46 protein-coding genes (2 of these 46 running past the window's edge) are annotated in these 57,671 nt (G+C 65.3%); 22 read left to right on the top strand and 24 right to left on the bottom strand.

Translation table 11 applies throughout. The features are described from left to right. Positions 1 to 841, top strand: the 3' portion of a protein-coding gene (cls, locus tag ACWYRN_RS06785) for a cardiolipin synthase (RefSeq protein WP_488691709.1). The gene continues 437 nt to the left of window position 1, outside the view; 841 of the gene's 1,278 nt are visible here — the last part of the coding sequence; its start codon lies beyond the left edge, outside the window; the stop codon is at positions 839 to 841. A gap of 115 nt (positions 842 to 956) precedes the next feature. Further along, positions 957 to 3,116 carry a S46 family peptidase gene (locus ACWYRN_RS06790; RefSeq protein ID WP_488691710.1) on the top strand — a complete coding sequence of 720 codons (2,160 nt, stop codon included), beginning with the start codon at positions 957 to 959 and terminating at the stop codon, positions 3,114 to 3,116. A 214-nt stretch (positions 3,117 to 3,330) separates the two neighbouring features. Here the strand turns inward: ACWYRN_RS06790 and ACWYRN_RS06795 are convergent, their stop codons facing one another. Beyond that, entirely contained in the window at positions 3,331 to 3,732 is a 402-nt protein-coding gene (locus ACWYRN_RS06795; RefSeq protein ID WP_488691711.1) for a PAAR domain-containing protein, read from the bottom strand. 347 nt (positions 3,733 to 4,079) lie between these two features. On the opposite strand from ACWYRN_RS06795, the gene ACWYRN_RS06800 reads away from it, so the two are divergent. The 3 genes from ACWYRN_RS06800 to ACWYRN_RS06810 all read left to right on the top strand — a co-directional run bounded on the left by ACWYRN_RS06800 (position 4,080) and on the right by ACWYRN_RS06810 (position 7,432). Next, entirely contained in the window at positions 4,080 to 5,177 is a 1,098-nt protein-coding gene (locus ACWYRN_RS06800; protein WP_488691712.1) for an alpha/beta hydrolase, read from the top strand. An 82-nt stretch (positions 5,178 to 5,259) separates the two neighbouring features. Beyond that, complete coding sequence (locus ACWYRN_RS06805) at positions 5,260 to 6,015, top strand: autoinducer binding domain-containing protein (protein ID WP_488691713.1); 756 nt, start codon at positions 5,260 to 5,262, stop codon at positions 6,013 to 6,015. 112 nt (positions 6,016 to 6,127) lie between these two features. Continuing rightward, positions 6,128 to 7,432 (top strand): tetratricopeptide repeat protein, encoded by a 1,305-nt coding sequence (locus ACWYRN_RS06810; RefSeq protein WP_488691714.1) that lies wholly within the window; start codon positions 6,128 to 6,130, stop codon positions 7,430 to 7,432. Between the two features lie 59 nt (positions 7,433 to 7,491). Here the strand turns inward: ACWYRN_RS06810 and ACWYRN_RS06815 are convergent, their stop codons facing one another. Next, complete coding sequence (locus ACWYRN_RS06815) at positions 7,492 to 8,961, bottom strand: APC family permease (protein ID WP_488691715.1); 1,470 nt, start codon at positions 8,959 to 8,961, stop codon at positions 7,492 to 7,494. Positions 8,962 to 9,135: 174 nt separating this feature from the next. On the opposite strand from ACWYRN_RS06815, the gene ACWYRN_RS06820 reads away from it, so the two are divergent. After that, the gene (locus ACWYRN_RS06820; protein WP_488691716.1) at positions 9,136 to 9,600 is read left to right on the top strand and encodes an RrF2 family transcriptional regulator; all 465 of its coding nucleotides are present in this window, start codon (positions 9,136 to 9,138) and stop codon (positions 9,598 to 9,600) included. Positions 9,601 to 9,682: 82 nt separating this feature from the next. Then, a complete protein-coding gene (locus tag ACWYRN_RS06825; protein ID WP_488691717.1) occupies positions 9,683 to 10,876 on the top strand; it encodes a globin domain-containing protein in 1,194 nt (397 codons plus the stop codon). A gap of 261 nt (positions 10,877 to 11,137) precedes the next feature. Here the strand turns inward: ACWYRN_RS06825 and ACWYRN_RS06830 are convergent, their stop codons facing one another. From ACWYRN_RS06830 to astC, 9 genes are all read right to left on the bottom strand, one after another. Then, complete coding sequence (locus tag ACWYRN_RS06830) at positions 11,138 to 11,995, bottom strand: head GIN domain-containing protein (protein WP_488691718.1); 858 nt, start codon at positions 11,993 to 11,995, stop codon at positions 11,138 to 11,140. A gap of 132 nt (positions 11,996 to 12,127) precedes the next feature. After that, entirely contained in the window at positions 12,128 to 13,246 is a 1,119-nt protein-coding gene (locus ACWYRN_RS06835; RefSeq protein WP_488691719.1) for an NADH:flavin oxidoreductase/NADH oxidase, read from the bottom strand. A 311-nt stretch (positions 13,247 to 13,557) separates the two neighbouring features. Continuing rightward, positions 13,558 to 14,553, bottom strand: coding sequence for a succinylglutamate desuccinylase (locus ACWYRN_RS06840; RefSeq protein WP_488691720.1), 996 nt, complete (start codon positions 14,551 to 14,553; stop codon positions 13,558 to 13,560). Positions 14,554 to 14,556: 3 nt separating this feature from the next. Beyond that, on the bottom strand, positions 14,557 to 19,263 hold the full coding sequence (locus ACWYRN_RS06845) for an NAD-glutamate dehydrogenase domain-containing protein (protein ID WP_488691721.1): 4,707 nt from the start codon (positions 19,261 to 19,263) through the stop codon (positions 14,557 to 14,559). A gap of 480 nt (positions 19,264 to 19,743) precedes the next feature. Then, entirely contained in the window at positions 19,744 to 21,087 is a 1,344-nt protein-coding gene (gene astB, locus ACWYRN_RS06850) for an N-succinylarginine dihydrolase (RefSeq protein WP_488691722.1), read from the bottom strand. 14 nt (positions 21,088 to 21,101) lie between these two features. Next, positions 21,102 to 22,571 (bottom strand): succinylglutamate-semialdehyde dehydrogenase, encoded by a 1,470-nt coding sequence (gene astD / locus ACWYRN_RS06855; RefSeq protein ID WP_488691723.1) that lies wholly within the window; start codon positions 22,569 to 22,571, stop codon positions 21,102 to 21,104. After that, the gene (gene astA / locus ACWYRN_RS06860) at positions 22,564 to 23,598 is read right to left on the bottom strand and encodes an arginine N-succinyltransferase (protein ID WP_488691724.1); all 1,035 of its coding nucleotides are present in this window, start codon (positions 23,596 to 23,598) and stop codon (positions 22,564 to 22,566) included. The genes astD and astA overlap by 8 nt, the downstream gene beginning before the upstream one ends. Positions 23,599 to 23,608: 10 nt before the next feature. Continuing rightward, positions 23,609 to 24,631, bottom strand: a complete 1,023-nt coding sequence (locus ACWYRN_RS06865; protein WP_488691725.1) for an arginine N-succinyltransferase — start codon at positions 24,629 to 24,631, stop codon at positions 23,609 to 23,611. 91 nt (positions 24,632 to 24,722) lie between these two features. Continuing rightward, positions 24,723 to 25,964, bottom strand: coding sequence for an acetylornithine/succinylornithine family transaminase (astC, locus tag ACWYRN_RS06870; protein ID WP_488691726.1), 1,242 nt, complete (start codon positions 25,962 to 25,964; stop codon positions 24,723 to 24,725). A gap of 218 nt (positions 25,965 to 26,182) precedes the next feature. Between astC and ACWYRN_RS06875 the strand changes: the two genes are divergently transcribed. Then, complete coding sequence (locus ACWYRN_RS06875) at positions 26,183 to 26,449, top strand: hypothetical protein (RefSeq protein WP_488691727.1); 267 nt, start codon at positions 26,183 to 26,185, stop codon at positions 26,447 to 26,449. A gap of 243 nt (positions 26,450 to 26,692) precedes the next feature. On the opposite strand, the gene ACWYRN_RS06880 is transcribed toward ACWYRN_RS06875, so the two are convergent. Beyond that, entirely contained in the window at positions 26,693 to 27,634 is a 942-nt protein-coding gene (locus ACWYRN_RS06880) for a GlxA family transcriptional regulator (protein ID WP_488691728.1), read from the bottom strand. 21 nt (positions 27,635 to 27,655) lie between these two features. Beyond that, positions 27,656 to 28,558, bottom strand: coding sequence for a DMT family transporter (locus ACWYRN_RS06885; RefSeq protein WP_488691729.1), 903 nt, complete (start codon positions 28,556 to 28,558; stop codon positions 27,656 to 27,658). 256 nt (positions 28,559 to 28,814) lie between these two features. On the opposite strand from ACWYRN_RS06885, the gene ACWYRN_RS06890 reads away from it, so the two are divergent. The 3 genes from ACWYRN_RS06890 to ACWYRN_RS06900 all read left to right on the top strand — a co-directional run bounded on the left by ACWYRN_RS06890 (position 28,815) and on the right by ACWYRN_RS06900 (position 30,480). Further along, positions 28,815 to 29,285: a MarR family winged helix-turn-helix transcriptional regulator gene (locus tag ACWYRN_RS06890; RefSeq protein WP_488691730.1), complete on the top strand. Its 471-nt coding sequence runs from the start codon at positions 28,815 to 28,817 to the stop codon at positions 29,283 to 29,285. Continuing rightward, the gene (locus ACWYRN_RS06895) at positions 29,282 to 29,563 is read left to right on the top strand and encodes a hypothetical protein (protein WP_290425149.1); all 282 of its coding nucleotides are present in this window, start codon (positions 29,282 to 29,284) and stop codon (positions 29,561 to 29,563) included. Before ACWYRN_RS06890 ends, ACWYRN_RS06895 begins: the two co-directional genes overlap by 4 nt. Before the next feature lie 83 nt (positions 29,564 to 29,646). Further along, entirely contained in the window at positions 29,647 to 30,480 is an 834-nt protein-coding gene (locus tag ACWYRN_RS06900; RefSeq protein ID WP_488691731.1) for an HDOD domain-containing protein, read from the top strand. A gap of 705 nt (positions 30,481 to 31,185) precedes the next feature. Here ACWYRN_RS06900 and secF read toward each other — a convergent pair. The 3 genes from secF to yajC are packed head-to-tail and all read right to left on the bottom strand — an operon-like array spanning position 31,186 to position 34,494. Then, positions 31,186 to 32,205: a protein translocase subunit SecF gene (gene secF, locus ACWYRN_RS06905; RefSeq protein ID WP_488691732.1), complete on the bottom strand. Its 1,020-nt coding sequence runs from the start codon at positions 32,203 to 32,205 to the stop codon at positions 31,186 to 31,188. A gap of 15 nt (positions 32,206 to 32,220) precedes the next feature. Then, positions 32,221 to 34,098, bottom strand: coding sequence for a protein translocase subunit SecD (gene secD, locus ACWYRN_RS06910; protein WP_488691733.1), 1,878 nt, complete (start codon positions 34,096 to 34,098; stop codon positions 32,221 to 32,223). A 60-nt stretch (positions 34,099 to 34,158) separates the two neighbouring features. Next, complete coding sequence (yajC, locus tag ACWYRN_RS06915) at positions 34,159 to 34,494, bottom strand: preprotein translocase subunit YajC (RefSeq protein WP_488691734.1); 336 nt, start codon at positions 34,492 to 34,494, stop codon at positions 34,159 to 34,161. A gap of 434 nt (positions 34,495 to 34,928) precedes the next feature. On the opposite strand from yajC, the gene ACWYRN_RS06920 reads away from it, so the two are divergent. Continuing rightward, complete coding sequence (locus ACWYRN_RS06920; protein WP_488691735.1) at positions 34,929 to 36,029, top strand: NADH:flavin oxidoreductase/NADH oxidase; 1,101 nt, start codon at positions 34,929 to 34,931, stop codon at positions 36,027 to 36,029. A gap of 161 nt (positions 36,030 to 36,190) precedes the next feature. Here ACWYRN_RS06920 and tgt read toward each other — a convergent pair whose 3' ends face one another. Together tgt and queA are read right to left on the bottom strand one after the other, a co-directional pair. Continuing rightward, positions 36,191 to 37,330, bottom strand: coding sequence for a tRNA guanosine(34) transglycosylase Tgt (gene tgt, locus ACWYRN_RS06925; protein WP_488691737.1), 1,140 nt, complete (start codon positions 37,328 to 37,330; stop codon positions 36,191 to 36,193). Between the two features lie 17 nt (positions 37,331 to 37,347). Beyond that, positions 37,348 to 38,370 (bottom strand): tRNA preQ1(34) S-adenosylmethionine ribosyltransferase-isomerase QueA, encoded by a 1,023-nt coding sequence (gene queA, locus ACWYRN_RS06930; RefSeq protein WP_488691739.1) that lies wholly within the window; start codon positions 38,368 to 38,370, stop codon positions 37,348 to 37,350. 106 nt (positions 38,371 to 38,476) lie between these two features. Here queA and recG point away from each other — a divergent pair, with 106 nt between their 5' ends. Together recG and ACWYRN_RS06940 are read left to right on the top strand one after the other, a co-directional pair. Then, positions 38,477 to 40,537, top strand: coding sequence for an ATP-dependent DNA helicase RecG (recG, locus tag ACWYRN_RS06935; RefSeq protein ID WP_488691741.1), 2,061 nt, complete (start codon positions 38,477 to 38,479; stop codon positions 40,535 to 40,537). Between the two features lie 154 nt (positions 40,538 to 40,691). Then, positions 40,692 to 41,444 carry a hypothetical protein gene (locus tag ACWYRN_RS06940; RefSeq protein ID WP_488691742.1) on the top strand — a complete coding sequence of 251 codons (753 nt, stop codon included), beginning with the start codon at positions 40,692 to 40,694 and terminating at the stop codon, positions 41,442 to 41,444. Positions 41,445 to 41,568: 124 nt separating this feature from the next. Here ACWYRN_RS06940 and ACWYRN_RS06945 read toward each other — a convergent pair whose 3' ends face one another. The 5 genes from ACWYRN_RS06945 to pyrC form a co-directional block, all read right to left on the bottom strand. After that, a complete protein-coding gene (locus ACWYRN_RS06945) occupies positions 41,569 to 41,937 on the bottom strand; it encodes a glyoxalase superfamily protein (RefSeq protein ID WP_488691743.1) in 369 nt (122 codons plus the stop codon). Next, positions 41,934 to 42,293, bottom strand: coding sequence for a hypothetical protein (locus tag ACWYRN_RS06950; protein ID WP_488691744.1), 360 nt, complete (start codon positions 42,291 to 42,293; stop codon positions 41,934 to 41,936). The genes ACWYRN_RS06945 and ACWYRN_RS06950 overlap by 4 nt, the downstream gene beginning before the upstream one ends. Before the next feature lie 96 nt (positions 42,294 to 42,389). Further along, on the bottom strand, positions 42,390 to 43,382 hold the full coding sequence (locus tag ACWYRN_RS06955) for a Gfo/Idh/MocA family protein (protein ID WP_488691745.1): 993 nt from the start codon (positions 43,380 to 43,382) through the stop codon (positions 42,390 to 42,392). Then, the gene (locus ACWYRN_RS06960) at positions 43,383 to 44,189 is read right to left on the bottom strand and encodes a DUF3025 domain-containing protein (protein WP_488691746.1); all 807 of its coding nucleotides are present in this window, start codon (positions 44,187 to 44,189) and stop codon (positions 43,383 to 43,385) included. A 2-nt stretch (positions 44,190 to 44,191) separates the two neighbouring features. Then, positions 44,192 to 45,247, bottom strand: a complete 1,056-nt coding sequence (pyrC, locus tag ACWYRN_RS06965) for a dihydroorotase (protein WP_229439918.1) — start codon at positions 45,245 to 45,247, stop codon at positions 44,192 to 44,194. 117 nt (positions 45,248 to 45,364) lie between these two features. On the opposite strand from pyrC, the gene ACWYRN_RS06970 reads away from it, so the two are divergent. From ACWYRN_RS06970 to ACWYRN_RS06990, 5 genes are all read left to right on the top strand, one after another. Further along, positions 45,365 to 45,634, top strand: coding sequence for a YlcI/YnfO family protein (locus ACWYRN_RS06970; RefSeq protein ID WP_488691747.1), 270 nt, complete (start codon positions 45,365 to 45,367; stop codon positions 45,632 to 45,634). Then, positions 45,631 to 45,930, top strand: coding sequence for a type II toxin-antitoxin system RelE/ParE family toxin (locus tag ACWYRN_RS06975; protein ID WP_488691748.1), 300 nt, complete (start codon positions 45,631 to 45,633; stop codon positions 45,928 to 45,930). The genes ACWYRN_RS06970 and ACWYRN_RS06975 overlap by 4 nt, the downstream gene beginning before the upstream one ends. Before the next feature lie 272 nt (positions 45,931 to 46,202). Beyond that, entirely contained in the window at positions 46,203 to 47,471 is a 1,269-nt protein-coding gene (locus tag ACWYRN_RS06980; protein WP_488691749.1) for a dicarboxylate/amino acid:cation symporter, read from the top strand. 76 nt (positions 47,472 to 47,547) lie between these two features. After that, positions 47,548 to 48,837, top strand: a complete 1,290-nt coding sequence (locus ACWYRN_RS06985) for a metal-dependent hydrolase family protein (protein ID WP_488691750.1) — start codon at positions 47,548 to 47,550, stop codon at positions 48,835 to 48,837. A 42-nt stretch (positions 48,838 to 48,879) separates the two neighbouring features. Continuing rightward, on the top strand, positions 48,880 to 49,968 hold the full coding sequence (locus ACWYRN_RS06990) for a type II asparaginase (protein WP_488691751.1): 1,089 nt from the start codon (positions 48,880 to 48,882) through the stop codon (positions 49,966 to 49,968). 255 nt (positions 49,969 to 50,223) lie between these two features. Here the strand turns inward: ACWYRN_RS06990 and ACWYRN_RS06995 are convergent, their stop codons facing one another. After that, the gene (locus ACWYRN_RS06995; RefSeq protein ID WP_488691752.1) at positions 50,224 to 52,074 is read right to left on the bottom strand and encodes an ABCB family ABC transporter ATP-binding protein/permease; all 1,851 of its coding nucleotides are present in this window, start codon (positions 52,072 to 52,074) and stop codon (positions 50,224 to 50,226) included. Between the two features lie 62 nt (positions 52,075 to 52,136). Between ACWYRN_RS06995 and ACWYRN_RS07000 the strand changes: the two genes are divergently transcribed. The 3 genes from ACWYRN_RS07000 to ACWYRN_RS07010 all read left to right on the top strand — a co-directional run. Next, positions 52,137 to 52,577 (top strand): acyl-CoA thioesterase, encoded by a 441-nt coding sequence (locus tag ACWYRN_RS07000; protein WP_229439912.1) that lies wholly within the window; start codon positions 52,137 to 52,139, stop codon positions 52,575 to 52,577. After that, the gene (locus ACWYRN_RS07005) at positions 52,577 to 54,169 is read left to right on the top strand and encodes an alkaline phosphatase D family protein (RefSeq protein WP_488691753.1); all 1,593 of its coding nucleotides are present in this window, start codon (positions 52,577 to 52,579) and stop codon (positions 54,167 to 54,169) included. The genes ACWYRN_RS07000 and ACWYRN_RS07005 overlap by 1 nt, the downstream gene beginning before the upstream one ends. A 104-nt stretch (positions 54,170 to 54,273) precedes the next feature. Further along, a protein-coding gene (locus ACWYRN_RS07010) for an ATP-binding protein (protein WP_488691754.1) crosses the window boundary here: on the top strand, positions 54,274 to 57,671 show its 5' portion. The gene runs 838 nt beyond the window's last position; the window shows 3,398 of its 4,236 coding nt (coding positions 1-3,398); its start codon is at positions 54,274 to 54,276; its stop codon lies off the right edge, out of view.

Below are 57,671 nucleotides of genomic sequence, written 5' to 3' on the forward strand. Positions count from 1 at the left end.
GGTGCAGCGCTACCACAAGCCGGCCTGGTGGAAACTGGCGCGCCTGAACAACCGCACCCACCGTAAACTCCTGATCGTCGACGGCCAGATCGGCTTTACCGGCGGCGTCGGCATTGCCGACCAATGGCGCGGCAATGCCCAGGACGAAGACCACTGGCGCGACACCCATTTCCGCGTGGAAGGCCCGGTGGTCGGCCAGATGCAGGCCGTGTTCACCGATAACTGGACCAAGTCCACCGGCACCGTCCTCGACGGCCCCGATTACTTCCCGCCACTGCAGGCGCGCGGCGAGATTCCCGCACAGATGTTTTCCAGCTCGCCCACCGGCGGCAGCGCCAGCATGCACTTGATGTACCTGATGGCGATCACGGCCGCGCGCAAGTCGATCCTGCTGTCGGCCTCCTATTTCGTGCCCGACGAGCTGGCGATCAAGGCCCTGGTGGCGGCCGCCAAGCGCGGCGTCGACGTGCGCATCATCACGCCCGGCAAGGACATCGATTCCGACATCGTGCGCGTGGCCTCGCGCGAGCGCTGGGGTCCGCTGCTCGAAGCCGGCATCCAGATCGCCGAATTCCAACCGACCATGTACCACGTGAAAGCGCTGATCGTCGACGACATGATGGTCTCGGTCGGCTCCACCAACTTCGACAACCGCTCGTTCAGCATCAATGACGAAGCGAACCTGAACCTGCTCGACCCGGACTTTGCCAAGGCTCAGCGCGAGGTCTTCGAAGACGACTGGAAGCGCGCCCGCCCGATCACGCTCGAGGCCTGGCGCAACCGTCCGATGACCGAAAAACTGGCCGGCGAAGTGGCGTCCTTGCTGGGGTCACAGCTGTAAAGACTGCGTGTCACGAAACGGAAATATTGGTTGACGAGGCAACAGTGGAGTATCCATACTCCGGGGTGCTCCGCGGAGCCGGACGCTCCTGATATCAACCATCCCTGACATGCGAATGAAAAAGACCCTTCTCTCGCTCGCCATCCTGACCAGCTTCGCCGCACACGCGGACGAAGGCATGTGGATGCCGCAGCAGCTGCCACAAGTAGCCCAGCAACTGAAAGCCGCCGGCCTGGAACTCGATCCGGCCACCCTGACCCAGCTGACCGAATTCCCGATGGGCGCCATCGTGAGCCTGGGCGGTTGCTCGGCTTCCTTCGTGTCGCCGCAGGGCCTGGTCATCACCAACCACCACTGCGTGTACAACAGCGTCGCCGTCAACTCGACTCCTGAGCGCGACCTGCTGGCGAATGGCTTCCTGGCCAAGACCCTGGGCGAAGAAGTGCCGGCCGCGCCGGGCAGCCGCGTCTTCGTGACCGAAGAAGTGACCAACGTCACCGACCAGATCATCGACAAGAAAGTCGCCAGGCTGAACGGCAAGGCGCGCATCGACGCGATCGAAAAGAACCAGAAGGAAATGGTTGCAGCCTGCGAGAAGACCCCGGGCTACCGTTGCACCGTGGCCAGCTACTACGGCGGCCTCGAGTTCTACCGCCTGAAGCAGCTGGAAATCCGCGACGTGCGCCTGGTGCACGCACCGCCGTCGGGCGTGGGTAAATTCGGTGGCGACACCGACAACTGGATGTGGCCGCGCCACACCGGCGACTACGGCTTCTACCGTGCCTACGTCAGCAAGGACGGCAAGGCTGCCGACTTCGCTGCCGACAATGTCCCTTACGTGCCGAAGCACTTCCTGAAACTGGCCACCGAAGGCTCGAAGGAAGGCGATTTCATCATGGTTGCCGGCTACCCTGGCCGCACCAACCGCCACCGCCTGCCGTCGGAAGTGCAGTACACCTTCGACTGGAACTATCCGGCCTTCGTGCAAGCCTCGGGTGAAGTGCTGGCCATCATCGAACGCGAAACCAAGAACGACCCGGCCGCCAAGCTGAAGTACGCCGGCCAGATCGCGGGCGTCAACAACTACTACAAGAACCGCAAGGGCATGCTGACCTCGTACGAGAACAGCGACTTCCTGCAGCGCAAGACCGCCGAACACAATGCCCTGAAGGCATGGGTGAACAGCGACGCTGCCCGCAAGAAGCAGTTCGGCGCCGACATCGAGACCGCCGAGAAGCTGATCGCCGAGCGCGATGCCCACACCAAGCAAGGCTTCTACCTGGGTTACGCCCAACCGCGCTTCCTGAGCTCGGCACGCAGCCTGTACCGCCTGGCCAACGAGCGCACCAAGCCGGACGCCCAGCGCAAGTCGGGCTACCAGGAACGCGACATGGCGCGCGTCACCTCGGTGATCACCGGCCAGGACCGCACCTACGACGAAAAGGTCGATAAGGCGCTGGTCATGAACTTCCTGACCAAGTACCTGGCCCAGCCAGCCGCCGAGCAGGACAAGGCCTTCAACGACGCCCTCGGCCTGCGCGCAGGCATGAGCCAGGACGAACTGAAAGCCGCCCTGGACAAGGCCTACGCCGGTTCGAAACTGGCCAACAAGGAAGAGCGCACCGCCTGGCTGAAGAAGTCGCCGGCCGAATTCAAGGCCAGCAACGACAGCTTCATCAAGGCAGCCGTTGCCATGTATGACGCCGACCTGAAGGACGAAGCCAAAGAGGAAGAACTCGCCGGCAAGATCCAGAAAGCCTACGGCGGCTACATGAAGGCCAAGATCGCCTACATGAACAGCAAGGGCCAGGCCGTCTACCCAGACGCGAACGGCACCCTGCGCGTGACCTTCGGCAAGATCATGGGCCGTGACCATGGCGCCGACGGCACCGGTTCGTGGACCGCGTTCACCACCGTCAAGGGCGTGGTCGCGAAGCACACCGGCGAAGGCGAGTTCAATGCACCGGCAGCCCAGCTGGCCGCGATCAAGGCCAAGGACTTCGGCAAGTATGTCGACCCTGTGCTGAAGACCGTGCCAGTCAACTACCTGGCCACGCTCGACATCACCGGCGGCAACTCGGGTTCGGCAGCGCTGAACAAGCGCGGCGAGCTGATCGGCCTGGCCTTCGACGGCACCCTGGACTCGATCATCTCGGACTGGGACTTCAACGCGGCCAACACCCGCGACATCCAGGTCGACGTGCGCTACATCCTGTGGAACATGAAGCACGTGGATAAAGCCGATAACCTGCTGAAGGAAATGAACGTGCTGTAATCCTGGGCGTTCAGTAAACGAAGCCACGCTGCCGGAAGGCGCGTGGCTTTTTTCATGGGCATGACGGCGACGTTCGCCGCAGCTCAGTTTCCTAGCATAGGCCGAATTGATGCGCCGGTTGATCGCATCCGGCCTGCTCAACGGCTTGCCGCTTCCGGCATCGGTTACCCACTGCTCAGCCTCCTGCTGGCAGCGCAGCCATACCGCCGCCGGGTCAAGAATCGTCCGATGCACGGATCAGTTGCAGCGGCGCCGCATCGCGCTTGCCTGCGCTGGCTTGCATGTGGGCAAGCACTGCGTCCAGCGCATTGCTGCTTGAACCAGTGTCGTCAAACACCTGGCAGTTGTGTTGCTGGTTCGCGATCAGGCGCGGCGGCGGGCTGCATCCGCATACGCACAAGTCATGTTCCAGTGCATATTGCTTGCCGTTGTAACGGGCATCGAGGCGAGGCGCCACGCACTCGATGCTGCCCTGTTGCCCGCAGGCCGGACAGTCGATCAGGTCGCCCTCCAGCGCGTAAGGCAAGCCCTTGTACGACATGAAGGACGTGGCGGTCCTGACCGTGCCGCCAGATGTCGTTTGCGCGCCGAGGACGATGAGATAACGTTTGAGCATGCGGTCTCCTGCGGTCGAGTCGGTTAAGAGCCTATTCCAGTAGGCACGGGGAAGCGGATGGCGTCAGCATGGCAAGCGCGGGCAAGGCGCGAGGACGCCGCATGGCCAGCCATGCAAGGACGAGCAACGCCGCCCCCGCTTGTCAGGCGCGCCAGCAGCGACTCGGGCCTACTGGGATAGGCTCTAAGCAGCCCAATCTAACGGAGGGGTAGTTGCACGCATTGAGGCGATGCAAAGCACGATGACCGCTCGCCCTCGCGATCCGGCATCCCGTCGCAAGCGTGCCCACCCGAGACCGATACAGGCTTATCCTGTGCGCTCGACTGTTCGCTCTTTGCGGAGGCGCCATGAAGAACGTCCTGCTCACCTGCCTGCTCCTGCTCGGCCTGCCTGCCGCCCTGGCCCAGGAGACCAACGACGCGAAGCAGCTTGCCCGCGCCCGCGCCGCCATCGAAGACCTGCAACGCATCGCCGCCCCGAGCGGCATCCAGGAATCGTACAAGACCAGCATCGGCGGCATCGACCAGTGGCTGAACGTGCGCGGCCAGGACCGGAGCAACCCCATCATCCTGTTCGTGCACGGCGGTCCGGCGGCGCCGATCACACCCACCATGTGGGAATTCCAGCGCCCGATCGAGGAATACTTCACGGTGGTGCACTGGGACCAGCGCGGCGCCGGCAAGACCTTGCTGGAAAGCGACCTGGACAAGGTAGCGCCGACGATCCGCATCGAACGCTATGTCGACGACGCCATCGAGGTGGCCGAGCACGTGCGCAAGCGCTACGGCAAGCGCAAGCTGATCCTGGTGGGCCACAGCTGGGGCACGGTCGTCGGCATGGGCGCGGCGCTCAAGCGCCCCGATCTGTTCCACGCCTACGTGGGCATCGGCCAGGTGATCAGTACCCGCGGAAACGAGCGCATCAGCTATGAGTACGCCGTGGAGCAGGCGAAGCTGCACAAGAACGAGGAAGCGCTGAAGGAACTGGCCTCGATCGCACCCTACCCCGGCACGGAACCCATCACGCGCGAGCGCATCATCGTCGCGCGCAAGTGGCCCCAGCACTACGGCGGCCTGAGCGCCTTCCGCAGCAACTCGACGTATTACTTCAGTGGCCCCGTGCTCTCGCCCGACTACACCGACGCCCAGGTGAAAGCCATCGACCAGGGCAGCCTGTTCACGCTCGGACGCCTGCTGCCGGAATTCGTGAAGGTCGATTTTTCGCAGGTAAAAACCTTCCCGATCCCGGTTGTGATGTTCCTCGGCCGCCACGACTACACCACGCCGACCGCACCCACGGTTGCCTGGCTCGATCAGGTAACAGCGCCGTCGAAACAGGCAATCTGGTTCGAGCATTCGGCGCACATGGTGCCATGGGAAGAGCCGGGCAAGACCCTGGTCAGCCTGCTGAACCATGTGCGCCCGCTGGTACGTGAGGAACAGTAACTATGCGGCACTGATTTACTTGAAGTAAAATTGCATTATCAAACAATTATGCATGTGAACCCCTACCCGCCACCATCCTGAGATGCTGCGCCAATTCGAGACCCTGCTGCTGGCTACGACCAAAGAGCAACTGCTCGACAACCTGCGCCGCACGGTGCACGGGCTCGGTTTCGAATCCTTTGTCTATGGCGGCAGCCCGGCCGGACGCGTGCGCGGCGAGGCGCAGACCTTCGACGCCACCGATTTCTCGGCCGGGAATATCCTCTCGGATTACCCGCTTGCCTGGACCAGCCACTACATCGCCGCCGGCTATCTCGAGGTTGATCCACTGATCGCGCAGTGCAGCCGCTCGATGGTCCCGGCGATCTGGCACCGCCAGGCCTGGCCGCAGGATGCGCGCACCGCCGGCTTCTTCGACGAAGCGCGCCAGCACGGCATCGGCTCCGGCATGACCTGCTCGGTGATCGGCGGCGGCGGCGTGCTCGGCCTGCTCAGCCTGACGCGCGAACGCACGCGCCAGCGCGACCTGCGCGTGGTCGAACAGCAGGCCGCGCAAGGCCACATGCTGATGAGCTATCTGCACGAAAGCATGCGCCGCCTGGACGCCCAGGCGCAGCCCGCCGCAGTATCGCCGCCAGCGGTGCGGCTGACGGCGCGCGAAAAGGAAGTCCTGACCTGGGTCGGCGCCGGCAAGACGTCCTGGGAAATCGCACGCATCCTGGCGCTGGCCGAACGCACCGTGATCTTCCACGTCGATAACGCCATGAAGAAGCTCGACACCCGCACCCGCTCTCAGGCAGTGGCCAAGGCCTTTGCGCTCGGCCTGATCGCGCCCTGAAACGGCGGCGGCGCATCCTGTAAGGGCTTACAGGTCACGCCGGGAATGGCGGCCCCTAGAATGGATCGGTTCATCCGTCTCCCCATCCGACTCCATTTCCAGTCCGTTCATCATGATCATTGACCTCGACGATCTCAAGCAGCAACTCAACAGCACGGTCCCCGGCGACGCCGCGCGCGCGGAAAAGGAAGCCGCCGCCCTGGCCGAGGAAGGCAACATCGAAGCCGCCGAACTGCTGGTCGGCGCCTATGCCGACGGCACCCCGGCGATCCGCGCCGACCGCATCAAGGAATTCAAGTACACGAAGATGGCGGCCGAACTGGGCTCCTCGTTCAGCCGTTTCTGGCTGGCCCACCTGCAGCGCGAATCGAAGGATTTCGCGAGCGCGCTGGAAAACGCGCGCCTGGCGCACGGCATGGGCGACATGGGCGCCACCAACCTGCTGGCGCGCATGATGCTGGCCGGCGAAGGCGGGCCGGCCAAGCCGCTCGAGGCGCTGCAACTGCTGTCGGAAGGCGCGGAAAACGGCATCAATACCGACGCCGCCCTCCTGCTGGCCGAGGTCTACCTCGAAGGCCGCCACATCCCGCAAGACGCCCAGAACGCCTACGACGTATTGCAGCGCTACAGCCGGTTCATGTCGGGCGCCACCCGCCGCGTGGCGCCGCTGGACTGGGGCCGCGCCCTCTACCTGAAGGCCGAAGCGATCCGCCTGGGCGCCACGCCGGTCGATGGCGACAACTACGCCGACCTGATCGCCGAAGCCGCCAAGTACGGAGAAAGCAACGCCGCCCAGGCCAGCCAGGGCATGCAGAACGATGCCGACGAGCGCCAGCGCCGCGCCGAATGGGACGCCATCGCCTGGTTTTCGGCCTATGGCGGCAAGTGGAAGATGTTCCCGAACATCGGCCGCCTGGTGCATTCGGAGAGCAAGAGCCATACCTCGGTATCGAGCTACAACGGCAACGTCAGCACCTCGACCACCTACTGGCGCGTGGCGACTTTCGAAACCGCCAACGGCCGCCACTTCACGGCCAGCATTCCGGCGCGCGACAGCCTGGTGCAAGGCCGCGCCTATGCGGTGCTGTTCGTCGGCCCGGCCAAGGAAGACAGCGGCGTGGCGACGGCCGTGTTCGACCTCGAGGATGGCAGCGTCACCAAGGCCAACGGCAACATCGTCACGGCCTACCCGAAGAACAGCACCAAGCTGCTACCCCTGCTGGGCGGCATGGCGCTGTTGTTCATGGGCCTGATCGGCCTGGGCCTGCTGATGAACGTGACGCCGCTCGGTGTATTGTGGCTGGGCGGCACCGGCTTCGCCGCCTGGATGCTGCGCAAGCAGCGCCGCGCCGGCTACGACGAAGCGCTGCGGCAGGCCGGCGCCTTCTTCGGCAAGCACCGGGCGGCCTTGCGCTAGGCTTTGCAATCCGCCCAAAAAAAACGCCGCGTCGACCGCGGCGTTTTTTGTTTATCCGATCAAGGCTTCCGGTTCAGCCGGCTATGCCGCACGCTGTACAGGAAATAGGTTGCCACCGCCGCCACCATCCAGATGATGAACACACGGTAGGTCGCGGCCGGCAAGTCCTTCATGATGTACAGGCAGGCCAGCACCGACAGGCCCGGAATCACGTATGGCCCGAACGGCACCTTGAAGCCGTGCTCGGCGCCCGGGCCCTGCTTGGCGCGGATCACCGGCACCGCGATCGAGACCACGATGAAGGCGGTCAGCGTGCCCATGCTGACCATGTCCCACAGGAAGGTGGCGTCAACCAGGCCGGCCACCAGGCCCACCACCAGGCAAACGATCAGGGTGTTCGACACCGGTGCGCCAGTGCGCGGGTTCACCTTCTGAAAGGTCTTCGGAATCAGGCCGTCGCGGCTGATGGCGTACAGGATGCGGGTCTGGCCATAGATCGTTACCAGGGTCACCGAGAACACGGAAATCACCGCGCCGGCCGACAGTACCAGTGCCGGCCAGGCCTTGCCCGTCACGTTCTGCAAAATCACCGACAGGCCGGCCTGCTGGCCTTCGAACATGTGCGCCGGCTGGGCGCCCATCGCCGCCATGGCCACCAGCAGGTAGAACAGGGTGACGATGACCAGGGCCGCCAGAATACCGATCGGCACGTTGCGGCGCGGGTCCTTCACTTCTTCACCGGCGGTGGCGATGGTGTCCAGGCCGATGAAGGAGAAGAACACGGTACCGGCGGCGGCGGTCACGCCGGCCATGCCGGCAAAGCCCTTGCTGTCGTCGGTATTGAAGAAAGGCGTGAAGTTGTTGGCGTCGAAACCGGTAAACGCAATCGCCGCGAAGAAGGCCAGGATCGCCAGCTTGATCACGACCATGATGGCGTTGGTGGTGGCCGATTCCTTGGTGCCGCGCACCAGCAGGATGCAGCACATGATCACCAGCAGCACCGGCGGCAAATTGAAGTTCCCGGAGTGGACCGTCAGGTTGCTGTGGTCGGATACGAACATCGGCGAACGCAGCGAAGCCGGTATCTCCCAGCCGAAGGCGTTTTGCAGGAAATTATTTAGATAGTCGGACCAGCCGATCGCCACCGCACTCCCCGCCAGGCCATATTCCAATAACAGGCAGGCTGCCACGATGAAGGCGGCGAATTCGCCGACGGTGGCGTAGGCGAACGAGTAGGACGAACCCGAGGCCGGCACGCGCCCGGCCAGTTCGGCGTAGCACAGCGCGGTCAGGCCGGCGGTCAGCGCCGCGATCAGGAACGACAGGATGACGGCCGGGCCGGCTTTCGGCACCGCTTCCACCATGGTGAAGAAAATGCCGGTGCCGACAGTGGCGCCGACGCCGATCATGGTCAGCGGGAACAGGCCCAGCGTGCGGTTCAGGCCGGCGCCGCCGTGGGCATGGCTGTCCTCGTGTGCGCGTTCGGCCGATTTGGTGCGGAACAGCTTCTGGCCCAGTGTCAGATTCACGAAAAGTCCTTTGGTCGTACTAGAAAAGGAAAACGGCTGAGCACATGTGGACAGCCAAAGTTCGCGATTATAGGGCCGTTCCACCGTTGTTGAGAAAATAGTTTTCGCAAAATATGCATTCCCAATGCGTATTTATCGGCTAGAATAAGTACGTTACTTTCTGAACAGCATCCGATGCGTCTGACCCGCTTTTCCGACATCGGCCTGCGCGTGCTGATTTACCTCGAGCGCGCCGGCGAACGCCCGCACCCGGTAACGGTGGCGGAGATCGCCACGCAATTCGACATTCCGCTGAACCACCTGGTGAAGGTGGTCGGCCACCTGGCCCGCGCCGGCTGGGTGCGCGCGATGCGTGGCCGCAACGGCGGCCTGCGCCTGGCTGCCGATCCGCAGGTACTCACCGTCGGGCAAGTGCTGCGCGAGCTCGAAGGCGACGACGAACTGGTCGACTGCGAAGGCACGAAGTGCGGCCTCAGCCTGGACTGCCAACTGCGCGGCGTTTTAAAGGCCGGCATGCGCGCCTTCTACGCCGAGATGGACCGCTACACGCTGGCCCGCATCACCGAAGGCGGTACCGGCGAGCAGATCGTGCGGATGCATAAGATGTTCTGGAGTGGCACCACCGCCGGCAACGCCTGACGCCGGCCACACCGCCTGCATGCGTGCCGGCGTTTTTTAACACTTTAAATATGCATTTCATTTGCATGAATAAGGAAACAACATGATCTCCGCCGCTTCCCGCCCCTACATCGATGCCAGCGTCCCGGTCCTGCGCGAGCACGGCCTCGCCATCACCAGCCTGTTCTACAAGAACATGCTGGGCGAGCACCCGGAACTGACGCGCCTGTTCAACATGGGCAACCAGGCGCGCGGCGCGCAGCAGCAATCGCTGGCATCCGCCGTCTTCGCCTACGCGGCGAACATCGGCACGCCGGAAGCGCTGGGGCCGGTGGTCAAGCGCATCGTGCACAAGCACGTCTCGGTCGGCATCCGCGCCGAGCACTACCCGATCGTCGGCCGCCACCTGCTGGCATCGATTGCCGCCACGCTGGGCGAAGCCGCCACGCCACCGCTGCTGGACGCCTGGGCCGAAGCCTACAACTCGCTGGCGAACCTCCTGATCGCCGCCGAAGCCGAGATGTACAGCACCGCCGGCATCGAGCCCGGCGCCACCCGCCCGATGCGCGTGACGGAAGTGAAGCGCGAGAGCGACAACGTGCTGTCGATCCGCTTCGTCGCCGACGACGGCCAGCCCCTGCCCGCCTTCCAGGCCGGCCAGTACGTCAGCGTTGCAGTCGACCTGCCGGGCGGGCGCCACCAGCTGCGCCAGTACAGTTTGTCGGATGCATTCGGCAAGGACAGCATGCGCATCTCGGTCAAGCGCGAGGATGCGCTCGACACCACGCCGGCTGGCGAAGTGTCGAACTGGATCCATGCGAACGTGGAGGTGGGCAGCGTGCTGCGGGTGACGCATCCGTTCGGCGAGTTCACGCCCGATACCGAGTCGGATGAGACGATCGTGCTGCTGTCGGCCGGCGTCGGCATCACGCCAATGGTGTCGGCACTCAACCGCATCGCCTTGGTCAACCCACAGCGCCGCGTGATCTTCGCCCATGCGGCGCGCGATGCGCGGCACCATCCGCTCCAGGCCGACGTGGCGGCGGCACAGGCCGTGATGCCGAATCTGCAGGTGGCGACGTTCTATGAGGAGCCGAATGGCGAAGCCGGCGTGCTGGCTGGTCGCATGGAGGTGGCGCGCCTGCCCGAGTGGGAGCGCGATGCGGCCGAGGTGTGGGTGTGCGGCCCCCTGAAATTCATGCAGGCGCAATGGCTGGCGCTACTGGATGCCGGCGTGCCGCCGGCGCGCTTGCACCGCGAGGTGTTCGGGCCGGAATTGCTGGATCATTTGCTGTAAGACGCGATAAGGATACGTGCGTGTCCCGTACGGTGGGCACCCCGTGCCCACGCGGTTACGTGCGTGTCCTTGCACCACGTGCCGCGGAGCGTCGCTCGCACGGCATCCAAGGGCCACGATCAAACGGCTCGCGGATGCTTTGCGAGCGACACATCCCTACACGTGTCCAAGAGAGAAGCACGTAACCGCGTGGGCACAAAGTGCCCACCGTACGGTTGAAGCCTCGGGCCATCGCATACGGAACCGAGACACCCCGTCCGCTTACATCACCTGCACGCCCCGTCCGCTGATCGTACGCTTCGCCGGCTGCCCATACACGCGGATCGGACCCGAACCACTGGCCTGCGCCACCACCGACTGGCGCACCGTGGCCGAAATCCCGCCCGAACCGCTGGTGCTCAATTCACCCTGCTCGCTGGTGAGATTCACCAGGTCCACGCTGCCCGAGCCGCTCACGCTCACGTTCAAACGCTGCACGGCGCCACCCGCTTCCACCCGCCCCGACCCGCTGACCGAAGCGCGCGCATAATCGCCGCGCACCTGGCCCACGCTCAGGCGTCCGGACCCGCTGACGCCCATCCGTGCGCTGCCGGCGCGCAGCTCGGTCGCTTCGATCTTGCCCGAACCGGCCACACTGGCTTCGAGATCGGCAACGTCGCCATACAGGCGCGTCACGCCCGAGCCGCCCTGGCGCACTTCCAGCGGGTCGCCGCGCAAGTCGCGCACGGTCACATTGCCCGAACCGCCGGCGCGCAGTTCGGTCAGGCGCGGCGTGGTGTAGATGACCTTCAGGGGCGTGGTGCTGCGCAGGCGGCCTTCGGTGCCGATATGCAGGGTCGAGCCGCGCACTTCGGTCTGCACGTAGCGCACCAGGTTGCTGTCGCCTTCGACCACCAGCGACGGCGCCGCGCCGACCCGCACCTCGACGATCATCGAACCACCCACGTTCAGGCCGGTCAGGGCCGCCACGCTGCGCACGTCGCGCGTCGCAACGCCATCGCCTTCCACCGTCTTGCCGCTGAACGGCGTGTGCACTGCATAATCGCTGCCCGGAGGACCGGCAACGATGATGCATCCGCTGAGAGTTGCAGCACAGGCGAGAGCGAGCAGAGTACGCATGGTGGGGACCTTTTCTTGTCGTGGTGGAGCGCCGCAGCGCTGATGTTGCCACTTTAGAATCTGCCCCCGCCACTGTCGCGCACCCTGCGACAGACTGCGCTTTTGCCGGGTTGAACCGTGCAATAACGCGGATCAGCGTTGCCCGAGCCGGGTGTCGCCGAACAGGTTCTTGAACTGGTGCGGCTGCGAGCGCCAGTACTGCTGCGGCGCGGCCACCTGGGCGCCGAGTTCGGCGGCGGCATGCCATGGCCAGCGCGGGTTGTAGAGCATTGCGCGCGCCAGCGCCACCATGTCGGCCTGGCCTGATTGCAGGATGTGCTCGGCCTGCTGCGGCTCGGTGATCAAGCCCACGCCGATCGTCGGCATGCTGGTCTCGCGCTTGATGCGTTCGGCAAAGGCGATCTGGTAGCCGGCGCCGACAGGGATCTTCTGCTGCGGCGACAGCCCGCCGCTCGACACGTGGATGAAGTGGCAGCCGCGCTTTTCCAGCTCCCTGGCAAAGACCACGCTTTCCTCGATGTTCCAGCCGCCCTCGACCCAGTCGGTGGCCGAGATGCGCATGCCGACGGCCATGGTCTCGGGTACGGCAGCCTGCACCGCCTCCAGCACTTCGAGCGGATAGCGCATGCGGTTTTCCAGCGAACCGCCGTACTGGTCTTCGCGCCGGTTCGACAGCGGCGACAGGAATTCGTGCAGCAGGTAGCCGTGGGCGCCGTGCAGTTCGATGCCGTCCAGGCCGAGCGCAGCGGCGCGGCGGGCGGCATCGACGAAACCCTGCTTGATGCGCTGCAGGCCATCGGCATCCAGCGCCAGCGGCACGGTCTCGCCTTCGGCGTGCGGCACGGCGGACGGCGCCACCGTCTGCCAGCCGCGCTCCTCGTCGGGCTTGATGTTGGCGCCGCCCAGCCACGGCGCCGCGCTCGACGCCTTGCGGCCGGCGTGCGCCAGCTGCACCGCGACCTTGATCGGCGAGTGCTTGCGGATGGCGGCGATGATCGGTTGCAGGGCGTCGAGGTGGGCATCGGACCACAGGCCCAGGTCGTCGGGCGAGATGCGGCCTTCGGGCGTGACGGCGGTGGCCTCGATGATCAGGAGCGAGGCGCCGGACAGGGCCAGCTGGCCGAGGTGGATCATGTGCCAGTCGGTGGCCAGGCCTTCGTCGGCCGAGTATTGGCACATCGGGGCGATGGCGATGCGATTGGACAGCTCCATCGGCCCGAGTTTGTAGGGGGAAAACAGCATGCTGCTCATGGACGGCTCCGGTCTTGTGCAAAGCACAAAGTCTATCGAAGCTTGGGAAATCGTGCTTTGGTAGGGTGGGCACGCCGTGCCCACGCGGTTACGTGCTCGTCCGTTAGCCGGCGGCGGCGACTATTCGCCCCGCGGCGTCAACGATGGAAATAGCGCTCGCCGGGCGCTCGGGAGACGCTGTCGGTACGCGACAGGCATGCCGGCATCCAGCGCCAACGATGATCATCGTTCCGCGTGGGCACGGCGTGCCCACCGTACGGGGGCCGGAACCGCCACGATATAAAAAAGCCGCGATCTCTCGCGGCTTTGGTTCAATCGATGCGCACCACCATCAGGCCGGCGCGCAGGCCGACCCGCACATCGGGATTCGGAAACACCACCATCTCCTCTTCATGGAACACGGTATACACCGTCTCCCCATCGGTGGCGATGACGTCGCCGCGTTTCAGCGAAGCGAAGTTCGGCGTCTCCTTGCTAAAGCCCATGGTGAAGGCATCCGACAGCTTGACCACTTCCTGCGCCACCTTGAACACATGCGGCGCGGCCTTGGCCGGCGGCGCCTGCACGCCGCGCAGCATGGCGTCGAGCGCGGCCGAGGCATCGGCAAACTGGGCCAGGTTGTTTTGCCCCAGCGTGCCCACCCTCCCCAGTTCCACCGTACTGCCGGCGGCGCCGTGGTGCTCGCTCGAGTAGTAGCTGTAGGTGCCGGCCGACTTCGGATTCATGATGATCGCTTGAATAGCCGCCTCGCCCAGCCAGCGGATCAAGTCCGCCTTGCGCCCGTCCGCGATCAGATCCGGCACGATCGCGAACACCGGATAGTGCGAGGCGCGGATCGCGGTGTGCAAATCCAGGTGCCAGCGCACCGGTCCCGCACCCTTGAAGAACGCATCGGTCGCGGCGATGATCTCGTCGGCCCGCGCGCTCTCGAAGGTGCCGGCCAGCGCACCGCGGTCCGCCTTGAACATGCGGTTCAAATCCGCATCGATGAAGCGTTTGCCGGCGGCGATGGCATCGATGTTGCCGACGCAGAGCATCAGGTCCACCGCCAGCACCGACGGTTCGCGCGACAGGGCTTCGATCACGTAGGCGACCATTTCGATCGGCCCGGTTTCGTCGCCATGCACGCCAACCGACAGCAATACCGCCGGCCGTACGCCGCCGGAACCCTTCACCGTCAGGATGCCCTTGGCAGGCGTCCCGACGGCGAATCCCGCGTCCGCGAAGCGCTGCGCGACCGTGCCGAAATCGGCCTCGGCCAGCGCGCGCACCGCGTCCGGCACCTGTGCCTGGTCGGGTGCGCTCATCGCTTAGGCCGCCAGCCGCTCTGGGTTCGAGCCTTCCGACAGCGCCCAGACGTCCAGCATCGCTTCTTCGAGGTCGGTCACCTGCGCATAGCCCTTCAGGCCACGCTCGGTCGTCACCGCATCGACAGCCGCCAGCGCGTCACCCGTGCCGGCACGCTCGATCACCTGCAGCAGCAGGCGCTGCTGGGTGCGGCGCAGTGCCTGCATCGCGTAGTTGCGCAGCTGTTCCTGCGACTTGCTGGTGGCCGGCAGCTTCAGGCCGCGCTCCAGCGTGTCGATGCCGGCGCGCTCGCGCAGCGCCATGCCGACCTGCAGGAACTGGGCCAGCGTCATGCCGGCCGGGCGCTGCACCGATACCGCCGCGAACAGGAAGGTAGCCAGCGACTCGATTGCCTCGACCGCCTTCCACGACGCGACGAAGTTCTTGCTCAGGCCAGCGTGGCCATCGGCTTCGGACTTGGCCGGCATCAGCTGGCGCATCTGGTCGCTGCTTGCGAACAGCGAGGTCAGTTCCTTCATGCCGTCGGCGCCTGCCGGCATCGACAGCACGCCTTCCATCACGGCGCGCAGCAGTGCGCGGGTGCGGGCGTCGACCGCGATCGACACGTCACGCGGCACGTTCAGCGCATCGGCGTCGAGTGCGTCGAAGACCGGCGCCAGTTGCAGCGCCGACCAGCCACGGCCCCAGGCCTTGACCACTTCGGCGTCGTCGATGCGGTGCTCGGCGGCCAGGTCGCGGATCATCAGCGGACCGCAGCGGTTGACCGCTTCGTTCGCCAGCACGGTGGCCAGGATGGTACTGGCCAGCGGGTGGTCGAGCGGATCGCGGGTGGCGACCAGCTGGGCCGGGAAGTAAGGACGCAGCACGGTGTCGGCCCATGGTTCGTCGGTCAGCGGCAGGGTCGCCAGGATGCGCTTGAAGCGGTTCTTCACGTTCGCCACCACGACCGCCAGTTCCGGCGCCGTCAGGCCTTCGCCTTGCGCCTTGCGGCGCTGCAGCTCGGCGTCCGTCGGCAGCTGTTCCAGCTCGCGCGACACGGCGCCTTCGCTTTCCAGGCTGGTGATCAGCGCGGCGTAGGCGTCGACCACCGAGGCGTTCGACTGGGCCTGCACTTCGCGCGTCAGCAGGTGGGTCTGCTGCGAGTTGTCGCGCAGGACCAGTTTCTCGACGTCGCCGGTCATCTCGTTCAGGATGCGGTTACGGTCGGCTTCAGGCAGCTTGCCGAGGTTGACTTCGGTGTCCAGCCAGATCTTGATGTTGACTTCGTGGTCCGAGCAATCCACGCCGGCCGAGTTGTCGATCGCATCGGTGAAGATGCGGCCGCCGTTCAGCGCGAACTCGATACGGCCGGCCTGGGTCGCGCCCAGGTTGCCGCCTTCGGCCACGACCTTGCAGCGCAGTTCGTTGCCGCTGACGCGGATGCGGTCGTTGGCGCGGTCCTTCACCTGCGCGTGGGTCTCGTTCGAGGCCTTGATGTAGGTGCCGATACCGCCGTTGTAGAACAGGTCGACAGGTGCCAGCAGGATGCGGTGCATCAGCTCTTCCGGCGCCAGCGACGTTTCCTTGATGTCCAGCGCAGCGCGCACTTCAGGCGTCAGTTCGATCGAACGGGCCGAGCGCGGGAACACGCCGCCGCCCTGCGAGATCAGCGACTTGTCGTAGTCTTCCCACGACGAGCGCGGCAGCGCGAACATGCGCTGGCGTTCCTTGAACGAGACTTCGACGTCCGGGGTCGGATCGAGGAAGATGTGGCGGTGGTCGAACGCGGCCAGCACTTTCAATTGGCGCGACAGCAGTACGCCGTTGCCGAACACGTCGCCCGACATGTCGCCCACGCCGACCATGGTGATCGGGGTCGTGCTCATGTCGTGGCCCAGTTCGTAGAAGTGGCGCTTCACGGCTTCGAACGCGCCCTTGGCGGTGATGCCCATCTTCTTGTGGTCGTAGCCGTTCGAGCCGCCCGAGGCAAAGGCGTCGCCCAGCCAGAAGCCGCGCTGCACGGCGATGCCGTTGGCGATGTCGGAGAAGGTCGCGGTGCCCTTGTCGGCAGCGACCACCAGGTAAGGGTCGTCCTGGTCGTAGCGCACGGTGTTCTGCGGTGGCACGATGGCGCCACGCTCGCGGTTGTCGGTCACTTCCAGCAGGCTGGAGATGAACATGCGGTAGCAGGCTTCGCCCTCGGCGGCCATGATTTCGCGTGGCGCGTCCTTCGGCATCTGCTTGCAGACGAAACCGCCCTTCGAGCCGGCCGGCACGATGACGGCGTTCTTGACCATCTGCGCCTTCACCAGGCCCAGCACTTCGGTGCGGTAGTCTTCCATGCGGTCCGACCAGCGCAGGCCGCCGCGGGCGACCGGGCCGCCGCGCAGGTGCACGCCTTCGAAGCGGCGCGAGAACACGTAGATCTCGCGGTAAGGACGCGGCTCCGGCGCCAGCGCCAGGTTGCTGGTGTCGAACTTGAAGATGATCTTCTCGCCGCTGTTCTGGAAGTAGTTGGTGCGCACGGTGGCCAGGGCCAGGTCGACCAGGGCCGCCATGATTTCCTCGGTGTCGGCGTGGTTCACGCTCGACAGGCCGGCCTTCAGTGCCGACAGCTTCGCGGTGCCGGCGTCATGCTCGGACTGCGACAGTTTCGGATCGAAGCGCTGCACGAAGCCGGTCACGAATTCTTTCACCAGGGCCGGCTGCATGCGCAGGGTCTCGGCCATGTAGCGCACCGAGAACTTCGAGCCCAGCTGGCGCCAATAGCTGATGTAGCCGCGCACCAGCTGCACTTCGCGCATCGACAAACCGCCTTCGATGGTCAGGCCGTTCATGCGGCCGTCTTCGGCTTCGTCGTTGAACAGCGCGGTGAACAGTTCCTCGGCCACCGGAGCGATGCCGGCCTTCACCAGCTTGGCGCCGCTCTCGTCGTCGACAGCCAGCGCGGTCACGTGGTGGCGCACGCCGTCGGCGGTGGTGATAGCCCAGGTCTGTTCGCGGTCGACGGCGATGCCGGCGTTCTGCAGGGCCGGCAGGATGCGCGACAGCGAAGGCACATTCTCGTTCGAGTACAGGCGGATCGAGGCGTCGCGCGCGGCGTTGCCTTCGCCGCTGCCCGGCTCGATGCGCACGGCCACGCGCTCGTGCTGGCCGATGTTCAGCATGGCCTGCAGGTCGCGGAAGGCGACGTCCGGCGCGGTGGCGGTGACGAACGACACCGGCAGGTTGGCGCCGAGTTTGCGCAGGTTGCTGCGCTGGGCATGCTCTTCGACGCCATTCGTCATGGCGGCAAAGCGGTCGTGCCAGCCGTCCAGCACGGCCAGCAGCGGCTGCTGGATGTCGGTTTCCAGGTCGAGCGGATTGCGCGCGGCGTGGGCGATCAGGTAGACGCGGGCCAGCGGGCCATCAGCCACCAGGGTCTGGACGCGCACGTCATGCGCGCCCGAGCTGTCTTTCAGGGCTTGCGCCAGGCTTGCTGCCACCGCTGCGCTGTAGCGCTCGCGCGGCAGGTAGACCAGGGCGTTCAGGTGGCGGCCGTATACGTCGCGGCGCGCAAAGACTTTCGGGCGCGGCTGCTTGTACAGCGAGACGACCGAGCTGCACACTTGCGCCAGCCATTCCGGATCGGCTTCCAGCGCTTCGGTGCGCGGCAGCGACTCCATGATTTCCAGGAACTTCTCGGCGCGGAAGCCTTCCTGGCGCACGCCGGCCAGGCTCAGGACCTTGGCCACGCGGCCGCGCGCGAACGGCAGGCGCGCCAGCGGGGTCGAGGTGGCGGCGCGGGTGAACAGGCCGACGAAGCAGTGCTCGCCGAGGATGTTGCCTTGCGCATCGGTGTTACGCACGCCGATGAAGTCCAGCGGCTGGTCGCGGTGCAGGGTGCCTTCGACGTCGGCCTTCACGATCGACAGGGTCTCGGCGCGTGCCGACAGGGTGGCCAGTTCGCCCGGGATGTTGGCCAGGCAGGTGCCGTAGACCGGGTGCGCGGTGTCCTTCAGGACGCCGATGCGGCTCGGGATGTCGCGCACCAGCTGCGGCTGGCCCGGCTGCACTTCGTAGTAGGCGTAGCCGAAGGGCTCGAAGCCTTCGTTCTTGGCCCACTCGAGGAAGGCGGCCACTTCCTGGCCGGCCGGGGTGCCGTGGGCGCTGGCCGCGGCGGCGACTTCGGTCATGCGGTCGCCCATGGCCACCGCGTCGCGGTGCACGGTGGCGGCGTCGTTGGCGACCATGCGGATGCGCGCGGTCAGCTTGTCGAGTTCTTCAAAGGCGAGTTCGTCGTTCAGCAGGACCAGGACGTAGGACTCAAGCGGAGAACCGGCGGCGCCGACAGCGGCGACCATGCCGGACGCATCACGCTGCACCGGCAGCACGGCGTTCATCACGCCGGCGGCCAGGATGCGCTCCTTGCGCAGGGCCATGACGAAGGAATCGACCAGGTAAGGCATGTCGTCGTTGACGATCAACAGGGCCGTGGCATTGCCGCCCTTGGTGTCGTTATAGCGCAGTTGCGCGATCTGGCAACCCTGGGTGCGCTTCGCGGCCTGCATGAAGCCGTCCCACAGGACGGGCGCCAGGGCTTGCGGCGCGATGCCGGCCAGGTCTTCTTCGTCGAGCGAGCGGATCCAGGCGGTGATCAGGGCCGTTACCGGCTCGGTCGCGCCGGCTGCCGGCTGGTTGGTCACCAGGGCCAGGGTCTGGGTGCGCAGATCTTGCGTCATGTCGTTCATTGTTGCTTCTCCAAGCTTGATGTTGTCGCTTGCGCGCGCTACGGCTTGTGGCTTTGCGTGCACCGGCGTTTGGTGGACGGGGTTGTCCCGTCCAGGTCCTTGGCTTCCTTGTCCTGGAAGCGTGTAACTCGTTAGTCGTGTCGACGATGGCGCGGTGTGCGCTTGGCGTCGGGTCTTTGCTGCTTTTTTCTATATGCTGCTGTTGTACCGCGTGGGCTCAAGAGCCCACCCTACGGTTTCTACTGCTTGCGGTGCTACGCGACGCTTTGATTGTTCCTTACTGCTGTACCGCGTGGACTCGGGAGTCCACCCTACGTTACACCGCCGCTGTAGGGTGGGCATTTGTAGTGCTGGCATTTAGCCAGCCCTACTGCCCACGCGGTTTCACCGTCCGATCATCCAACATTACAAAACCAATCGCGGGTTTCGTAGGGTGGACACCTGTGTCCACGCGGTCTCACCGGCTGATCATCGGCGATATCAACCGAAATCGTATAAACCGGGCAAACCAAGAATGCGCTCTAGCGCTTCCAGCGCCGTATGGCACTCGATCGCCAACTGCGGGTCCATCAAATCCTTCGGCTCGACCCGGTCGCGGTAATGCTTCTCGACCCACTCGACCAATTGCGCATACAGCGCCTCGGTCATGATCACGCCGCCGTGCATCGCGGCCGCCTGCTCGTCGGTCAGCGCCACACGCAGACGCAGGCAGGCAGGCCCGCCGCCGTTGCGCATGCTCTGGCGCAGGTCGAATTCGATCAGTTCGTCGATCGGCCCGCCGCTTGCCACCAGGCCGCCCAGGTAGCGCGCCACCGCGTCGTTCTCGCGGCATTCGTGCGGCACCACCAGCGCCATCTTGCCGTCCGGCTTGGACAGCAGCTGGCTGTTGAACAAATAGCTGGCCACGGCATCCGCCACCGGCACCATGCCGGTCTCCACGCGCACCGGCGCAAACTCGAAGCCTACACCCGCTGCCGTCCGGCGCAGCGCATCGATGGTTGCGGCTTCGTCGGCAAACGCCTGCTCGTGGTAGAACAACACGTTGCCGTTGCCGACCGCGATCACGTCGTTGTGGAACACGCCCTGGTCGATCACGTCCGGATTCTGCGAGGCGAACACGGTGCGCGCCGGGTCCAGGCCGTGCAGGCGCGCCACGGCTTGCGAGGCTTCCAGGGTCTGGCGCGCCGGGTATTTTTTCGGGGCCGGGGCCGACGGGTCGAACTCGACGCGGCCGTACACGAAGAACTCCACGCCTGGCGCACCATGGTCAGCGGCAAAGCGCGTATGGTTCGCCGCGCCCTCGTCGCCAAAGGCCGGCGTGGCCGGCAGCGTGTCGTGCACCACGAAGTGATCGTGGTCGGCAAAGATGTGGCGCAGCGTGCGGGTGGCCTGCACGTGCTCTTCCGAGCGGTGCAGCTTGTTGTTCAGGTTGGCGGCGGTGAAGTGCACGCGGCCGTCGCGGGTGTCGGCCGAGGGGCTGACGGTGGCGGCGTTCGCGGTCCACATCGGCGCGGCCGACCAGGCGCAGGACAGGATCACCGGCGCCTCGCGCCAGGCTTGCGCCAGCACGTCGGCGTCGGTGCCCGAAAATCCCAGGCTGCGCAGCAGGCGGAAGTTCGGACGCGCCTGCGGCGGCATCACGGCCTGGCCGAAGCCGCGCGCAGCCAGCGCACGCATCTTGGCCAGCCCCTGCAGCGCCGCCTGGCGCGGGTTCGAGGCGCTCTTCACATTGCTGAACGAAGCGACGTTGCCGAACGAGAGGCCGGCGTAGTTGTGCGACGGGCCAACCAGGCCGTCGAAGTTGTATTCGCGCGCGTTGAACATAATTAGAAGCTCAATTAAAAGCTCAGGCCAGGCGACAGCTTGGCCGGCATTTCCAGTTCGGAGGTTTCGATCGAGGCGACCGGGTAGGCGCAGTAGTCCGCCGCATAGTAGGCGCTCGGACGGTGGTTGCCCGACTTGCCGACGCCGCCGAACGGCGCCGAGCTGGCCGCGCCCGTGGTCGGACGGTTCCAGTTGACGATACCGGCGCGGGCGCGCACCGCGAAGTGCTTCCACAGCTCTTCCGACGGCGACAGCAGGGCCGCAGCCAGGCCGAATTCGGTGGCATTCGCCACTTTCAGCGCGCTGTCGAAATCCTTCACGCGCACAATCTGCAGCAGCGGACCGAACCACTCTTCGTCCGGAATACCTTGCGCATCGGTGACGTCGACGATACCGGCGGTGACGAAGCCGGCGTTCGGGTCGAGCTGGCGCATCTGCAGCAGCACCTTGCCGCCCTTCTGCGCCATTTCGGCCTGGGCCTGCACCAGGCGCGCGGCCACCGCTGCCGAAACCACAGGTCCCATGAATGGCTGCGGCTCGGCATTCGACGGGCCGACTTGCAGCTTGCTCGCCACTTCGACCAGGCGGTCGATGAAGGCCTGGCCTTCCGGCGTGTCCTGCACCACCAGGCGGCGCGCGCAGGTGCAGCGCTGGCCGGCCGAAATGAAGGCCGACATCACCGCATGGTGCACGGCAGGATCGATGTCCTTCACATCCCAGACCACGAGTGGGTTATTGCCGCCCATTTCCAGCGCCAGCATCTTGCCCGGCTGGCCGCCGAACTGTTTGTGCAGGGCGGCGCCGGTCTGGCTGCTACCGGTGAACAGCACGCCGTCGATCTGCGGCTGCGCGCCGAGCGCGATGCCGGTATTGCGGCCGCCGTTCACCAGGTTCAGCACGCCCTGCGGCAGGCCGGCCTGTTCCCACAGCTGCACGGTCTTCACGGCGGTGCGCGGCGCGTATTCGCTCGGCTTGAACACCACCGTGTTCCCGGCGATCAGGGCCGGCACGATGTGGCCGTTCGGCAGATGGCCGGGGAAGTTGTAGGGACCGTAGACAGCGAACACGCCATGCGGGCGATGGCGCAGCACGGCATTGCCGTCGGCGACCTTGGCATTCGTTTCGCCGGTGCGCGCGCCGTAGGACTGGACCGAGATATCGATCTTGTTGGCCATGGTCGCCACTTCGGTGCGCGCTTCCCACAGCGGCTTGCCGACTTCCTCGGCAATCGTCGCGGCCAGTTCTTCGGTGTGTTCCTTCAGCAGATCGCGGAAGCGCGTGCAGATGGCGATGCGTTCTTCCAAAGGCGTCAAGGCCCAGTCCTCGAAGGCGTCGCGGGCGGCTTGCGCGGCGCGGGCGACGTCGTCTTCGTTCGACTCGTTGCTGGTCCAGGTCTGGCGGCCGGTGGACGGATCGATCGTGACCAGTTCCGCGCCGCTGCCGGCGAGCCATTCGCCGTTGATGTAGTTCGACAGGTTAGCCATTGTTCTTCCTAACGTTGAGTGACAGCGTGCGCACCGTGTCGCCCGCCTCGCAATGCAGCAGCGCCAGCTCGTCGGCCGACAGCACCGCTTCCGTGCCGTCGATCGTGGCCTGCGCCAGCACCATGCGGAAATCGTGCAGCTTGGTGTTCGACACCAGCAGGCAATCGGTGTCGCCCTCGGGCTTGCCCTCGACGGCCACGCGCAGCACGCTGTCGCGCACCGAACGCAGGTCGGACACGCGGCCCTGCAGCACCGGGCCGGCATCGAAAATGTCGACGTAGCCGTCGTAGTGCATGCCTTCCTGCTCCAGCAGCTTGCGCGCCGGCAGGGTCGAGCGGTGCACCTGGCCGATCACTTCGCGCGCCGACTGCGGCAGGTAATCCACATACAGCGGCTGGCGCGGCATCAGCTCGGCGATGAAGGATTTTTTCCCGATCGCGGTCAGGCCGTCGACGTGGTTGAAATCCATCTTGAAGAAGTGGCGGCCCAGGCCTTCGTAGAACGGGCTGGTGCCGTCTTCCAGCAAATAGCCGCGCATCTCGGCGATGATCTTTTCGGTGAACAGCTGCTGGAACTGGGCAATGAACAGGAAGCGGCTTTTCGACAGCCACTTGCCGTTGTAGCCGCCGCTGCGGTAGTCCGGCTGCAGGAACAGCGAGCACAGTTCGGTCGCGCCGGTGAGATCGTTCGACAGGTACAGGGTTTCCATGCGCGTGAACACGTTCAGTTCGCGGCTGGAGTGCACCAGGGTGCCGATGCGGTAGTTATAGAACGGTTCGGTCAGGCCGACCGCACCCTTGATGGCGCAGATGCCTGCCAGGCGGCCGTTGCTCGTGTCCTCGAGCACGAACATGTAGTCGCGCTCTTCGGGCGGGATCGTCTCGGCAAACGAGGCAACGGCGCAGTCGACACGGTCGCCCAGCATCTTGCGGTCGGGCTTCAGGGTGGTCATGCCGCTGCCGACCTGGGTGGCCAGGTCGATCAGGCCGTCGAGGTCGGAGGCGGCGATGGAACGAATGACGAGCATGGTGCCTCTCTCAGATTCTGACGCAGATGACGGTATCACCCGGCGCCACGCCCAGCGCCTGCTGTGCCTCGGCCGGCAGGCAGATGGCGTCGGAGGTATCGCAGGGCGGGCAGGACACGGTGACAGCGCGGAAGCGGTCGGCACTGGTGGCCACCGCGTAGGTGACGGTGGCACCATTGCCACGCGATGCGGTCTCGACGCGGCGCTGCTGCGAGCCGCAGAACGAACGCAGCGACAGTTTATGCGCCGCCAGGATCGGGCCGCCGTCGAAGATGTCGACATATTCGTCCGCTTCGAAGCCCTCTTCCGTGAGCAGCTTGAAGGCCAGCTGGCCGCTCGGATGGATCTGGCCCATCGCCGCCTGGGCGTCGCCCGGCAGCAGCGGCACGTAGACCGGATAGTGCGGCATCAGCTCGACGATCAGGGTGCGGTTGCGCGCCCCGCCGATGATGCGCTCGGCTTCCAGGAAATCCATCTTGAAGAACTTGCGGCCCAGCGCATTCCAGAACGGCGACTGGCCGTCGCCATCGGTCACGCCCGGCAGCGGCACGAAGAAACGGTCGCCGAAGCGGTGCGGCGCCAGCGCCGCGAACAGCAGGCGCGCACGCGACAGCAGCGCAGCCTCGATGCCGGCACGCTCGCGGTCGCGCAGATTGAAACCGGCCAGCTGCGAGCAGGCCGTGAGTTCCGAGCACAGGGTCAGGGCGTGCACGCTGTGGCTGATGTTCAGGTCGCGCGAGACCTGCTGGATGACGTCGTTGCGGAAGGCGAAATAGGTGCCGTTCGAGCCGGCCGACGCGTGCACGGCGGCAGTGCCGACAACTTCGTTGCTGGCCGTGTCTTCGAGCACGAACAGGTAGGATTCTTCGCTCGGGATGTCGACCTGCGCCGCGAACGAGGCGATGGAACGCTCGACGAAGGCGGTGATCGCGTCGCGCGTGCGCGGCAGCGTGTGCACTCCCGGCGTCGTGACCGCGGCCAGGCTTTCCAGCGCGCCGATATCCGACAGTTCTACCGGACGGACAACATACATGTGAACTCCCCAAAAGACCTCAGTGCGAACGAACGGAGGCCCGCGCTGCTTTGCGGGCCTTGTTACTGCAAGCTGCTATGGCTTTCGCGGATCAGGCAGCCAGGAACTGCTCGACGGCGGCGCGCATGATGCGGTCGGCTTCGGCGATCTGCTCGTCCGAGACGATCAGCGCCGGCGCCAGGCGCACGACGTCGAAGCCGGCCACCAGCAGCATCAGGCCGAGGCCTTCGGCGACCTTGGTCAGGTCCTTGGCGCGGCCCTTGTAGCCTTCGGCCATCGGCAGGCCGATCAGCAGGCCCATGCCGCGTGCCTTGCCGAACAGCTGCGGGTAGTCGGCCGACAGCTTGTCGAGATTCGCGAAGATCTTGGCGCTGGCTTCCTTCACGCGCGCCAGGAAGGCCGGCTGGTTGATGGTCTCGATCACGTTCAGTGCGACGGTCGCGGCCAGCGGGTTGCCGCCGTAGGTGGTGCCGTGCGAGCCGACGTTGAAGTGCTCGGCGATCGCGTTCGTGGTGAGCATGGCGCCGATCGGGTAGCCGTTGCCCAGGGCCTTGGCGCTGGTCAGGATGTCCGGGGTCACGCCGGTTTCCATGTAGGTGTACAGGGTGCCGGTGCGGCCCACGCCCGACTGCACTTCGTCGAAGATCAGCAGGGCGCCGGTCTTGTCGCACAGCTCGCGCAGGGCTTGCAGGTATTCCTTGTTGCCCGGGATGACGCCGCCCTCGCCCTGGATCGGCTCGACGATCACGGCCGCCACGTCATCGAGGATGGCGGCGCGCGCCGCGTCGATGTCGTTGTACGGGATGTGGTTGATTTCCTGCGGCAGCGGCTCGAAGCCTTCGGTGTACTTCGGCTGGCCGCCGACCGACACGGTGAACAGGGTGCGGCCGTGGAAGGACGACAGGCAGGAAATGATGCGCGACTTGTGCGGGCCGAATTTGGTATGCGCGTACTTGCGCGCCAGTTTCAGGGCCGCCTCGTTCGCTTCCGCGCCCGAATTGCAGAAGAAGGCGCGGTCGGCGAAGGTGGCGTCGGTCAGGGCCGAGGCCAGGCGCAGCACCGGCTCGTTGGTGTAGCCGTTGCCGAGGTGCCAGAGGGTGTTGAGCTGCTTGGTCATCGCGTCGACCAGCACCGGGTTGCAGTGGCCCAGGCTCGAGACGGCGATACCGGAGGTGAAGTCGAGGTAGTGCTTGCCTTCCTGGTCCCACACGTCCAGGCCCGAAGCGCGCACCGGCACCATCGCAGCCGGAGCGTAGGTCGGGACGAGGACTTCGTCGAAGGTCTGCCGAGTGACAGGCCGCGTTGTGACACCCGAATCAAGCTTTGCGTTCATGACTTTTTCCTCATCCTAAGTTCGTGACAGGCGCACGGAGGGCCGGCGCCGAGTCTGGTCATTATAGGAAGGCTATCAGGCAAGTTCTTGCAGAAGTGCGACGGGGATTTTCATTTTTGGCCGGAAGTCAATGCGGTATCCGCACATCGCGCGATGAAGCACGGCAAGCTTTACACGCTGTAGAAGTATCAAATCGACCAGTCAACCTGCGGATCGCCATGCGCCCACCACACAACCGCACGAAATTCATCCTGCTGCACCAAGTTGTCGTGCTTGTACTCGGCGGCTTGCTTGCAATCGGCATTGGCTCCCCGTTTCCGCCATTTCTCCTCGCACTGGCTCCTTTGCTGGATTTGCTGGAAGCACAGCCGCACGATAAACGGACATACTGGATCAGCGTGGGCATCGCCCTGGTGGTCGTTTTTGCGGCTGCGGTGGGGATTTTCTACCTTGCGCTGACAAGCTATGCACGCGGGCGCTGGTAAATGGCTGGCGGCATGGACATCCCGGGATGCGGGGACAGGATGATTCATCCAGTCTCTTAGGTATGCAGATTTCGTATCGTTCAAATTCGTGCAGAGATCGTGTATTTGCGTCGGCAAATCGCAGGATTTCGTGAACATATCATGTGATTTCGCGCGCATATCGCAGCAAAACGTCAGGAATCGTGCGATATCGCGGTATTCTGGAGGCGCCCTCCCCTCGCGACCGGAAGGCTGATGCGGCTGCTATTCAGCCAAGCGCCGCTGCCGCTCTTCCCGCGGCGTATTTCCGAACAGCGCCCCGAACGCCGTCGAAAAATGCGAGCCCGACGAAAACCCGCACATCAGCCCCACCTGCACGATCGAGTAATTGGTATCGAGCAGCAGTTGCCGCGCCCGCGTCAGGCGCAGCTCCAGGTAATAGCGTGACGGCAAACTGCCCAGATACTGCTTGAACAGCCGCTCCAGCTGGCGCCGAGACACCCCGGCCAGCTGGGCGATCTCGTCGGTCGAGAGCGGCTCCTCGATATTCGCTTCCATCAGCGTCACCGCTTCGGTCAGCTTGGGCTGCAATGTGCCGAAGCGCGCCTGCAGGGCCACGCGCTGGCGCTCTTCCTTGCCGCGCACCCTGTCGACACACAAGATCTCCTTCACCTGCGCCTGCACGGTCGAGCCGAAAATGATGTCGATCAAGGTCAGCGCGAAATCCACGGACGCCGCCCCGCCGCAGCAGGTCAAACGTTCGCCTTCGATTTCGTAGAGGTGGGGCGTGAAGACGGCCTGGTCGGCGCGGCTGTCGGCGCCGGCGTACAGCGACCATGGCAGCGCGGTGCGCACGCCGTTCAGGGCGCCGGCCTCGGCCAGCCACAGCACGCCGGCACCCACGCCGCCCCAGAACGGCGCGGCGCGGCAGCGTTCGACCAGGGCGCGGAAGTTCGCGGGTTTCAGGCCGGCCTGGGCTTCGTCGGCGGCCAGTAGCACCAGGTGCCAGTGGCGCTGGGCGTCGCTGGTGAACTTGTCGGGGCTGCGCACGTCCACGTGCAGGCGCTCGGGGCCGAGGATCTTGGCGGCCAGGCGCAGCGGCTGGGCCAGGCCCGACCAACTCATCGTGTCCGGCTCGCCGGCATTCACGAGCAGCACGCGCAGCGGCCTCTCCTGCGCCAGGCGGGACAGTTCAGCTTGCGGCATTGAAGCGGATCGTGACGTTGTTCACTCGGGAGCAAGCGCGGCGGATGGCCGGCGTTCGGAATTCCATTGACTGACTATCATACCGGAGATCAACAGCAGGCCACCGAGCCAGCCCCGCGCCGTCAAGGCTTCGCCCAGCCAGAAGTAGCCGAAGAAGGCGGCCGCGGCCGGCTCGAAGGCATACACCACCGCCGCCTCGTTGGCCGAGGTGCGCGACTGGCCCCAGGTTTGCAGCGAGATGATGGCGGCGGTGGCGACCACGCCCAGGTAGGCGAAGTTCCAGCCGTGCTGGCCAAGCTTGCCGAATACGCCGTCGAGATAGGCGGCGCGTGCCACGGCCTCGCCCGGCAGTTCGCGCGCCAGCAGCCAGAGCGCGGCGCACAGGCCGACGGTGCCGATCTGGGCGGCGGTCACGGTGAGCAGGCGCGTGGCGCGCCGGGTCTGCACTTCCATCACCTTGATGTAGACGCCGAAGCACAGCGCGCTCAGCAGGGCGAGCGAGTCGCCGGTGCCCCAGGCGCCGCCGTCCCAGCACAGTGCGGCCAGGCCGGCGATCGACATGACAAGAGCCAGCACGATGCGGCGTTCTGGCAGGCGGCCGGCCAGCACGCCCAGCAGCGGCACGACCAGCACGTTCAGGCCGCAGATGAATGCGTTGCGGTTCGAGCTGGTCAGGGCCAGGCCCTCGACCTGGAACACGAAGCAGAAAAACAACAAAGCGCCGAGAATGGCGCCGGCACGCATGTCGGCCAGCTTGCCGCGCCACAGGAAGGGCGACAACAAGACGGCGGCAAGGACAAAACGCACGAGAATGATCCACACGGCCGAGAAATGACCGGTCAGGTCTTTCATTGCCGGGAAGGTCGTGCCCCAGACCAGCGTGACGAGCAGCAGAGCGAATATGCCGTGGAGATGGCGGGTCATGGAATGCGGCGCGAAGAAAAGCGGTATGGTACGCGCCTCGGCCATAAGAAGCTATCTCAGTAGGTCGGGGGAAGCGGATGGTGATGCCTGGCGAGCGCGGGCAAGGCGCAAGGAGGCCGCATGGCGGAGCCATGCAACGACGCGCAACACCGTCCCCGCTTGTCAGGCGCGCCAGCAGCGACTCCGACCTGCTGAGATAGCTTCTAACGGCGAACCGTCGTCGCCGAAAGGCTGCTCGCGGATATAATCTCGCTTCATGGGGGAACGATATTTAAAGAGCGTCCGCTTGCTGGCCGAATGCCTGCAGGGCTTCGAACGGTATTCGGGCGAATCCGTGCGCCAGTACGGTTTGACGCACGCGCAATTCGACATCATCGCCACGCTCGGCAATACCAGCGGCATGAGCTACAAGGAATTGGGTGAGCGCACCCTGATTACGAAAGGCACGCTGACCGGCGTCATCGAACGGCTCGAGCAGAAACAGCTGGTGCTGCGCGAACGTAGCGATGAGGACAAACGCTCGTATTTCGTGCGCCTGACCGATAGCGGCGAAGCGGTGTTTCGCGATGTGTTCCCGAAGGTGGTTGCACACGGCAAGCAATTGTTTGAAGATTTCAGCGATGCCGAATTCGACGAGGTCGACGGCGCACTGAGGAAATTGCGCGAACGGATACTCGGGGCAGGACGCCCTTCCCCTTCATTATCACAACAAAAGGAATCATCTTGAAAACTTCCCTGATCGACGGCAAGAAGCCGGCCCACTTCGACAAGCACATCATCGGCAATATTCTGCTCGACATCGCTCCGGAAGCCGAAGTGCGCGAGGAAGCCATGCTGATCGGCGTGCGCAACGAAGACGGCGAGATCTACCGCCTGATCGGCGCGACCAAACTGAGCAGCTTCATGAACGCCGTCGAGGAACTGTTCGACCTGGGCCTGGTCGACGAACTGCAGGACACCGAAGAGCCGAAGGAAGACTGCGACGCCATCTTCAGCGAGCCTTGATCGCGAGACGTTTGGCGTTGTAAAAAGATGCTTTGGAGCAAATACTCCGAAGTGTGGCTGTTCGCAGGGAGTATAATTTTTCGATGGACAGACTAGACGCCCTCAAGAGCATCGCCGCCCAGGCCATCCGCGGCGAGCTCAGCTTCCCGACCAATGTTGACGCCACGCTCAAGCTGCAGCGTGCGCTCAATGATCCCGATTGCCACGCCGATGCGGCGGCGCGCCTGGTGCAGGCCGAGCCGTTGCTGGCTGCGCGCACGGTTGCCATTGCCAACTCCGTCACCTACAACCGCGCCGGTAACGACGTGACCAGCGTGCGCGCCGCCGTGCAGCGCGTCGGTTTCCGTACGCTGGGCGCGCTGGCGGCCTCGGTGATCGTGCGCCAGCTGAGCAGCGAGATCACCGATCCGGTGCTGCGTGCCAAGGCCGATCAGTTGTGGCGCCACTCGGCCCACGTGGCCGCGCTGGCCCAGGTGATCGCGCGCCGGGTGTCGTTCGTCGATCCGGAGACGGCGATGTTTGCCGGCATCGTGCACGAGGTGGGCGGCTTCTACATGCTGTCGCGCGCGCATGCGTATCCGGGGCTGCTCGAAGGCGGCGCCGAGGATTGGCTGGAGCATGGCGAAGTGGCGATCGGCCGCGGCGTGCTGCTCAAGCTGGGCGTACCGGCGCCGGTGATGGGGGCGATCGAGGCCATGTGGAATGGCATGCGTGCGCTGCCGCCGGAGACCCTCGGGGACACCCTGTTGCTGGCGAACGATTTGTCGCCGGAGCATTCGCCGTTGCTGGAACGGCCGGGTGCGACCAGTGTGCAGGCGGCGGCGACCATTGATTTCGCGGTGGGGGATGGGACCCTGGCAAGGATCATGGAAGAGTCGGCGGAAGAGGTGCAGAGTTTGACGTCGGCGTTGTTGTAAGGCGGTCCGATCAGCGGTAATGGGGCTGTTGCCTGCGCTGTTATCGGTCCTTTTGATCCGCGTGGGCACGGGTGCCCACCCTACGGTCACCGTTATCGGCAAGTTCACGCGAAAACCGTGAGGTCGCCGTTAATAGCGAGTTCATACAAACCCATACAGTCCACCACCAGCAGCAAATCGTACGAAACGCGGATACGCAACGTATCCCGTAGGGTGGGCACTCCGTGCCCACGCGGATTCAACACACCAATAGCGCAACAGGCAAAAGCCCCAATACCGCTTGCCATCCTGCCCTTCGCAATTCCAACCCACAAAAAAAATGCCCACTCCAAACGGAGCGGGCAAAGTCCAAAACTAGGGATGTCCTGAAAGAGACAGCTCCACTATAGTTCCCGGTTCCCGCATACTCTGTGCGCCATTTCACATTCATGTGACATTTCTGTTTCATTCGCCGCGCAAGCAGACCAGGCAAAAAAAAACCCGCTCCAAGCGGAGCGGGTGAAGTCCAAAACTAGGGATGTCCTGAAAGAGACAGGTTCACTATACGGTTTGCCTCCCCCAACGCTCTGTGCGTTAACTCACACAACACCAGGAAATGTCACATATCAGCAAATTCCTTGTAAAAATCGAGGTGCGGAAATGTGTATAGAATAAAAAAGCCGCCACGGCCTTCACCGTGGCGGCTTTTTCATGCGGGCCGGCTAATTACACCACGGCGCCGTCGGTCTCGTCCTTTTCCTTGACCGGCTTGATCAGGTCTTCGCGTTTTACGCCGAACCACATTGCCAGCGCGGCAGCCACGAACACCGACGAGTAAATACCGAAGCAGATACCGATCGTCAGCGCCATCGCGAAATAATGCAGCGACGGGCCGCCGAAGAACAGCATCGACAGCACCATCATCTGGGTCGAGGCGTGGGTGATGATGGTACGCGAGATGGTGCTGGTGATCGCGTGGTCGATGACCTCGGTCACGCTCATCTTGCGCTGCTTGCGGAAGGTTTCACGGATACGGTCGAAAATCACCACCGATTCGTTCACCGAGTAACCCAGCACCGCCAGGATCGCCGCCAGCACCGTCAGCGAGAATTCCCACTGGAAGAAGGCGAAGAAGCCCAGGATGATGACCACGTCGTGCAGGTTGGCCAGGATCGCGGCCACGGCGAATTTCCATTCGAAGCGGATCGCCAGGTAGATCACCACGCCGACCACGACCATGATCAGCGCGTGCAGGCCGCTTTCGGCCAGTTCGTCGCCGACCTGCGGGCCGACGAAGTCGACGCGCTGCAGGGTCACCAGCTCGGCGCCGGCTGCATTCGCGCAGCTGGTGCGTTCGATCTGCTGGCCCTTTTCCGTCACGTTGATCTGTTTCGGGGTGCCGCCTTCCGAGGCGCAGACGGCCTTGAAGGCTTCGCCCGACACGGTCGAGCCAGCCGCGGTCTTCACCGGCGGCAGGCGCAGCATGATGTCCTGGGCGGTGCCAAAGCTCGCCACTTCAGGCGCTTCATGGCCGATCGAGCGCAGCGTCGCGCGGATTTTTTCCTGGTCCGCCGCATGCGGGTAACGCAGTTCCATCACGGTGCCGCCGGTGAACTCCACCGAGAAGTGCAGGCCCTTGGTCACCAGGAAGAACACGGCAGCCACGAAGGTCAGCGCCGAGATCACGTTGAAGATCAACGCGTGGCGCATGAACGGGATGTCCCGCTTGATTTTGAAAAATTCCATGACAGTTCCTCGTCCTTATTTCTTTTCAGCGGGCAGGCCCGGCGTCCACACCGTACCGACCGACAGCTTGGTCACTTTCTTGCCGCGGCGGCCGTACCACAGGTTCACGAAACCGCGCGAGACGAACACGGCCGAGAACATCGAGGTCAGGATGCCCAGGGTGTGCACCACGGCGAAGCCGCGCACCGCACCGGTACCGAAGATCAGCAGCGCCAGGCCGACGATCAGGGTGGTTACGTTGGAGTCGAAAATCGTGTCCCAGGCGTGGCTGAAACCATGCGTGATCGCCTGCTGCGGCGTGGCGCCGGCTCGGAGTTCCTCGCGGATACGTTCGTTGATCAGCACGTTGGCGTCAATTGCCATACCGAGGGCCAGCGCGATAGCCGCGATACCCGGCAGGGTCAGCGTTGCCTGCAGCATCGACAGCAGGGCCAGCAGGAACAGCACGTTGGCCGCCAGCGCCACCGCACTGAACACACCGAACATGTGGTAGTAGATGATCATGAAGACGGCAATCGCCACGAAGCCCCACAGGGTCGAGTGCAGGCCGCGCGAAATGTTCTCGGCGCCGAGCTGTGGGCCGACCACGCGTTCCTCGATGAATTCCATCGGGGCCGACAGCGCGCCCGAGCGCAGCAGCAGGGCCAGTTCGTTCGCTTCCTGGGCGTTGCCGATGCCGGTGATCTGGAAGGTTGAACCCAGTTCGCTCTGGATGGTCGGGGCCGACGGCACGGTGTACTTGCCCTTCTCTTTCAGCAAAATCGCCATGCGTTTGCCGACGTTTTCGCGGGTCACCAGGCGGATCTTGCGGCCGCCGTCGCCGTTCAGGTCGACCGAGACGGCCGGCTGCTGGTTCTGGTCGAAGCTGGCAACGGCGCCGGTGATGTAGTCGCCGGTCAGGATAATGTCTTTCGACACCACGACCGGGGCGCCGCGGCCTTCGGTGAACAGTTCCGAGTTCAGCGGGATCGTGCTGGAGAGCTCGGTGCCCGGGGTCACGCTGTTGTCGACCAGGCGCAGTTCCAGGGTGGCGGTGCGGCCGATCAGGTCTTTCGCACGGGCCACGTCTTGCACGCCCGGCAATTGCACGATGATGCGGTCGGCGCCCTGGCGCTGGATGACCGGCTCGGTCACGCCGAGTTCGTTGATACGCTTCGACAGGGTCGAGATGTTCTGGTTGACGCCTTCCTCGACGATGCGCTTGAGCGCCTCGGCCTTCATGGTGGCGACCAGTTTCAGTTCGGTGCCGTCGGCGGCGTCGGCCAGGGTCAGGTCGGCCATCTGCTTGGCCAGCACGTTGCGGGCGGCGGTGCGGGTCTGCTCGTCGCGGAAGTTCACCTCGATGGCATTGCCGTTGCGCTCGATGCCGGCATGGCGCACGTTGGCGTCGCGCAGGACGCTACGCACGCTGGTCTGGGTGCTCTTGATGCGGGTTTCGAGCACGGCCTTGGAGTCGACTTGCAGCAGGAAGTGGACGCCGCCGCGCAGGTCGAGGCCGAGGTTCATCGGCAGCGCGCGCAGGGACTGCATCCAGGCCGGGGTATTCTTCACCAGGTTGACGGTGACGATGTAATCGGGGTCGGCGGCGTCACGGTTGAGCTGGCGCTCGAGCGCGAGCTTGGCCTTGAACTGGGCGTCGGTGGTGTCGAAGCGGGCCCGCACGGCGGTCGAGTTGCCGGAGCCGTCGAGCGACACCTGGTTCGCCGGAACACCCTCGCGTTTCAGCACGTCGGCCACTTGCGCCGAGGTGTCGCTCGTAATCTTGACCGTCGTCTTGCCGGTCGTCACTTGCAGCGCCGGCGATTCGCCGAAGTAGTTGGGCGCCGTGTACAGCGCGCCCAGCAGGAGCGCAACAGCGATCAGTATGTATTTCCAGAGCGGATAGCGATTCATGATGTTCCAGCGTTCTATGTTGAGCGGCGTGCGGCCCGCAAGCAGGCCGCGGCGCTTGGCTTACAGGGACTTCAGGGTGCCCTTCGGCAGCAGCGTGGTCACGGCGTTCTTCTGCACCACCAGTTCGGTGTTGGTGGCGATTTCCAGGGTCACATAGGTATCGGTAACCTTGGTCACGCGGCCCAGGATGCCGCCGGCGGTGACCACTTCGTCGCCCTTGGCGAGCGCGTCCATCATCGCCTTGGCTTCTTTCTGGCGCTTCTGCTGTGGGCGAATCATCAGGAAGTACATGACCACGAACATGATCAGCAGCGGAGCGAAGGTCGTCAGGCTACCCATCAGGCCAGGATCGGCGGCTGCAGTGGTGGTTTGCGCGTAAGCGTTGGAAATGAACACAAGGACTCCGATTATGAGATGAAAAAAACAGCGCTGTATTCTAGCACCGGCGCACTGCCAGCGGCCATTCCGCCGCATGTGGGGTTGGCTGTAAAAAATGCAAGTAGGAAATCCACACGGCGAGGGTGGTATTACCGGGGCGGCATCATGTACATACCGGCTGTTGCTGTTGCCGCTGTAGGGGGGCCGGGCCGCGCTAGGCACCCGTGTCCACACAGTCCTGCCCTTGCGCACTTTACTCGTCGTGCTCGCCATGTTCGACTGATCAACCGGGGCACCGCGTGGACACAGGTGTCCACCCCACAGTGAAAGTGGGCACTCACATTTAGCCGTCTCCAGCGAAGATCCCGACGCGCGGGTATCATCCCCGTCCCGCGCCGCCAAGCTCAACGGCCGCGCCTGACCCGCTTATTTTTGCAAGAGATCCCTACCCCATGTCAGCACTTTTCACCCCGTTTACCCTCAAGGGCGTCACCCTGCGCAACCGCATCGCGGTGCCGCCGATGTGCCAGTACAGCGCCATCGATGGCTACACCAACGAATGGCACACCACCCACTATGAAAGCATCGCCCGTGGCGGCGCCGGCCTGGTGATCGTGGAAGCCACCGGCGTGTCGCCGGAAGGCCGTATCACCCCGGGCTGCCTGGGCCTGTGGTCCGACGAGCACGTGCCGGGCCTGGCGCGCATTGCCGCCGGCATCAAGGCGGGCGGCGCCATTGCCGGCATCCAGATCGGCCACGCCGGCCGCAAGGCCAGCGCCCAGCGTCCATGGGAAGGCGACGACCACATCCCAGCCACGGACCCGCGCAGCTGGGAAACCATCTCGCCGTCGGCGGTTGCCTTTGGCGCCAACCTGCCGCAAGTGCCGAAAGAGATGACGATTGCCGACATCGAGCGCGTGAAGGCCGACTTCGCCGCCGCCGCACGCCGCGCCCTGGAGGCCGGCTTCGAGTGGCTGGAGCTGCACTTCGCCCACGGCTACCTCGGCCAGAGTTTCTTCTCGGTGCACGCGAACCAGCGTAGCGACGACTACGGCGGCAGCTTCGCCGGCCGCAGCCGCTTCCTGCTCGAGACCCTGGCGGCCGTGCGCGCCGTCTGGCCAGAAAATCTCCCGCTGACCGCGCGCTTCGGCGTGATCGAGTTCGACGGCCGCGACGAAGAAACCCTGAACGAGGCGATCGAACTGACGCGCCAGTTCCGCGCCGCCGGTCTGGACATGCTGAACGTGAGCGTCGGCTTCTCGACGCCGGATGCGAACATTCCCTGGGCTTCGGGCTTCCTTGCGCCGATCGCCGAGCGCGTGAAGCGCGAAGCGGGCATTCCGGTGGCGTCGTCGTGGAACATCGATTCGCCGACGGTAGCCAATCGCGTGGTGGAAGAAGGCCAGATGGACCTGGTCATGATCGGCCGCGCGCACTTGGGCAACCCGCACTATACGTATGCGGCAGCCAAGGCGCTGGGCCAGGATAAACCGTCGTGGACGCTGCCGGCGCCGTATGCGCACTGGCTGGAGCGGTATCGCGCGGCGGAGTAATTAGTAAGAGGTGCAATGAAAAACGCGGCTTTCGAGCCGCGTTTTTTTGTGCCGTTTCGATTTTGTAGGGTGGGCTCTTGAGCCCACGCGGTAGGACATTTGCATATTGTACGGTGTGCAAAGGTAGGACCGCGTGGGCACAAGTGCCCACCCTACAACCCTTATACGCCGCGGCTACGATCCGCCGCGAACTGCAACCGGAACGCATGGAACCCATCCGCATCGATCGCATCGCGGATTTCCTGCATCAGGTTCAGGTAATAGTGCAGGTTGTGGATGGTATTCAGGCGCGCACCCAGGATCTCGTTCGAGCGATGCAGGTGGTGCAGGTAGGCGCGCGAGAAGTTGGTGCAGCAGTAGCAGGTGCACGATTCGTCCAGCGGCGCCATGTCTTCCTTATAGCGCGCGTTCTTGATCTTCACGTCGCCGAAGCGCGTGAACAGCCAGCCGTTGCGCGCGTTCCGGGTCGGCATCACGCAGTCGAACATGTCGACGCCGTTGGCCACGCCTTCCACCAGGTCTTCCGGCGTACCCACGCCCATCAGGTAGTGCGGCTTGTTCTCCGGCAGGCGCGGGCCGACGTGGGCCAGGATGCGCTTCATGTCTTCCTTCGGCTCGCCCACCGACAGGCCGCCGATCGCCAGGCCCGGGAAGTCGATGTCTTCCAGGCCGGCCAGCGATTCGTCGCGCAGGTGCTCGTACATGCCGCCCTGGACGATGCCGAACAGCGCGTTCGGGTTTTCGCCGCGGTTGAATTCGTTCATCGAGCGCTGGGCCCAGCGCAGCGACATGCGCATCGACTTCGCCGCTTCTTCGGCGGTGGCCGCGCGGCCATCGATTTCATACGGCGTGCACTCGTCGAACTGCATCACGATGTCCGAGTTCAGCGAACGCTGGATCTGCATCGACACTTCCGGCGACAGGAAGCGGCGCGAACCGTCGATCGGCGAAGCGAAGGTGACGCCCTCTTCCGTGATCTTGCGCATCGCGCCCAGCGAAAACACCTGGAAGCCGCCCGAGTCGGTGAGGATGGGCTTGTCCCAGCCCATGAACTGGTGCAGGCCGCCGAACTTGTCGAACACCTCGGTGCCCGGACGCAGCCACAGGTGGAAGGTGTTACCAAGGATGATCTGCGAGCCCACGGTCTTCAGTTCGGTCGGGTCCATCGCCTTGACCGAGCCATAGGTCCCGACCGGCATGAAGATCGGGGTTTCGATGGTGCCGTGGTTCAGTTTCAAACGGCCGCGGCGCGCATGCGACAGGCCGCTGGTGTCTTTCTTCAGGAGCGTAAATTCGAGCATCGGTAGTCTTGACGGGCTTATTTTGAGGTAGTGGTCAGCAGCATGGCGTCGCCATAGCTGAAGAAGCGGTATTCGCTGGCGATCGCATGCGCATAGGCCTTGCGGATCGCGTCGTAGCCGGCAAAGGCCGACACCAGCATCATGAGCGTCGACTTCGGCAGGTGGAAATTGGTGATCAGGCGCGTCACCGTCTTGAAGGTATAGCCGGGCGTGATGAACAGCGCGGTGTCGGCACTGCCCGCCACCAGTTCGCCCGATTGCGAGGCCGATTCCAGCGCGCGCAGGCTGGTGGTGCCGACCGCCACCACATCGCGCCCGGCCGCCTTCGCGGCGCGCACCGCATCGACCGTGTCCTGGCCGATGGTGTACCACTCGGAGTGCATCTTGTGCTCCGACAGGTCTTCCACGCGCACCGGCTGGAAGGTGCCGGCGCCCACGTGCAGCGTCACGTACGCGAACCGCACGCCCTTGGCGGCCAATTTGTCGAGCAGCGGCTGGTCGAAGTGCAGGCCGGCGGTCGGCGCGGCGACAGCGCCCGGTTCCTTCGAATACACGGTCTGGTAGCGCTGCTCGTCGAATTCGCCGGCGTTGTGCTCGATGTAGGGCGGCAGCGGCAGGCGGCCGTGAGCCTCGATCAGGTCGAACACGTCGCCTTCGAAATGCAGGGTGAAGAATTCGCCGGCGCGCTCGCCGGTGGTGACCTCGAAGGCGTCGGCCAGGCGGATGCGGTTGCCCGGTTTCGGCGACTTGGAGGCGCGCACCTGGGCCAGCACGGTGCGGTTGTCCAGCACGCGCTCGACCAGCACCTCGACCTGGCCGCCGGTCTCCTTGACGCCGAAGAAGCGGGCCTTGAGCACGCGGGTATTGTTCATCACCAGCAGGTCGCCGGCTTGCAGTTGGTCGACGATGTCAGCGAAATGGCGGTCGGTAATCTGCTCGCCATCGAGCTGCAACAGGCGCGAGGCACTGCGGTTTGGCAGCGGCAGCTGCGCGATGCGCTCGGGCGGCAAGTCAAAATCGAAATCGGAAAGCGAGTACATTCTGTTCATTTCTGGGAAAATGGGGGCTGGCAGCTTTACAATACGGGCTGCAGCGCGTGCGGCGAACCCTCTATTTTACGTCAGCCCGCGCCAAATTGCCGCAGATATGCCTTCGCCAAAACCCACTTCCGCCCCAAAAACCACAGAAAGCAAGCTCGCCCGCCTTGGCCTGCGCACCGACATGGACCTGGTGCTGCACCTGCCCATGCGCTACGAGGACGAGACAAAAATCGTGTCGATACGCGAGGCCTGCCTGCGCGGCGGCCATGTGTCGCAGGTCGAAGGGGTGGTCACGAAAAACGAGATCAGCTTCAAGCCGCGGCGCCAGCTGCTGGTAACGATTGCCGACGAATCCGGCGACATCCTGCTGCGCTTCATGAATTTCTATGGCAGCCAGGTCAAGCAATTGGCCGAAGGCGTGCGCGTGCGTGCCCGCACCGAAGTCAAGCACGGCTTCTTCGGCGCCGAGATGGTCCACCCTACTTATAAAGTGGTGAACGAAGGCGCGCCGCTGCCGACCTCGCTGACGCCGGTGTATCCGTCGGGCGAAGGCCTGTCGCAGCCTATCCTGCGGCGCGCCATCGGCGAAGCCATGAAGCGGGTCGACTGGACCGACACCGTGCCGCTGGCGATCCGGCGCCAGATGGGCCTGGGCGACTTCGAGCCGTCCGTGAAGCTGCTGCACTACCCGCCGAAGGACGCCGACGAATACGCGCTGATGGACAAGTCGCACCCGGCCTGGACGCGCATGAAGTTCGACGAGTTGCTGGCCCAGCAGCTCTCGCTGAAACGGGCCCAGCGCGCACGCCGCGACAAGGGCGCACCAACGCTGCGCACGGTGGGCGAGCTGTCGAAAGCCTTCCTGCAGGCCCTGCCCTTCAAGCTGACCAATGCCCAGGCGCGCGTGGTAAAGGAAATCAGCGCCGATTTGCGCGAGGGTTACCCGATGCAGCGCCTGCTGCAGGGCGACGTCGGCAGCGGCAAGACCGTGGTGGCGGCGCTAGCCGCCGCCCAGGCCATCGACTCGGGCTACCAGGCCGCGCTGATGGCGCCGACCGAGATCCTGGCCGAGCAGCATTTCAGGAAGATCGCCGCCTGGATGGAGCCGCTCGGCGTGAAGGTGGCCTGGCTCACCGGCAGCCTGAAGAAAAAGGAAAAGGCAGCGGCCAGCGAGATGGCGGAAACGGGCGAGGCGCACCTGGTGATCGGCACCCATGCGCTGATCCAGGACTCGGTGCAGTTCGCCAAACTCGGCCTGGTGCTGGTCGACGAACAGCACCGCTTCGGCGTCGGCCAGCGCCTCACCTTGCGGAACAAGGGCAGCGACGGCCTGGTACCGCACCAATTGATGATGTCGGCCACGCCGATCCCACGCACCCTGGCCATGACCTACTACGCCGACCTGGAAGTGTCCGTCATCGACGAACTGCCGCCGGGCCGCACGCCGATCGTCACGCGCGCCATCGACCAGAACCGGCGCGACGAAGTGATCGAGCGCGTGCACGCGGCGGCGCTGGAGGGCCGCCAGGTGTACTGGGTCTGTCCGCTGATCGAGGAATCCGAGGCGCTGCAGCTGCAGACCGCCACCGAAACCTACGAAACCCTGGCCGAAGCCCTGCCCGACTTGCAGGTCGGCCTGGTGCACGGGCGCCTGAAGCCGGCCGAGAAACAGGTAATCATGGATGCCTTTGCCGCCGGCGAGGTGCACGTGCTGGTGGCGACCACTGTGATCGAGGTCGGCGTGGACGTGCCGAACGCCTCGCTGATGGTGATCGAGCATGCCGAACGTTTCGGCCTGTCGCAGCTGCACCAGCTGCGCGGACGCGTCGGCCGCGGCTCGGCGGCCAGCGTCTGCCTGCTGCTGTACCAGAGCCCGCTGGGCCAAGTGGCCAAGCAGCGCCTGATGACGATGCGCGAGACCACCGACGGCTTCGAGATCGCACGGCGCGACCTGGAAATCCGCGGCCCGGGCGAATTTTTAGGTGCGCGCCAGTCGGGCCAGGCCATGCTGCGCTTTGCCGACCTGGAAACCGACCAGTGGCTGGTCGAGCATGCGCGCGACATCGCGGCCAGTTTGCTCGAGCACGAGACGCCGGCAAACGTGGCCATCGTCGACGCCCACCTGGCGCGCTGGCTGGGCGGGCGCGAAGAGTTCCTGAAAGTCTGATCACTGCAAGGTTTCGTCAAACCTGTGGAATTTTGTGCCATGGTGTGACAATTCGATAGACATTTGGCATCTGTTTGGAGATATCGTTGCGGCCGGAGCAATACGCCCTTGAGGGGCCTTGTTCCGTCCCGATAACAACAAACAAGACTCGGCTATGCCTTATCTCGGACTCGGACTTCACTTCCTCGTCGCGCTCTTCTTTGCGATCCACGCGGTGCGTACCGGACGCCAGATGTACTGGCTGCTGATCCTCTTTTCCTTCCCGCTGCTCGGCAGCATCGTCTACTTCGCGGCCGTCTTCCTGCCGCATTCGCAGATCGAGCGCCAGGCGCGCCTGGCCGGGCGTGCCATCGGTCGCAGCCTCGACCCGGGCCGCGAGGTGCGCGAGGCCCAGGCCGACTTCGACCTGACCCCGACCGCCTACAACCAGATGCGCCTGGCCGGCGCCCTGCTCGACAATGGCCAGAGCGCCGAGGCCGTGGCGCAGTACGACGCCTGCCTGCGCGGACCATTTGCCGCCGACCCGGAAGTGATCTTCGGCGCGGCACGTGCGAAGCTGGCGAACGGGCAGCCGGAGGCGGCGCTGGCGCTGCTGGCGCCGCTGCAGGCCAAGCAGCCGGGCTTCCGCTCCGAGGAAATGGCGCTGGAGCTGGGCCGGGCATATGCGGGCACCGGGCGCGCGGAAGAAGCGGGCGCGCAGTTCGAGACGGCGGTGGAACGCTTTGGCGGGATCGAAGGGCGCGTGGAGCTGGCCTTGTGGGCGCTGGGGAGTGGGCGCCAGGCGCTGGCCGAGCGCGAGTTGCAGGAGATCGCGCATGCGCGCAGGCATATGACCAAGCACACGCGGGGCTTGCACCAGGGTTTGTTCAGGCGGCTGGATGCGGCGGTGGGTGGCGGGAAAGGCTGATCGAGGGATCAGGCGCCGCACAGCGTGGACTCGGGAGTCCACCCTACAAAGCGGGTTCGTAGGGTGGACACCTATGTCCACGCGGTATGGAACGTATGAAAATCCGGGCGGCGGTCGGACGCTGCTATGTGCTGATCGCCGTCGTGAACGTCAACCGGTTCCCGAACGGGTCCTTCACCGACATATCCCGCGTGCCCCAGGGCATCGCATCGATTCCCGGCCGCGCATACGCGTAGTCCTTGTTCGCCAGCTCCGCATGCAGGGCGTCGATATCGTCAACCTCGATACGCATCGCCGCGCCGGGGCAGCAGTCGCCATGGTGCTCGCTCAGGTGCAGCACGCAGCCACCGCGCGAGACCTGCACGTAGAGCGGCAAGCCAGGCTCGAAGCGGTGCTCCCAGTCGACCTGGAAACCCAGGAAGCCGACATAGAATTCGCGCGCCTTGGTTTCGTCGAAGATGCGCAGGATCGGGGCGATGGCGCCCAGCTTCATTGGCCGCTTGCCGAAGCTGCGGCGTCGACACGGGTCAACTCGACCCCATCCACCGTCATCTTCCACTTGTCGCCCTCGCGGTGCGGCGGCTTGCTGACCACGAAGGTCGAGCGCACCAATGCAAAGCCGACGTCGAAGTTATCGCCATCGAAGCCTTGCAGGTCCAGGCTCAGGTCGAGCTTCTTGCCCGGCCGGTCGCGCTTGTACTTGACCTTGCCCTCCTTGTTCAGCTGAAGGCGCATGTCCTTGCCCTGCCAGTCGCCGACGTAGGCCTGCTTGTCGGCGGGGACGGGATCGGCAAAGGCAGCAAGCGGCAGCAGGAGTGCGGCGAGGATGGCGGCGCGAAGGGTATGCATGTTGAACTCCGGGTTGAGAGCACATCGAATAAACGATCCAGTATTCGATGCGCCGCACAGCTTGTCAACATGCATACGCCGCCCGGCGTGGCGCGCTTACGCCAGCCGGTCGGCGTCGTAGCGGACGCCGACCTGGCGCCGGATCTCGTCCATCACGCGCATCAGGGCCAGCGTCTCCTCGTGCGTCATGCCGGGGCTTTCAAGCAGGCCGGCGCGGAAACAGCGCTGCGCCTCCATCGCCTCGTGCACATAGCCGTTGCCGAGATAAGGCGTGTCGACCGTGCGCGTGCTGCCGTCTTCCAGCGCCACCGTCACCGAGCGGGCGCGGTGGAACATGGTGTTCATGCGCACGTGGCCGCGCGTGCCGGACACGGTCAGTTCGCCCGGCGTGCGCGCCAAAAACGAGCAGCTGCACACCGACATGCCGCCGCCCTCGTGCCGTAGCGTGAAGCCGGTCTGGACGTCGACGCCGGTGGGGCCGATCTGCGCCTGCGCATGCACGGCGCGCACCGGCCCGAGCAGGCTGGCCGCGATCGACAGCGGATAGATGCCCAGGTCGAGCAGCGCGCCGCCGCCCAGCGCCGGATTGAACACGCGGTGCTCGGGACCGAAGCTGGCGCGAAAGCCGAAGTCGGCCACCACCTGGCTCACCTCGCCGATCTCGCCCGCGGCAATGATGCGCTTGACCTCCGCCAGCGCCGGCAGGAAGCGCGTCCACATCGCCTCCATCAGGAACAGCTTCTTTTCCCGCGCCAGTGCGACCACCTGCCCGGCCTCGCGTGCATTCACGGTGAACGCCTTTTCGACCAGCGCGCCCTTGCCGTTATTGAGCACCAGCAGCGCGTTCGCCGCGTGCTGGGGATGCGGCGTGGCGATGTAGACCAGGTCGATGTCGCCGGCCGCGGCCAGCGCCTCGTAGGAAGCATAGGCGGCAGCGGCATTGAATTGAGCGGCAAAGGCGTCGGCCTTGTCCTGGCTGCGCGAGGCCACGCCGGCAAGCACGGCATCGGGCAGGTCGGCCAGTGCGGTGGCGAATGCGCGTGCGATCTTGCCGGTGCCGAGGATGCCCCAGCGCACTTGTGTGTTCATTCAGGTTCTCCGTTTCGGGCGGAACACGCCGGTGTCGGCATAGAAGGCGGCGTCCTGCCCCGGCCACCAGCCGGGCACGCCGAGCACCGGCAGCGGCGTGAAGCTGGAGGTGGCCAGGGGTTCGCTCGCCAGCTCGAACGCCACGCGGGCGTCGATCCAGGCGCGCTGTTCATCGGGCGGCAAGGCAAAGTACGCATCGTCGGCGAACACCACGCGCGTATGCGCCGTGATCGCCTTGCGCGGCGCCACCAGCTTTTCCATCAGCGCGTGGCCGAACAGCCAGACCTGGGCATCGCGGCCGAACATGGCGCGCTTCTCGAACAGCGCCGCATCCCAGCAGTGGGCGCGCAGTTCGTCGACCAGCGCGCGGCCCGCGTTCGATACGCGCACCACCAGCAGGGCCGCGTTCTCGTCGAAGATGGTGGCGGCGTCGCGCGCCGGCCCGCGCGACTGCCCCACCCCGCCGGCCGCCGCGATCTGCGCCGCCTGCAAGGCGTTCAGCTGGCGTTTGATCAGGGGGAAGGTCTGCCACACCAGGCCATTGAAGAAGTCGTGCAGGTTGTCGCGCGTGGGCACGCCGCCGGTGGCGCTGATGAATTCCTCGTAGGCCGTCCCTTCGGGCAGCGATTCCTGCGGCACGAAGGTGATCGGCAGATCGCGGTGGTTGCGCAGGGCGAGGCTGGCCGCGTTGCGGTTGAAGGCGGCGCCGAAGCCCGCCGACAAATCGTCGCCTTCGAGGCCGAGGCGCTCGAAGGCGGGGCGGACGCTGTCGTACCAGGGGTGGGACCAGTCGATCTGCGCCAGCATGCTCAAGCCTGGACCATCTTCCAGCCGATGTCCTCGCCGGCGTTCAGCGGCACCAGGCGGTCGTCGCCCATCGGCACCGTGTTCGGAATGGTCCAGTTCTCGCGTACCAGGGTGATGCTGCCTTCGTTACGCGGCAGGCCGTAGAAGGCCGGGCCGTTGAAGCTGGCGAATGCTTCCAGCTTGTCGAGCGCGCCGGCGTCGGCAAAGGCCTGCGTGTACAGCTCCATCGCGTGCAGCGCGGTGTAGCAGCCGGCGCAGCCGCAGCTCGATTCCTTGGCGCCGATGGCGTGCGGCGCCGAGTCGGTACCGAGGAAGAAGCGTTCGTCGCCGCTGGTGGCGGCAGTCACCAGCGCCAGGCGGTGTTCTTCGCGTTTCAGCACCGGCAGGCAGTAATAGTGAGGACGGATGCCGCCGCGGAAGATCTCGTTGCGGTTGTACAGCAGGTGGTGGGCGGTGATGGTCGCCGCGATCGGGCCTTCGGCCTCGGCCACGTACTGGGCCGCATCCTTGGTGGTGATGTGCTCGAAGACGATGTTCAGGGCCGGCAGGTCGCGGCGCAGCGGACGCATCACGCGCTCGATGAACACGGCCTCGCGGTCGAACAAATCGATGTCGTGGTCGGTCACCTCGCCGTGCACCAGCAGCGGCATGCCGACTTCCTGCATCACTTCCAGGGTCTTGTAGCACTTCTTCAGGTCGGTCACGCCGGCGGCCGAATTCGTGGTGGCGCCTGCCGGATAGAGCTTCACGGCGTGGATGAAACCGGTGTCCTGGGCGCGGCGGATCTCGTCCGGGTCGGTGTTGTCGGTCAGGTAGAGCGTCATCAGCGGCTCGAACTGTACACCTTCAGGCAGCGCGGCCAGGATGCGGTCGCGGTAGGCCAGCGCGTCGGCGGCGGTGGTGACCGGCGGCTTCAGGTTCGGCATCACGATCGCGCGCGCGAACTGGCGCGCGGTATGCGGCAGCACGCTGGCCAGCGCCGCGCCGTCGCGCAGGTGCAGGTGCCAGTCGTCAGGGCGGGTGATGGTGATGGATTGCGGGATCTCGATGGTGGACATGGCGGCTCTCGGAATGCGGACGGCGGTATTTTACCTGTATGAAGGATGCAGAGCGCGCTTGCGTCCTGATGCCACCTGTGCGAGACTGCATCGCAATTGCAATGCACGGAGACGCACATGAAAACCTCGACCATTCCTTCGTTACGTGTCAAACCGGAACTACGGTTGGCAGCTGAAAACGTTCTCCAGGAAGGAGAAAGCCTGTCGAGTTTCGTCGAGCAGTCCTTGCGCCGGAATATCCAGCACAGGAAAGCCCAGCAGGAATTCATTGCGCGTGGCCTGGCGTCGGCGGCAGAAGCCGAGCGTACGGGTGAATATTTCGATGCCGACGATGTCTTGCGCGAGCTGGACGTCATGCTCGAAGACGCGGTGAGAGCACAAGAATGAGCTTCAAGGTCCGCTACACCAGGGCGGCGCGGGAAGACCTGCAGCAGCTGTATGCATATCAGCTGCGGCACAGCCTGCAGTCTGCCCGGCGGGCGCGCGACACGATCGCGAAAGGTACTGAGGTACTGAAAGAGTTTCCCTTCACCTGCAGAAAGGCGGATGCGGACAATCCTTTCCTTCGCGAGCTCGTCATCCCTTTCGGTAGCGCGGGCTATGTGGCCTTGTTCAAGATCGACGACAAGGAAACGGTGACGATCCTCGCCGTGCGCCATCAGCGCGAGGATGATTATCTATAAGCGATGATCCGTGAACGGTCTCGCGTGGATAGATTTTCGCTCCACTACTACCCGCCCTTCCCGATTTCGAACATGTTTACAACGGTAGATTCATGCTCTTGGGCGTGCTTGACAGCACTAACAGTGCCTAGGATACTGCGGAACTTGCCAGGATAATCAGAACGTATTCCGTTCGCACGCAGAACCACCCCATTTTGCCCCAGCTTCGCCGGTGCCAGGACCACGAATCCCGGCGCAGGCGGGATAGAACGCAGGCCGACCACAGGACGCACATGAATAATCGAAACCGCCTTACCACTTATATCCTGATCGGCCTCGTGCTCGGCATCGTCGTTGGCTACATCGCCAACACGACCATGGCGGACCCGAAGGGCTTTGCCGACACGCTGTCGCTGCTGACGACCATGTTCCTGCGGCTGATCAAGATGATCATTGCGCCGCTGGTCTTCTCGACCCTGGTGGTGGGCATCGCCAAGATGGGCGATGCGAAGGAAGTCGGCCGCATCGGCGTCAAGGCGCTGGGCTGGTTCGTGATTGCTTCGGTCATCTCGCTGTCGCTGGGCCTGGTGCTGGTGAACTTGTTCCGTCCGGGCGACGCGATGCACCTGGCCGGCATGGCGCCGCCGGTGGACGCGAAGACCGACATCGTCACCACCGGCCTGACGATGAAGGAATTCATCACCCACCTGATCCCGGCCTCGATCGTCGACGGCATGGCCAAGAACGAGATCCTGCAGATCGTCGTGTTCTCGATCTTCTTCGGCACCGCCGCCGCCGCCGTCGGCGCACGCGCCACGCCGCTGATCGACGCCGTCGACGGCATCGCCCACATCATGCTGAAGGTCACCGGCTACGTGATGAACTTCGCGCCGATCGCCGTGTTCGCGGCGGTGGCCGGCGTGATCGCCAAGAGCGGCCTGGGCGTGCTGTCCACCTACGGCATCTTCATGGCCGAGTTCTACCTCGGCATCATCCTGCTGTGGGTGATCCTGATCGGCATCGGCATGGTCTTCCTCGGCCCGCGCGTGCTGCGCCTGATCGGCCTGCTGAAGGAACCGACCATCCTGGCCTTCACCTGCGCCTCGTCGGAAGCGGCCTTCCCGAAAACCCTGGAAGGCCTGGAGAAGTTCGGCGTCAAGAACCGCCTGGCCGCCTTCGTCCTGCCGATCGGCTACTCGTTCAACCTCGACGGCTCGATGATGTACTGCACCTTCGCCGCGGTGTTCATCGCCCAGGCCTACGGCATCGAGATTCCGCTCTCGACCCAGATCATGATGATGCTGGTGCTGATGCTCACCTCGAAAGGCATGGCCGGCGTGCCGCGCGCCTCGCTGGTGGTGATCGCCGCGACGCTGGCCCAGTTCAACATTCCGGAAGCCGGCCTGCTGCTCCTCTTGGGCATCGACCACTTCCTGGACATGGCGCGTTCGGCCACCAACGTGATCGGCAACGGCATCGCCACCGCCGTGGTGGCGAAATGGGAGGGGGACCTCGAGGAGCCCGTGCCGCACAAGGACGTTGCCACATCGCCGCTACGCTGACCGTGGAATAAGAGACACCGGGGCCTTCCAGCAATGGGAGGCCTTTTTTCATAAGAAGAGCAATCGAGGAGACAACATGAAACAGCTGGTCGCAGCGGGTTTGCTGCTTTCCCTGAACGGCGCCCACGCCGCCACCCAGACGGTCGACTGCGGCCGTTTGCTCGACGTGAAAAGCGGCACCTGGCGCGAGCGCGTCAGCATCGTGATCGAGGACGGGACCGTGAAGTCGGTAGGGCCGATGGCTTCCACACCCGTCCCGGGCCGCATCGATTTGTCGGCCAAATCCTGCCTGCCGGGCCTGATCGACATGCACGTGCACCTCACGGGCGAAACCCAGCCCGTGGTCGACGCCTATCGCGACCGCCTGACCGCCGACCCGGCCGACCTGGCCTTCCGCTCGGTGAAGTATGCCGAGCGCACCCTGATGGCCGGCTTCACCACCGTGCGCGACCTGGGCGCCGAGCAGGCCCTGAACGTGTCGCTGAAACGCGCGATCGCGGCCGGCGCGATTCCCGGCCCGCGCATGTTCACGGCCGGTAAATCGATCGCCACCGCCGGCGGCCATGCCGACCCGACCAACAACCTCTCGCACTTCCTCAGCCACGCGATCGGCACGCCGGGTCCTGCCGAGGGCGTGATCAACAGCCCCGACGAAGGCCGCCAGGCCGTGCGCGAGCGCTACAAGGAAGGCGCGGACCTGATCAAGATCACCGCCACCGGCGGCGTGCTGAGCCAGGCCGCCAGCGGCCAGAATTCGCAGTACACCGAGGACGAACTGAAGGCCATCGTCAGCACGGCGAAGGACTATGGCTTTCGCGTGGCGGCCCATGCCCACGGCGCCGAGGGCCTGAAGCGCGCCCTGCGCGCCGGCGTCGACTCGATCGAGCACGGCACCCTGATGGACGACGACAGCGTGGCCCTGTTCAAGAAGACCGGCGGCTGGTACGTGCCGACCATCTCGGCCGGCCGCTACGTGGCCGACAAGGCGAAAGACCCGAACTACTATTCGGCCCTGGTGCGCCCAAAGGCCGCCGCCATCGGCCCGCAGCTGCAGGCGACCTTTGCCCGCGCCTACAAAGCCGGCGTGAAGATCGCCTTCGGCACCGACGCCGGCGTGTTCCCGCACGGCGAGAACGCCAAGGAATTCGGCTACATGGTGGAAGCCGGCATGACGCCGATCGACGCCATCCGCGCCGCCACCATCCACGCCGCCACCCTGCTCGACCAGCCGAAACGCCTGGGGATGCTGGAGCCGGGCTTCGCGGGCGACATCGTGGCGGTGGACGGCGATCCGCTGCGCGACATCAAGCTGCTCGAGCAGGTGAAGTTCGTGATGAAGGAAGGCGTCGTTTACAAGAACCTGTAATCGGGTTCGCGGCGCCAGGTTTTTTTAGTAAGGAGAAGTGCCATGCTGTTCCAACGTTATTCCCGTTCGGCCGCCGCGCTGTTCGGCTTCCTGTTCTGTGTCGCCCTGGCGGCCCAGGCCCAGACCCAGGCTGCTGCCAAGCTGCCGAACGTGACCATCCTCGCCACCGGCGGCACGATCGCCGGCACCGGCGCCACCAGCACCACCACCGTCGGCTACACCGCCGCCACCGTGGGCATAAGGGCGCTGATCGGGGCGGTCCCGGAAATCACCAAGGTGGCGAATGTCACCGGCGAGCAGGTGTTCCAGATCGCCAGCGAGAACATGGGCAACGAGCACTGGCTGCTTCTCGCCAAGCGCGTGAACACCCTGCTGGCGCAGGCCAACGTCGACGGCATCGTCATCACCCACGGTACCGATACGCTGGAAGAGACGGCCTATTTCCTGAACCTGGTCGTCAAGAGCAGGAAGCCGGTGGTGGTGGTCGGGTCGATGCGTCCGTCCACTGCCCTGTCGGCGGATGGCCCGATCAATCTGTACAACGCGGTGATCCTGGCAGGTTCGCAGGAAGCGGTCGGGCGCGGCGTGCTGGTGGCGATGAACGACCAGATCCAGTCGGCGCGCGACGTCACCAAGACGAATACCACGACTGCCGATACCTTCAAGGCCACCGACCTGGGCATGCTGGGTTATATCCAGGGCGGCAAGCCTTACTTCTACCGCGCGCCGGCGCGCAAGCACACGGTGGAGACCGAGTTCGACGTGAGCAGCCTGTCGGCGCTGCCGCAGGTGGAGATCGCGTATGCGCATGCGAACGTGGGGCCGGTGGCGGTGGAGGCGCTGGTGGCCTCGGGCGCCAAGGGGCTGGTGCATGCGGGCGTGGGCAATGGCTCGCTGCCGGCCAAGGTGCGTCCTGCGCTGTCGGCTGCACGCAAGAAGGGGGTGATCATCGTGCGTTCGAGCCGGGTTGGGCAGGGGATCGTGGCGAGGAATGGCGAGGCGAATGACGATGAGCTGGACTTCGTGGCGGGGGATAATCTGTCGCCGCAGAAGGCACGCATCTTGTTGATGCTGGCGTTGACCAAGACCACGAATACGAAAGACATCCAGAAGATGTTCGGGACGTATTAAGGCGGTGTGCAGGAGGTAATGGGGCTGTTGCCTGCCCTGTTATTGGTGGGTTGAATCCGCGTGGGCACGAGTGCCCACCTACGGGAGACGTTACGTATCCGCGTTTCGTATGATCCGCTGTATCGGTGATGGTTTTTGCATGAACTCGCCGATAACGGTAACCGTAGGGTGGGCACTTGTGCCCACGCGGATCATGCGAACCGATACCGCCTCACGCAACAGCGCCACGTCCCCCCGCACGGGACACGACCAACCTCACTCCTCCTGCTGCAACTCCAACGGCGGCGACGCCAACTCCTCATCCGGACGCGCCAGCTGGCGCTCCCACATCTGCGCATACAAACCGCGCGCCGCCAGCAAACTGCCGTGCGTCCCGCGCTCCACGATCCGCCCATGATCGAGCACGATAATCTGCTGCGCATCCGCGATCGTCGACAACCGGTGCGCAATCACCAGCGTGGTCCGGTTCTTCGCAATCTCCTTCAGCTGCGCCTGGATCGCCTGCTCCGACTTCGAATCCAGCGCCGACGTGGCCTCGTCGAAAATCAAAATCGCCGGGTTCTTCAGCAAGGTGCGCGCAATCGCCACCCGCTGCTTCTCCCCGCCCGACAGCTTCAGCCCGCGCTCGCCGACCATGGTGGCATACCCGTCCGGCAAACTCTCGATGAACTCGTGGATCGACGCCGCGCGCGCCGCCGCCACGATGTCCGCATGGCTCGCCCCCGGCCGCCCATACGCGATGTTGTACTCGATGGTGTCGTTGAACAGCACCGTATCCTGCGGCACGATGCCGATCGACGAGCGCAGCGACTGCTGGGTCACGTTGCGGATATCCTGCCCGTCGATGCTGATCGATCCCTTGTTAACGTCATAGAAGCGGAACAGCAGCCGCGACAAGGTCGACTTGCCCGAGCCGCTGTGCCCCACCACCGCCGTGGTGGTCCCGGCCGGAATCGCGAAGTCCACATCGAACAAAATCTGCCGCTTGGATTCATAGCTGAATTCCACGTGCGAGAACGCCACGTGCGCCCCTTTCGTCACCAGTGCCTGTGCCGCAGGCGCATCCGCCACCTCGCGGTTCTGGTCCAGCAGCCCGAACAGGCGCTCCATGTCCGCCAGCGCCTGCTTGATCTCGCGGTAGATCACGCCCAGGAAGTTCAGCGGGATGTACAGCTGGATCATGAACGAGTTCACCAGCACCAGGTCGCCCAGCGACATGGTCCCGGCGATCACGCCTTCGGTGGCGCGCCACAAGATCAGGGTCACGGCGGTGGCGATGATCAGCGACTGCCCCGTGTTCAAGACCGACAGCGAAGTCTGCGAGCGCACCGCCGCGTTCTCGTAATGCTGCAGGCCGGCGTCGTAGCGCTTCGCCTCGTAATCCTCGTTGCCGAAGTACTTCACCGTCTCGTAATTGATCAGCGAGTCGATGGCCTTGGTGTTCGCCTTTGAATCGAGCTCGTTCATGGTGCGGCGGAAGTGGGTGCGCCATTCCGTCACCACGACCGTAAAGGTGATGTAGGTGGCCAGCGCGCCGGCCGTGATCACGGTGAACCAGATGTCGTAGTTGAAGGCCAGGTAGCCCAGCACCAGCGTGATCTCGACCAGGGTCGGCAGCACGTTGAACAGCGAGTAGGAAATCAGGGAGTTCACGCCGCGCGTGCCGCGCTCGATATCGCGCGTCATGCCGCCGGTCTGGCGGTTCAAGTGAAACCGCAGCGACAGCGCATGCAGGTGCCGGAACACTTTCAGGGCGATGGTGCGCACCGCGCGCTGGGTCACGCGCGCGAACAGGAATTCGCGCAGCTCGGTGAACACCGTGGTGGACAAACGCAGCGCGCCATAGGCGATCAGCGCGCCGACCGGCAGCACCAGCAGGGCCTGTGGATGGGCCGGGTCGATGGCCAGCTGGTCGATGAGTTTCTTCAGCACCAGCGGCACGCCGACGTTCGCCATCTTGGCGCCGATCAGCGCGCCGAGGGCGGCAATCACGCGCCATTTGTAGACCCAGAGGTAGGGGAACAGGGTGCGCAGCGTGGCCCAGTCGGTGCGCTGCCGGTCCTTGTTCTCGGGCGGTGGAAGGGATGAAGCAGAGGAGCGTCGCATGACAGGGGTCCGGGATTTGTGGTTCAATTCGGGTCGATTGTAGCTTTTCACGAGAATTCACGATGACCACGCCAGAAAAAGACGACACCCCGACCAACCGCCTGCCGGAAGGGAAGATTCCGCAGCTGCGGGTGATGCCGGGTGCCCCCGACGCCAACATCTATGGCGATGTGTTCGGCGGCTGGATCATGGCCCAGGTCGACATCGCCGGCTCGCTGCCGGCCACCCGCCGCGCGAATGGCCGCGTGGCCACCATTGCCGTCAACTCCTTCCTGTTCAAGAACCCGGTCTTCGTCGGCGACCTGCTGTCGTTCTACGCCGATATCGTCAAGGTCGGCAACACCTCGATCACCGTGTACGTCGAGGTCTATGCCGAGCGCAACCGCCTGCAATCGAACATCGTCAAGGTGACGGAAGCGACCCTGACCTACGTGGCCACCGGCCCGGACCGCAAGCCGCGCCAGCTGCCGCCGCTCGAATCGCTGATCCATCACCAGCAGTAATGGAAGGACTGCGCCGCGCTTTCCTGCTGGACGCGGCGCGCTTCACTGCCGCAAGCACGGCAGCCTCGGCCAGCCTCGGCTTCGCCGCCAGCGCCAGCGCAGCCGGCCCCGCTTATCCCTTCAGTCTCGGCGTCGCCTCGGGTTCGCCGCTGCCGGATGCGGTGATCCTGTGGACACGCATCCTGCACGATCCCCTGGACGCGGCATCGACGCCGCCGCTCGCCCTCACGGTGCGCTGGGAAGTGGCCGAGGACGAGGCCTTCCGCAAGGTCGTGGCCAAAGGCAGCGCGGTCGCCGCCCCGGCGCTGGCGCACAGCGTGCATGTCGACGCCACCGGCCTGCAGCCGGACCGCCCCTACTGGTACCGCTTCATGCTGGGCGACGCGGTCAGTCCCGTCGGCCGCACCCGTACCGCGCCGGCGCCAAACGCCATGCCGGCCATGCTCAAGCTGGCGGTGGCCTCCTGCCAGCACTGGGAGTTCGGCCATTACGCGGCGCACCGCCACATTGCCCAGGCCGCGCCCGACCTCGTGGCTTTCCTCGGCGACTACATCTACGAATGGGGTCCCTACCAGCTGCGCCATCCGCCGCGCGCGGTGCGGGTCGACGAATCGTTCACCCTGGCCCAGTACCGCGCGCGCTATGCGCAATATAAAAGCGACCCGGATCTGCAGGCCGCGCACCGCGCCGCACCCTGGATCGTGACCTGGGACGACCACGAGGTGGCCAACGACTACGCGGGCGACGTCGACGAACGCCTGTCCGCCGATTTCGCCAAGCGGCGCGCCGCCGCCTACCAGGCCTTCTACGAACACATGCCGCTGCGCCTGCCGGTTCCAAAAAACGGCTTCGGCTTCCTGCGCATGCACCAGCGCTACGACTGGGGACGCCTGGCGCGCTTCCACGTGCTCGACGACCGCCGCCACCGTTCCCCGCTCGCCTGCTCGAAACCCGGCCGCGGCGGCTCGAACGTTGTGCTGGCGCGCGCCTGCGCCGAGCTACGCGATCCGAAGCGCACCATGCTCGGCGGCGAGCAGGAAGCCTGGCTGGCCCAGGGTTTGTCGTCGTCGAAGGCGCGCTGGAACATCCTGGCCCAGCAGACGCTGGTGGCGCAGTCGAGCGGCGTGCCGGTGCAAGCGCCAGGCGACGGCCGCTTCTGGACAGATGGCTGGGACGGTTATCCGGCGGCGCGGCGGCGCTTATTGGCGTCCATCGCGAAGAGCGGCGCGCGCAATCCGCTGGTGCTGTCGGGCGACGTCCACACCTTTTATGCCGCCGAACTGCGGCGCGACTTCGGGCGGCCGGTCTCGAAGGCCAATCCGGTGATCGCCGCCGAATTCTGCGGCACCTCGATTACCTCGAGCTCGCGTCCGCAGGCGCGCACCCAGGAAAACGTGGAGCGCAATCCGCACATCCTGTACGGGCGCAGCGACCGCCGCGGCTACATGCTGCTGGAGATCACACCGAAGGCGGCGCAGGCGCGCTTCATGGCGCTGGACGAGGTGCGCGACCCCGCATCCAGGCAGTCGATGCTGGCCGCGTTCGCCGTCGACGATGGCGCGCCGGCCGTCCGCCGGAGCGGCGGCGCCTGAAAAACCCGGCCGTACGGCATGGACAAAAAGTTTAATGGTAACAAGTAACCGGGCCTATTTCGCTTAGAATGACCGGTCCACCGCCGTCCGTAAAGCCCCATACCATGCCAGACTCCCCTCACACCCAGCCCGCGCCCAACGACGACCTGGGATGGCTCACGGGCGGCGGCGAGATGGGCGCCCTGATCCGCAGCATGGACTGGACCAAGACGCCGCTCGGCCCGCCGGCCACCTGGCCGCAAAGCCTGCGCACCTCGGTCAGCCTGTGCCTGTCCTCGACCTTCCCGATCCTGCTTGCCTGGGGGCCAAGCGACATCCAGATCTACAACGACGCCTACCGCCCGATCTGCGGCGACCTGCACCCGCAGTCGATGGGCGGCGCCTTCAAGGAAGTCTGGGCCAGCGCGCTGCCGGTGGTGGGCGACGCCTTCGAGCGCGCGCACCAGGGCGAGGGCACCTACATCCGCGACCAGCGCATGTTCCTCGACCGCTACGGCTACCTGGAAGAAGCCTTCATGACCTTCTCGTTCTCGCCGATCCGCGATGAGTCGGGCGAGGTGGGCGGCATCTTCCACCCGATTTCGGAGGCCACCGCCACGGTGCTGAACGCGCGCCGCACCCAGGCCCTGCGCGACCTCAGCCTGGACATCGGCGACGCGCGCACGGTCGCCGACGTCGCGCGCGGCGTCACGGCCCAGCTGCCGCACATGACGCTGGACCTGCCCTTCCTGCTGCTGTACGGGATCGATCCCGACACCGGCAAGCTGCTGCTGCGCTGCCAGGCGGGCATGGATGGCCACGCCGCGCTGGCGCCGGAAGCGGCGGCGCTGGACGACGCCCTCTGGCCCTTCGCCCTGACTGCCGCCGAAGGCAAGGCGCAGCGGGTCGACGGCCTGGCGCCGCGCTTCGGCGACGGGGCATGCGGCCCCTATCCGCAGCCGCCGGGTTCGGCGATGGTGCTGCCGATCACCCTGCCCGGCCAGGAAGCCCTGTTCGGCTTCGCGGTGGCCGGCGTGAGCGTGGCGCGCGCCCTCGACGCCGACTACCTGCACTTCTACGAGGCCCTGGGCGCGGCCATCAGCACCGCGGTCGGTAACGTCGCCGCCTACGAAAAGGAGCAGCGCCGCGCCGAGGAGCTGGCCCAGATCGACCGCGCCAAGACCGCCTTCTTCTCGAACGTCTCGCACGAATTCCGCACCCCGCTGACCCTGATCCTGGGCCCGCTCGACGATGCGCTGGCCGATACCGAGGAACCGTTGGCGCCGGCCCAGCGGCGCCGCATCGACGTCACCCACCGCAATGCGCTGCGCCTGCTGAAGCTGGTGAATTCGCTGCTCGATTTTTCACGCATCGAGGCCGGCCGCGTGCAGGCGACCTATGTGCCGACCGACCTGGCGCGCCTGACGGCCGACCTGGCCGGCGTGTTCGAATCGGCCATGGCCAAAGGCGGCCTGGACTACGAGGTCGACCTGCAGGACCCGGGCCAGCCGGTCTGGGTCGACCGCGACATGTGGGAAAAGATCGTCTTCAACCTGCTCTCGAACGCTTTCAAGTTCACCTTGACCGGCGGCGTGCGCGTGACGCTGCGCGAACACGCTGGCATGGTGCGCCTGAGCGTGCAGGATAGCGGCAGCGGCATTCCGGAAGCGGAACTGCCGCGCGTGTTCGAGCGCTTCCACCGCATCGAGGGTACGCCAGGGCGCACCTTTGAAGGCACCGGCATCGGCCTGGCGCTGATTCAGGAACTGGTGCGCCTGCATGGCGGCCACATCGCCGTGCACAGCGTGCTGGGCGAAGGCACGCGCTTCGACGTCGACATCCCGTTCGGCCACGCCCACCTGCCGGAAGAGCGCATCGCCGCCGGCGAGGTGGCCGATGCCGCCGCTGCGGGTGCGGGTGCGGGTGCGCAGCGCATGGGCGCCGCCTTTGTCGAGGAAGCGCTGCGCTGGCTGCCCGACGAGGATGCGCCGGCCAGCGCGCGCCCGGCCGCGGGCTCGGCGCTGCTGCCGGCCGCCGCCCTGCCGCGCATCCTGATCGCCGACGACAACAACGACATGCGCACCTACCTGAAGTCGCTGCTGGCGCCGCATGCCGAGGTGCGCGTCTGCGCCGACGGCGAGGCCGCGTTCGCGGCGCTGCAGGCCGATACGCCCGACCTGCTGCTGAGCGACGTGATGATGCCCAGGCTCGACGGCTTCGGCCTGATCGCGAAGATCCGCGCCGCGCCGGCCCTGCGCCACCTGCCGGTGATGCTGCTGTCGGCGCGCGCCGGTGAGGAAGCCAAGGTCGAAGGCCTGCGCGCCGGCGCCGACGACTACCTGGTCAAGCCGTTCGCCGCCACCGAGCTGCTGGCGCGCGTGCAGCGCCAGGTGGAACTCGGCCGCGAGCGCAAGCTGCAGTTGCAGGTGCTGGGCATGCGCGAATCCTACTTCCGCTCGCTGGTCGACCTGGCGCCGGTGATGCTGTGGACCACCGACGACGACGGCCAGTGCACCTACCTGAGCCGGCGTTGGTCCGAATACACGGGCCGCACCTGGGAACAGGACCAGGGCATGGGCTGGTTCGAGAACATCCACCCCGACGACCTGGAACGCACGCGCACGACCTTCCTGGACGCGAATGCGCGGCGCGAACCCTTCCACATAGACTACCGCCTGCGCCACCGCGACGGCAGCTACCGCTGGTTCATCGATGCCGGCACTCCGCGCAGCGACGAGCAGGGCCGGCCGAACGGCTATGTTGGCACCGTCACCGACATCCACGCCCGCACCCTGCTGCAGCGGCGCCTGGAACAGGTGGCGCGCGCCGGCGACATCGGCGTCTGGTATGCCGATGCGCCTTTCGACGAATTCCGCCTGAACGAGCAGATGGCGGCGCACCTGGGGCTGGACGGGAGGCGCGACGTTCCCGTGGACGCCCTGCTGGCGGCGGTGGCGCCCTCGGACCGCGCGCGCGTGGCGGCGGGCATCGCGCGCTCGATGCGCGAAGGCAGCGCGCTCGACCTCGAGTTCCGCCATGTGCCGGGTTCCGACGCTGCCGACGTTGCCGGCACTGCGCCCGATGCGGACGAAGCACGCTGGCTGCGCTCGATCGGCTGGTGCGACATGAACGAGCATGGCCAGCCGCTGCGCTTCGACGGCGTCACCCTCGACATCAGCCGCCACAAGAACGCCCAGCAGGAGCTGCAGCGCCTGGCCTCGGAACTGTCCGAGCGCAACCGCATGCAGAGCGAATTCCTGTTCACGCTGGCGCACGAGCTGCGCAACCCGCTGGCGCCGATCCGCACCGGCCTGGAACTGATGCGGGTGAACCCGGCGGTAGCCCAGGCCGGCGACGTGCAGGGCATGATCAAGCGCCAGGTCGACCACATGGTGCACCTGGTCGACGACCTGCTCGACATGGCGCGCCTGTCCGAGGGCAAGGTCGAGCTGCGCCGCAGCGCCGTGCGGCTCGACGAGGTGGTGCAGGACGCGGTGGAAATGAGCATGCCACTGGTGAGCGG

Source organism: Massilia sp. BAP21 (assembly GCF_057801335.1).

Excerpts from the sequence above, each read along its gene's own strand:
- ACWYRN_RS06880 (WP_488691728.1), bottom strand. The coding sequence starts at position 27,634 with ATGCCGCAAGCTGAACTGTCCCGCCTGGCGCAGGAGAGGCCGCTGCGC.
- ACWYRN_RS06840 (WP_488691720.1), bottom strand. The coding sequence starts at position 14,553 with ATGAGCGCACCCGACCAGGCACAGGTGCCGGACGCGGTGCGCGCGCTG.
- astB (WP_488691722.1), bottom strand. The coding sequence starts at position 21,087 with ATGTTCAACGCGCGCGAATACAACTTCGACGGCCTGGTTGGCCCGTCG.
- ACWYRN_RS06790 (WP_488691710.1), top strand. The coding sequence starts at position 957 with ATGAAAAAGACCCTTCTCTCGCTCGCCATCCTGACCAGCTTCGCCGCA.
- ACWYRN_RS06830 (WP_488691718.1), bottom strand. The coding sequence starts at position 11,995 with ATGCGTACTCTGCTCGCTCTCGCCTGTGCTGCAACTCTCAGCGGATGC.
- ACWYRN_RS06975 (WP_488691748.1), top strand. The coding sequence starts at position 45,631 with ATGAGCTTCAAGGTCCGCTACACCAGGGCGGCGCGGGAAGACCTGCAG.
- ACWYRN_RS06945 (WP_488691743.1), bottom strand. The coding sequence starts at position 41,937 with ATGAAGCTGGGCGCCATCGCCCCGATCCTGCGCATCTTCGACGAAACC.
- ACWYRN_RS06825 (WP_488691717.1), top strand. The coding sequence starts at position 9,683 with ATGATCTCCGCCGCTTCCCGCCCCTACATCGATGCCAGCGTCCCGGTC.
- ACWYRN_RS06955 (WP_488691745.1), bottom strand. The coding sequence starts at position 43,382 with ATGAACACACAAGTGCGCTGGGGCATCCTCGGCACCGGCAAGATCGCA.
- ACWYRN_RS06865 (WP_488691725.1), bottom strand. The coding sequence starts at position 24,631 with ATGTATGTTGTCCGTCCGGTAGAACTGTCGGATATCGGCGCGCTGGAA.
- ACWYRN_RS06890 (WP_488691730.1), top strand. The coding sequence starts at position 28,815 with ATGGGGGAACGATATTTAAAGAGCGTCCGCTTGCTGGCCGAATGCCTG.
- queA (WP_488691739.1), bottom strand. The coding sequence starts at position 38,370 with ATGTACTCGCTTTCCGATTTCGATTTTGACTTGCCGCCCGAGCGCATC.
- pyrC (WP_229439918.1), bottom strand. The coding sequence starts at position 45,247 with ATGTCCACCATCGAGATCCCGCAATCCATCACCATCACCCGCCCTGAC.
- ACWYRN_RS06875 (WP_488691727.1), top strand. The coding sequence starts at position 26,183 with ATGCGCCCACCACACAACCGCACGAAATTCATCCTGCTGCACCAAGTT.
- recG (WP_488691741.1), top strand. The coding sequence starts at position 38,477 with ATGCCTTCGCCAAAACCCACTTCCGCCCCAAAAACCACAGAAAGCAAG.
- secF (WP_488691732.1), bottom strand. The coding sequence starts at position 32,205 with ATGGAATTTTTCAAAATCAAGCGGGACATCCCGTTCATGCGCCACGCG.
- ACWYRN_RS06810 (WP_488691714.1), top strand. The coding sequence starts at position 6,128 with ATGATCATTGACCTCGACGATCTCAAGCAGCAACTCAACAGCACGGTC.
- ACWYRN_RS07000 (WP_229439912.1), top strand. The coding sequence starts at position 52,137 with ATGACCACGCCAGAAAAAGACGACACCCCGACCAACCGCCTGCCGGAA.
- astC (WP_488691726.1), bottom strand. The coding sequence starts at position 25,964 with ATGAACGCAAAGCTTGATTCGGGTGTCACAACGCGGCCTGTCACTCGG.
- ACWYRN_RS06900 (WP_488691731.1), top strand. The coding sequence starts at position 29,647 with ATGGACAGACTAGACGCCCTCAAGAGCATCGCCGCCCAGGCCATCCGC.
- ACWYRN_RS06820 (WP_488691716.1), top strand. The coding sequence starts at position 9,136 with ATGCGTCTGACCCGCTTTTCCGACATCGGCCTGCGCGTGCTGATTTAC.
- ACWYRN_RS06920 (WP_488691735.1), top strand. The coding sequence starts at position 34,929 with ATGTCAGCACTTTTCACCCCGTTTACCCTCAAGGGCGTCACCCTGCGC.
- ACWYRN_RS06805 (WP_488691713.1), top strand. The coding sequence starts at position 5,260 with ATGCTGCGCCAATTCGAGACCCTGCTGCTGGCTACGACCAAAGAGCAA.
- tgt (WP_488691737.1), bottom strand. The coding sequence starts at position 37,330 with ATGCTCGAATTTACGCTCCTGAAGAAAGACACCAGCGGCCTGTCGCAT.
- ACWYRN_RS06795 (WP_488691711.1), bottom strand. The coding sequence starts at position 3,732 with ATGCTCAAACGTTATCTCATCGTCCTCGGCGCGCAAACGACATCTGGC.
- ACWYRN_RS06885 (WP_488691729.1), bottom strand. The coding sequence starts at position 28,558 with ATGACCCGCCATCTCCACGGCATATTCGCTCTGCTGCTCGTCACGCTG.
- astA (WP_488691724.1), bottom strand. The coding sequence starts at position 23,598 with ATGCTCGTCATTCGTTCCATCGCCGCCTCCGACCTCGACGGCCTGATC.
- ACWYRN_RS06800 (WP_488691712.1), top strand. The coding sequence starts at position 4,080 with ATGAAGAACGTCCTGCTCACCTGCCTGCTCCTGCTCGGCCTGCCTGCC.
- ACWYRN_RS07005 (WP_488691753.1), top strand. The coding sequence starts at position 52,577 with ATGGAAGGACTGCGCCGCGCTTTCCTGCTGGACGCGGCGCGCTTCACT.
- ACWYRN_RS06950 (WP_488691744.1), bottom strand. The coding sequence starts at position 42,293 with ATGCATACCCTTCGCGCCGCCATCCTCGCCGCACTCCTGCTGCCGCTT.
- ACWYRN_RS06845 (WP_488691721.1), bottom strand. The coding sequence starts at position 19,263 with ATGAACGACATGACGCAAGATCTGCGCACCCAGACCCTGGCCCTGGTG.
- astD (WP_488691723.1), bottom strand. The coding sequence starts at position 22,571 with ATGGCTAACCTGTCGAACTACATCAACGGCGAATGGCTCGCCGGCAGC.
- ACWYRN_RS06990 (WP_488691751.1), top strand. The coding sequence starts at position 48,880 with ATGCTGTTCCAACGTTATTCCCGTTCGGCCGCCGCGCTGTTCGGCTTC.
- ACWYRN_RS06980 (WP_488691749.1), top strand. The coding sequence starts at position 46,203 with ATGAATAATCGAAACCGCCTTACCACTTATATCCTGATCGGCCTCGTG.
- ACWYRN_RS06960 (WP_488691746.1), bottom strand. The coding sequence starts at position 44,189 with ATGCTGGCGCAGATCGACTGGTCCCACCCCTGGTACGACAGCGTCCGC.
- ACWYRN_RS06995 (WP_488691752.1), bottom strand. The coding sequence starts at position 52,074 with ATGCGACGCTCCTCTGCTTCATCCCTTCCACCGCCCGAGAACAAGGAC.
- ACWYRN_RS06970 (WP_488691747.1), top strand. The coding sequence starts at position 45,365 with ATGAAAACCTCGACCATTCCTTCGTTACGTGTCAAACCGGAACTACGG.
- ACWYRN_RS06985 (WP_488691750.1), top strand. The coding sequence starts at position 47,548 with ATGAAACAGCTGGTCGCAGCGGGTTTGCTGCTTTCCCTGAACGGCGCC.
- ACWYRN_RS06940 (WP_488691742.1), top strand. The coding sequence starts at position 40,692 with ATGCCTTATCTCGGACTCGGACTTCACTTCCTCGTCGCGCTCTTCTTT.
- ACWYRN_RS06835 (WP_488691719.1), bottom strand. The coding sequence starts at position 13,246 with ATGAGCAGCATGCTGTTTTCCCCCTACAAACTCGGGCCGATGGAGCTG.
- secD (WP_488691733.1), bottom strand. The coding sequence starts at position 34,098 with ATGAATCGCTATCCGCTCTGGAAATACATACTGATCGCTGTTGCGCTC.